Below are 57,671 nucleotides of genomic sequence, written 5' to 3'. Positions count from 1 at the left end.
AAGACAGACCAAGTATTCATTTAAAAATTGGTCGTTTATTATTAAAAGACAAACCCTTAATAGAAAATGATGAACGATTATTTGATGTACTCGAGCACTTTAACCAAAGTGTTGCCTTAATTCGTGATTCCAAAGAAAGACTAAAACTAGCTCAATACAATTTATGGGCTGGTCAAAAAGCAAAACTCGCATCTGCTTATTATGCGGCTAATGAGTATTTGTCAGCAGGTATTGAATTATTAAAACCGAATACTTGGGAAAAAAAATATAATTTAACATTCCAGCTTCACAAAGAATTAGCTGTTTGTAGATATTTAATTGGTGATTTTAAAGCAGCAGATAAATTTTTTTCTGAACTGTTACACCACGCAAAAAATGCACTCGATAAAATTGAAATCTATCGTTTAAAAATTGAGATGTTATCCGCCTTGGGTAAACATGCTGAAGCCTTAGAAATGGGATTGAGTACATTGCGAAATTTTGGCATCAAACTACCTAAAAAACCCAATTTAATACATGTTTTAATTGCTGTTTATAAAGTAAAACTCCAACTAAGAAATACTAAAGTAGAAGCTATAAATTTACCTTTAATGAACGATTCAAAACAAATAGCGCTTGTGAATTTAATTACTCAATTATTCAATAGCGCATTTATCACGAATCAACAGCTTTTTGTTATTCTCACCTGCAAAAATATTAGTTTAAGTTTAAAGTATGGTTATACCGAAAGTACCTCAATGTCCATCCCGGTTTATGCATTTATAATAATGCACTCATTAAATCTTTATCATGAAGCACTTTCCTTTGTAACACTTTATAACAACCTAAAACAAAAATACGGAGCATCAAATTTCGAAGGAAAAAACCAATTTGTATTAGGCTCTTTTATTGAACCTTATCAAAGGTCAATGCATCTTTGTAATAACACAATTACTAAAGCATTTAGACTGTGTTGTGAGGTTGGAGATTTAGTATACAGTAATTACAGTAACTTACTTTTGGTTCTTCATTCGCTTTCAGCAGGAAAAAAACTTGATGAGGTTAAAAAGAACGTGCAGTCTGCACTGGCTTTTATGTCACGCGTTAAAATTTCTGATTTTATTGAAGTAGCAAAATTTTGGGATTATTTATGCCAATGTTTGGAAAAGCCAGGCTCCACAAAGATTAAACAAATATCCTTATTCGAAGAAAATATTATTAAAGGAAGAAATAAAACCGAATTAAGCTTTTTCTATAGCTCTTTGACCTTATTACATTTCCTGCTTGGAAATTTTTCTGAGGCAATTAAAGCAGGAACAAATCATGAGCGTCATTCTGAATACGATAAAGGTTTGATAAGTCATTTAGATGGTAAGTTTTTCTATGCTTTATCCCTATTTTGCCAATTGCCTTATTTATCCAAATCTACGTACCGGCTTGCTTTAAAAAAATTAAAACAACTGGATCTTTTTATTAAAAAATATACTCATTGGTGTCCGGAAAACTTTAAATCCTATTTCATACTTCTTGAGGCTGAATTCTCACGTTTGGACAGGCGGCATGAAAAAGCTCTTGCACTTTATGAGCAAGCGATAGAAACAGCATCGGTAGGAGGACTCATTTTAATAGCCGCCATTGCAAATGAACGCGCTGCATATTATTGCCTTGAGCTTAACTTAAACCAAATCGCAAAAATTTATTTTCATAATGCACATTGTTATTTTAAAGATTGGGGAGCAAATACCAAAGTGAAGCTGTTGGAGCCAATGAGTCTTCCAGCGACATCAGACCTTTCCACTTCTACGCATATGCTCCCAACAACGCAAGCTAAAGCAAAAAATCAGACAATTGATATGTTGACCATTTTAAAATTTACTCAACTTATCTCCAGTGAAATTCGTTTAGATAAATTACTGCAGAATCTTTTAGTTATTGTATTAGAACATGCCGGAGCACAGCGAAGTATTATTTTAACTAAAAACAGTGAGAAATGGGTTGTCGAAGCTGAAGGCGATTTAGAGCAGCAGAGTATTTATCTTAGTGACTCTGAAGATACAGAGAGAGAAATCAAATATCCGGTTTCCATTTTAAATTATGTTCAGCGAACACAAAAACCGATTATTTTAAATGATGCCATTCAGTCAGAATTAACTTTTCAAGACGAATACGTTCAGGGAGAAAATCCACGTTCGCTTTTAATGATGCCTCTGTTTTACAAAGGAAATTTGTGCCGAGTGTTGTATTTAGAGAATAACAGTACAAGTCATACATTTACACCAAACCATTTGGACAGTCTTCAATTACTTGCCTCCCAAGCAATGATTTCGCTTGAAAATGCGAAACTCTATTATCAAGCAACTCACGATCCTTTAACCGGATTGGCCAATCGAAATATGCTGTATGAATTTTTTCAACAAATGACCAAACAAATAACGCATTTTAATGAGAAAGTTGCATTATTATTCCTAGATATCGATTATTTTAAAGTAATAAACGATACCTTGGGGCATGATAATGGAGATAAGTTATTGATTCATATTGCCAAAACGATTAATTCATGTTTGCGTGAATGTGATTTTGCCACGCGCCTGGGCGGAGACGAATTTACAATCATACTGTCCAATATCAACTCCAAAAATCAAATCACTATGATAGTAAAAAAATTATTAAGTGAAATTTCGAAACCTGTTCCAATTGACGGACATTTAATTCGAATTGCATCCAGTATGGGAATCAGTATTTTCCCTGAGGATGGCCAAGATATTAAAACGCTTCTTAAGTTAGCGGATACCGCTCTTTATCAAGCGAAAGAAAAGGGTAGGAATCAATTTCATTATTATTCAACAGAGTTGTATGAAGAATATCAGCAAACTCATGGCCTGGGTAAAGAGTTACAACAAGCTTATGATAAACAAGAGTTCTTCTTAATGTATCAACCGTTTTACACCACAGATGGACATATCATAGGGCTTGAATCTTTATTGCGTTGGAATCACCCTGAAAAAGGAATCATAGAAGCATCAAAATTCATTCATAGTTTAGAAAAAAGCTCATTAATGATTCCTGTTAGCGAATGGATTATTAAAAACACCTGTCATCAAGCAAAAATATGGTGCGATCAAAAAATACTACCAGGCCCCATTGCAATCAACATATCAACAATACAATTCATTCAACATTCACTGAGCAAAATCGTTGCCGATGCTTTAGCTGAAGATCAACTGGATGGATCATGTATTGAATTGGAAATTACGGAATCCGTTTTCATTGAGTACAATGATAAGCTGTATAAAGAAATTGACGCATTAAAAGGAATGGGTATTCATTTAGTAATTGATGATTTTGGAACGGGCTATTCGAGTTTGTCTTACTTAAAAAACCTACCGATTAAGAAAATAAAAATAGATAAAGCCTTTATTAATAATTGCCATAAGGATTATTTAGATCAAACGATTATTAAAGCAATTGCCACAATTGCTCATAAATTAAATATTAATGTTGTGGCCGAAGGCGTTGAAAATGAATTGCAGCTTCAGTTCTTACACAAACAAGGTATTGATTGCATCCAAGGATATTATTATTCTCATCCATTAACTGTTGAGGCATGTGAAACCCTTTTAAAAAACATGCAATTGAAAAAAAATATGTAGAATGTCCTTCTTTGCCCAAAAGCCAAAAACTCTTTTTTCAAATTGAATTCCTTTTATTCTAATGATAAATTCTTTCTCTTCTTCATTAGAGATAAAATACAATGACAAGGACGCTTTTTACTCTATCACTCATCCTATTTTGGTCTATTGCTTCTGCCCAAGATAGAGTGATCCAGAATTTTTTTAAAGATGTGGATCCATCGGAAATTTCTTCTACAATAAAAAATAACATACAGGCAAGTCATTTTCGCCTTGTTGAGATTGACCTGAGTCAACTCTATGCTGAGTTGGAGAATGTTCCCCATCGAGATGAATTAAAATCAGGGGAAGCACTACAAATTGAGCTTCCTCTGCCAGATAAAACGACGAAGCTGTATCAGGTTGAGGAAAATAGTACGCTGCATCCGGAACTCAGCGCAAAATTCCCCCAAATTAAAACCTATGATGCTTATGGAGTTACTGAACCCGGCGAACTTGTCAAAATGGACCTCACCCCCCAAGGGTTCCATGCAATGATTTTCAGACCAGGAAAAGACCCTGTTTTTATTGATCCTTTAAAAAAAGGGAATACTCAATATTATATTATTTATAATAAAAAAGATTTCATTACTTCAAAACGCTTAAAATGTGGGGTACACAGTCAAAGTCCATTTGCAACCTCGCCTGTTCGCTCAAAGCATTTTGCTTCTTTTAATCCGTGCCAACTCAAAAAATACCGTTTAGCTATGGCAGCAACAGCTCAATACACACAATACTTTGGCGGGACAGTAGGCGCGGCATTGGGCGCCCAAGCAACCACAATAAACAGGGTAAACGGCGTTTATGAAATCGATATGGCCATAACCATGCAAATTATTGCCAATAACTATCTCATTATCTATACCGATCCTAATAATCAACCTTATACACACGGCGATCCCGAAAGTATGATTGATGAGAATCAAGAGAATGTTAACCAAGTTATTGGTCCGCTTAATTATGATATTGGCCATGTTGTTGATTCCGCTGGAAGCGGTCTTGCAGCATTAGCCAGCGTTTGTAATAATCAGATTAAAGCCAGTGGAGTTACTGGTCGAACAAATCCTATAGGAGATCCTTTCGATATTGACTATGTTGCTCACGAAATAGGTCATCAATTTGGAGCAAATCACGTACAAAACAATAACTGTCAGCGGAATGGCCCAACAGCTGTAGAACCTGGAAGCGGTAGCACGATTATGAGCTACGCAGGGATTTGCCCCCCTAATGTTCAAATGAATTCGGATGCTTATTTTAACGGGATTAGCCTACAGGAAATGGGAAATTTTGTCTCCAGCCCTTCGCATACCTGTCCTGTAACCACACCGATTGTCAGTGCTCCTGTAATTAATTTCGTCAATGGGGGATTTATTCCTGCACAAACTCCTTTTGCCTTGATTGCATCAGCAACGAAAACTGGGGGTGGCATATTAACTTATAGCTGGGAGCAGATGAACAATGAGGTCTCTCGCCAACCGCCAGTGAGTACCGCAACTGGCGGTCCAAATTTTAGAAGTTTTTCGCCTCAAACTGTAGGTACACGCTTCTTCCCTAATCTCAATGCACTGAGTAATGGAGGCCCTTTTACCTGGGAAGTGTTACCTTCAGTTTCTCGTATCATGAACTTCAGAGTTTCCGTACGGAGAAATACTCCTGGTGGCTCTTGTAATGCATACACCGATACTGCAGTAACCACGATAAGTAGTGCTGGCCCTTTTATAGTGACATCCCCAACGAGTCCAGGTACCATTTGGACAGGCCTATCACCACAAGCAATCACCTGGGATGTAGCTAATACTAATTTGAATCCCATTAATGCCTTTTATGTAAGCATCTTTTTGTCTCTTGATGGAGGAAAAACATTTCCCTATCCTCTCTTATTAAATACGCCAAATAATGGATACGGGCAAATTTGTGTCCCTAATCTGAACACCAATACAGCGCGGATTATTGTACAGGCAAATAATGGATCCTTTTTTAATATTTCAAAAAATAATTTCTCAATCATTGCAGTCCCGCCTAGAGCGCCTGTATTGACGACAGCCGAACGCAATCCAATGAATACCGATGAAGCATATGTCTTCTATGCGGGTTGTGCCCCACTATCCGGTGACGTCTATACAGTAAATGGCTTACCTGGGGCAACTGTGACATTGGATGGCCAAAACCAGCGTTTCGTCATAAAAAACATCCACACACCGAAAAGAGTATCTCATGTCACAATTACGGCAACTGATAGAAATAAGGTCAGTATAACCTCAAACCCAATTACTATTCCCAGTATTTTATAGACAAGGCTGAATATGAATAAACATTACATCTCAACAATTATCGCGTGGATGCTGTCATGCAATGCCTATACTGGCATTTATTCAGGTATTAATTTAGGTATTAATACAGTCACTATACATAAAGACCTCCGCTATCCTCTTGAGGAGGCGATACCCACATCTTCCAGTTTTAACAACGCATATACCAATTTTCACGGGCAATTGCTCGCAGGATATGAATATCTCTTTAACGCAAAATTTTCTACTGCCCTAGAAGGGGACGCGGATTTATTCACTGGAACGTCACACTATAAAATCAATGAATGGTTTTTCAATGAAGATGTTGATGCAAAAGAGAAGTTAGAATATGGCTTCGCTCTTTTTTTACTGCCAGCATATCAATACAACGAGACGGTTCGTTTCTTTGCAGGACCAGGGATTTCATGGAGCCGTTTTGCAGTTAAAACGGACAATACCGCAGGTAATGTGGGAGTGAGCGCGAATTTCAAGCAATGGCTAACCGGCGGCGGATTAAAGGCAGGAGCAATTACCAAACTCAACAATAACCTGGATCTGCTTTTAACCTATCAATTCACTCAATACAACAGCATGGAACGAACTCAAATTGAACCCTTATCCGGGGATACTTTACGAGGAAATTATAAGCCGAATGTAAATACTGTCTTAATTGGCCTTCGAGTCAATATGCCACAGCAAATAGCTAAAATGAACTATTTTGTCCCTAAATAAAAGAACATAGGGTTGAAAGAGCATCGGCATTAACTCCCTATGTTGAGAGCAAATTTCGAGAACTATACGATGAATTCGAGATATATCACTTTTTTCTCCCTAGAAACCTTAGTGATTTACCGCTGACAATATATTCTTCAATATGCTCAAGACTCAAACCTTTAGTTTCTGGCATATAAAGATATGTATAAATAAACCCGATAAAACAAATGACTGCATAAATCAAAAAAGTATATTCAATGCCAACAGTATAAAATAAGAGAGGAAAAGTAAAAACAACAATCCCATTAAATCCCCAGTTACTAATAGACGACAGGCCCATACCTGCGCCACGCGCATATAAAGGAAAAATTTCTGCCATTGCAATATAGGGAATAGGACCTAAACTAATCGCAAATGAGAAAATATAAAGAGTAAGAAAGAGCAACGATAAATAAGCGAGCCAACCCACATGAAAATAAGAAAAAATTCCGATCGCTGTCAAGCTGATACTTGTCCCTGCAAAACCGAATAACAACAAATTCCTTCTTCCAATTTTATCCACATACATTACAGCCAGAATAGTAACCAACATATTGACAAGGCCAATACCCATCGTTGCTAAAATTTGTCCATGTGCTGACGAAAAACCCAGATTTTTGAAAAGAGCAGGTGCATAGTAAATAATTACATTAATGCCGCTTAACTGTTGCAAACAAAAAAGAATGACGCCTAAAGATAATGCAGGTAACAGGGGATTTTTAAATAATAACCGCCAGTTTTTTTGTAGCGGTTCTTGGGATATGGCGATTTGAATTTCATTGAGTTCCTCTTCTACGCCAATACCCTTGCGTAATTGATCCAATGATTTTTTTGCTTCCTCACGTCGGCCTTCATAAAGAAGCCAGCGCGGTGACTCCGGCATAAATAGGATACCAATAATCAGCATTAATGCAGGAATACAGCTGGAGGCAAACATTTCTCTCCATGAGCCATAATCAATTAACAGGTAATTTACTGTGTAAGAACATACGATGCCTATAGTAATTGCTAATTGATATAACGCAACCATTGCTCCTCTTAAATGAGTTGGTGCTGTTTCAGCCAAATATAGAGGCGTAGTCACTGCAGCTACCCCAATTGCCAATCCAAGAATAAAACGCGCAGACACCAAAACCCACTCATAAAATGCAAAAGTGGCCCCCAAAGCACCCAACAAGAATAAGGTTCCAGAAAAAATGAGACAAAGTTTACGTCCCACATGTTTTACCAACCGCGAGGCTAATAGGGAACCAATCAGCATGGAACCAAATAAGGCACCAAATGGGAGAGCAGAAGTCATTACTCCTACTCCAGTATTAGACATATGGAAATAGTGTTTTAAGAGTTCAAGAGAACCAGCAATGATACCTTCGTCATAGCCAAATAAAAAACCAGCTAATGAGCCAATTATTGCAACTAACCAAGCCATAATAGTCATCCTTTTTGAGTTAAATCCACAGTAAAAGATCATTATTCGATCGATTAGTAATTAAATTATACTATACTAATTTTAAAGTAATTATCAATGAATAAGCAATGAGTACGCCAATAACCGGTGAAATAATGGTAGAAATGCTTAATCAGCTAGTTACCAAACATTATTATGCAACACAAATCATTCCGCTAATTTCTGAATTGGCTTCTTTTATTGCTCTGAATGAGCAGTTGCGGCAAACACTTGAAGAAATCGCGAATAAAAATAATTTTCAGACCAATCATCAAGTCAATTGGTCTGAATTAAATTCGGTTCAAAGGAAAATAATCAACTGTTTTTTTGATTATTTGTATTTTACTTCACCACAATTTCTAAGGGACGTAGATTGAATAATGAACTTTATGATTGTTGTATTGTGGGTACTGGTGCTGCAGGAGGGATTCTTGCACACAGACTCGCTTCTGCTGGCCTTAAAGTCATCTCGATTGAACAAGGTGATGAGCTTGAAGCAGATTATTTTAGTGAAAAAAATCCTCCAGGCGTAAAAAAATGGTATGGAATTAAACCCAAAACCACTTTTCCACCTAATGTTGCCGATGCGTTATTCATTCATGATCTGTTTGCTGATCACCATACTCGATCCAGCAATCAGCAATCCGAAAAGGTTTTTCGTCAATTTCAAATTTATGCATTAAATGGCTTGCAAAATTTATGGAATGGAGTCTCCGTTCGCTTTAGTGAAACCGACTTTTCTACCTGGCCTATTCGTTATTTAGACATCGCCCCGCATTACAGCGCCGTTGAGCGACGGATCGGAGTGTGCGGTACTCAAGAAAAATTAGATGAATTACCTGATGGAGAATATATCCCACCTAAACCTTTAAGACCAGCAGACCATTTGATCATTAAAGCAGTCCAACATTTAGGTTGGCCCAATTGCCATGCCATTCCAAATCGTAAAGCAATTGAGACAAGAATGGACAAACCCAATCATTGCGCCAGTACTGGAATATGTACTTTTGGTTGTCCCGTTGGGGCTGTCTATAAATTTTCTGCGCGACTTTTACCGTTAATTCGTGATTTGCCAAATTATACTTTGCTGTTAAATGCCAAAGTAATTCGTTTAATTTGTAACCATAAGAACAATCAAATTCAGTCTTTGGAATATCTTTGTTTAAAATCAAGAGAGCGAAAAAAAATACGCGCTCGTTTTTTTATCCTGAGTGCAGGAGCTATAGAAACCCCACGAATTTTGTTTCATTCACATGATCCGTATTTCCCACAGGGCTTGGCCAATCAAAATGGTACATTAGGTTGGTATTTACAAGATAATCCCAAAGTAGTCCAAGCCACTTCACTTTATAAATTATGGTTTAACAAAAGACCTGCTGACATAGGATATGGCGACTTACTGATCCTGCTTGGTCAAGCTAATTTGCCTCACGGAGAACCCTTTCGCTTCATAGGACATTCAATTTCGGCACCCCCTGACGTTCCTTATTATCTTGCAGATATAAACTGGCTTCCACGATCGATAAAACCATTTATCGTGAAAGCAATGTTTAACTCATTTGTTACTTTGGGATTATTCTGCGAAGGGGATTTGTTAGCATCAAATCGAATCAAACCTTCAGATTCTGTGGATAATTATGGGATTCCACAAGTGGATATTCATTACACCAGCTCAGAAACTACCTTGGCGCGTATGAAAAAAATGGCAGAGTTTGGTCGAAAGGTCTTAAGGAGGGCTTCATCAACTCACATTACAGAGGATTTCAGTAATGATGGAACAGGTATTCATTATGCCGGCACATCGCGCATGGGGAACGATGAAAAAGAATCAATCGTCGATGCAAATCTTAAGACTTTTGCTCACAATAACTTATATCTTTGTGATGGTGGGGTAATTCCCCATTTACCTGACAAGCATTTGACATTGACAATTATGGCTTTAGCTGATCGACTGGCAACACATCTTATTAACGAATTTCAGACGCGAGGATAAAGACATGGGTAAGGAGAAACCAGTGCGTACCGAAGGATTACCTTGGGAGTTTCCAGGTGCGCACTGGATTGATGATGAAGAGCAACGATTGGTCGATGAGGTAGTCAAATCCCATAGTCCATTTCGTTATTATGGCCCTGATTTACAAAATATGGTTGAAAAACTGGAAACAGAGTTTTGCAAAAAAATTGGCGTTCCATATGCTCTAGGTGTTAATTCTGGAACTGCAGCGTTACATATTGGAATGGCTGCCTTTGGCGTGGGGCCAGGGGATGAAGTTTTAGTCCCTGGTTATATGTGGGTTAGCTGTCTTTCTGCAATCGTAAGACTTGGGGCTATCCCTATTTTAGTTGATATCGATAATACTTTTTGTATGGACCCCAATGACTTAGAACGTAAAATCACTTCTCGTTCTAAGGCGATCCTATGTGTTCATATGAGTGGTGCCTCAGGATATATTGATAAAATTGCAACCATTGCTAAAAAAAATAATCTCTATTTATTAGAGGATTGTGCCCAAGCAGCCGGGGGCTACTATCATGATAAACCGCTCGGCAGCTTTGGTGATCTTGCTATTTTTAGCTTTCAACTGAATAAAAATATGACCAGTGGTGAAGGAGGTATGATTGTTTGCAAGAAAAAGTTCTTATACCAACGCTGTTTTGCTATCCATGATCTTGGCTATCCGCGCAATGAATCGGGACGGCTGGATACTTTAAATGAAGAATTCCAATTATGGGGCATTGGTTCCAGAATGTCCGAACTAACAGCAGCGTTTGCTTTAGCACAATTAGGAAAACTCGATAAAATTACTGGGTCCATGCGGCAGTCAAAATGGCGTATACGCGAAGCATTAAGTGAAATAAAAGGATTAGCATTTCGCAAGATACCTGATCCTAAAGGAGATACAGGTCCTTTTCTGATTAGTATTTATCGGGATCCAACTCAGTGCCAGGATTTTACTGAAGAGTTGCGCAACTTAGGAATAAAAGGTCAACCAGGTAGCTTAGCGTGCATTACCATGCGCGAATGGGGTTTGCATTGGTATTTTAATAATATAAGTCTTGTGAAGAAAAAATCGCTTTGTTCGGATGGATTTCCCTGGAGCCATCCTCGAAATGAGTTCGCACAAAAAATTCATTACGGTCTTGGTACATTACCCCATTGTGACATGTTACATGAGTGCTCTGCTTTATTGACTATTGCATCCAATTTGGCGGCTGAAGACTGTGAACAAATTATTTCTGCATTTAAAATTGCAGCGAAACGAGTACTCAAATGAACCGAGCCTTATCAACACTCTGGCGCCCATTGGGGATTTTGACCGTTGCAATGTGTTCAGGACTCCTAGTGGGATATATAACGACCGTTATTGCTGGTGTGCTTCCTATAATTAACAAACAGTTTAACCTTGATGTTTGGCAACAAGGTGTTTTGGTTTCAATTATTTTAGTCGGAGGGTTTTTAGGTTCGCTTTTATGTAACCGAATAATTCCAGCTTTAGGGCATAAAAAAACGTTGACCCTAGTTGCTCTTGCTTTTATTGCAGGTTCAGTATGGAGTGCTCTATCAGTGGATTTTCTATCTCTTCTTAGCGCCCGGTTTTTTGTAGGATTGGCAGTAGGGATCACTACCGTCATTGCCCCAATGTATACAGCAGAAACTGCCTCAGATAATTCTCGAGGATTTCTCGTCAGTAGCGTGCAGTTAGCGATTACTATAGGTATTTTGTTGGCTTATGTTATCAGTTACTATTTCGCACCCACTCAAAATTGGCAAATGATGTTTGCTCTCGGTACCCTGCCTGCACTCTTATTGCTAATCATTGTTCCCCTGCAATTGGAAAGTCCTCGTTGGTTATTCCTTAAAAATCGAGTAGATGAAGCAAAAAGTGTTTTTTTTAAATTACATGGCATCAAATGGGCTGAATTAGAGATAATCCAACCGCCAATAGAAACTCATTGCCATTTTAGGGAACTTCTTCATCCCATTATTTTTCCTGTTTTATTATTTGCTTGCGGTTTATTTTTATTTCAGAACTTAAGCGGCATTGATGCTATTTTATATTATGCGCCCATTATTTTTACTCAATCTGGTTTTACCAGTCTACAAAGTGGACTCGCAGTTGCCATTTTAATTGGTATTATTAATATTTTGGCGACTCTTTTATCCATGTGGTTAATTGATCATTTAGGAAGAAGACCTATTACAATTATTGGTCTTTTATTCATGACCTTAAGCCTTATTGGATTTAGTTTTTTTCATCCCTACATCGCCCTATATCCTGCGATGCGATGGATAAGTGCTTTGATGTTATTATTATTTGTCATGTCCTTTGCTGTAAGTATGGGACCCATCCCCTATGTGCTTATGTCTGAACTTTTTCCCATACGATTAAGGACCATCGGAATGGGCATTGCCTCAGCCACTGCGTGGGGAATTAATGCGCTTGTCACTTTTGCTTACCCTATACTCATAGAATATATAGGAATAAGCCGATTATTTTTGGGGTTTGCTTTTGTTTGCGCAATCGCTTTATTTATTTGTCTCCTATTTTGCCCGGAAACCAAAAACCAAACATTAGAAGCGATTGAGAAAAGACTTCTTGATGGAGTTAAATTAAGAAACTTAGGGACACATTAGACAACGAGTTTCCGAAGAAGTCTATTAAATCGTACGAGTACAAGAACTTGCACTTCTGCAAAACATCCAATATAGTGAAATATCAAGTTGGTATGTAGTTCCACATTTAGACTATAGATTTAGCTTTATAAGGAATTTTACATGACAAAACTGGAAGAATTACTTTATTCTTTGACTGCTGTTGTAGTCCGCTATCACGACAGTCAACCAAAAGTGAAAAAATTGGTCGTTGCAACTGATGAAAATCTTCTCAAAGAAAAATCACTCTCTTGCGCTAAAGAAATAATTCAGAATCAAGACATCCATTTTAAAATACGCTTGAATGATCTCATTAAACAATGCTCAGACAGTGGCCGAAGACCTTTCTTATATTATATTTTGCATGAAATAACTTCCCTAAAAGAACTATTTGACCAAAAAACTTCTTTTGAGCCCTCAAAATTAAAAGAGAATAAGAATCAAATTTCTCAATTATTAATCGATCTTAAGCTCCTTTTAGATACTCCAAAACACAAAACGTATAGAATAACCTACAGTAGACCCGAAGAAACCAAAAAGGCTACCCTTGATTTATCCGGTTTAAAAAATGATGGTTATATTGGCAGTGATCTTTGTAATTCCGGGGAAATTTTAAATGATGAAGTTTTAAAGCGATTTAATATATGCGCCTACACTTCCAATGAGCGAATTAGAGATATTGCTGAGCAAATTTGCATGGAGCATCAACATGCACTTTTAGTACCTGAACTCATAGCACAAAATGAACTTCAAAAAAGGATAAATTTAGAACAAGAGCACGAACTCCATTCATTAACAAACCAACAGGCAGAAAATCAAAAAAAATTGGAAACTACCTCTACAAAACACTACACGGCTCTTTATATTTTTTACATTCTCTTTAAAAGGCTGCAAGCGAGAGAACAAAAGCAAAAAACAGTAATTGATCAACAGCAAGAGACCATTAGCGAACTGCAACAAAAAATCAGCGAGCTAACCCATCCTGCGGATTCAAAACCAACGAGTTATAGATTTTACCCCTCTTACTGAAGGCTTTATATACGATGCAATCAGTGCAACAAACATGAGCAGCTTCAGATGCGTGGTATCTGTTACACCTTAAAGAGATGCAGCACACCCATATAAAGGCTCACACTAATTACGCCCTGTTTCTGGAAGGGAATCCTTAGCCTTCTTAGCCTTTAACTGAATCAATAGATAACCACCAACGACTGCAATAATTAATAAACTAATGGAGAGGAGCGGGCGTATAGCAAACCAGGCAATTGCAGTAACAATGAGCCACACACACAACCCTAAGAGGAACGCTATAAATCCAGTGCCAAATCCTACAATGGATCCTAAAAAAGGGATTACATCCGCTAAAATAACCAGTGGTTTCATGATTAGAGAAAATCCACCAATCAACATGAGTAAAGAAAAGAAACGCAAAACCCATGCAAGCAGAGTATTTTCTGATTGAGCCTCAGCTATCATTTCATCCGATGAATGTCGCCCTGTTGATAAGAGCATAATACTTTTTCCTGCAGGGGCAAAATAGGGCTGAAAAGTCGCTCCTGTTTGTTGTGCGATAATACTCACTGTTTGGGGTTCAACAACCGTTAGATTAATCCGCAGGTCACCCAATTGAGGGTTTTGAGCGTCTTGTCCCACATATAATTCATTATTCATCAGAGTGACTGGCTTATTCAATTTATTCTTTAGGGTTTCTTTATTAACCTGAGCTAAATTGACTGGTTTACTGACATCAATTTGTTTTATTAAAGCATCGGGCAGCAAAAAATCACCTACGGTTACTGTTTTCGCATAGTCTGTTTGTGACTGAATAGGCATGGTTGGATTTTGATGTCCTGTGGGATTTTTAAAACTAGAGCTGTCGATTGCACTTTCAGACCAAACTTTGTCATAGGTATAGGTTGTTATATGTTTTTCCGACCCGCCTAGTTGTGATTCAGTTCGCGTTTCAGTTTTTTGTTTCCATTGATACATTTCAACCTTGCGATGGAGATTGATGGCATTTATTGTCACTCCTAACAACGTGTCGACTAAATTATCTTTGGTAGTCGCCAAGCCGCTTAAATAAACCACTTTAAGATTATTTTGCTTGTTTATAGGGGTGCAAGGTACTGAAATTAGAACGTTTTTGGTTTGCTCCAAAGATTGGGCCATATGTAAACTGTATCCTTCATTCCAAAACACAAGAACAATAGCGCCAACAATTAAGGCAATACCAACAAAAATGCCAAGAAAAGCATCTTTTAATCGAGAAAACCATGAAGTTGTTGTTATTTCTTCTTCTGCCATGATTATAGCGCTCCTCGATTACTTATTATTTATAATAATAGTACCGATGACTAAAATTGACAGAAATGAATTATCTAATATGGATTGAACATTCGGTTTTATTGTAATTGCTGTAATTTTTATGGCGCAATCTTAACTTCTTGATTCCGCTTGCAACGGGCACATAAGCCTTTAATTTCTACAGTACAATTTATAATTGAAAATTGAATCGAATTCGCAAATTCTGTAAGGGTAGAGAAATCCACAACACATTCTAATTCTTTGACAAAACCACATTGGCTGCAAATGAGGAATTGGGCCTGTCCCATATGATGTCCATGCAGACAAGCAACATAAGATTTCAGACTATCGATACAATGAATAAATCCCTCTTGATGCCAAAACTGAATGGCACGATACACTGTAGGTGGCTTGGGGTTTGCAGTTTGTTCGGATAGTTTTTGCAGGATTTCATAAGCTCCAAGAGGCTTTCTCTCTTCTACTAAAATTTTGAGGACACGCTCTCTCGGTTCTGTAAATCGATAACCATGCATTATGCAATGCTTATACGCCTTGTCCAGCAAATTATATTTCATCAATCATTTTTAAGTTTAATAGATTAAATGCTATTGTATCACAGTCATTATTTTACCGAAAAATAATTAAACAAATGCCGCTAAATATCTAACAGAAATCCTATTGGCATAAAAATTACCAAATGTGACTTGTTCTTTGGCAATAGAATGTTACAATGTAACACTTTCGAAAGGTTGGTTTGCAAAATAATTAATAATCAATGTCCTATAGATTTTAAGGACAGGACATCTTCTTTGCTTACTGGATCTTATCTAATTTTAAGGTTTTAAAAGCTACTGTGATTGTCAATGACTTATCTGAAATTCATATTGATGTACAACTGATTAAGTCAGGAAAGTCCGCTTTTAATGTCCTTCAAATGGAGGAAACCAATGTATTTTTATAATTATAGATTCCGCCTTCCAGATGAAATCCAGTTTCCCGATCCTGAGGAGGCTGCACAACGAATTGAGCACATGTTAAATAACCTCCAAGGCATTGGATTAACACGTACAGCACTCGATTTCACCAGCCCAAATAAAAGCATCAGTTTGTTATGTAAATCCAAAAATGCTCAAGCCATAGAATCTGCAGTAACCCAAATTTTGTGGAAAGAAAACATTACGTTGTGCAACGAAATGGAGGAAGAAGCACTGTGGTTTGAAGAGGAAGTAGCGCATAACGATCAGATACCGCTAGTGAAGCCTATGTATACGGGCGGCGTTAAAAAGAAAAGAAAAAAAACGCCGCATAAGCATACTCACGATCACCCTCACGACCATTCTCACGATCAGCCCCACGCTCACTCCCACGACCATTCACATGGACATTCACACGGACACTCACACGGACACTCTCATGGTCATGAAAATCATTGGGTTAAAGCTGCATTAGGTTTGCTTTGGGGAATAGGCATGCTCGTTCTTGCTGTGGGGAGTTTTAATATCCCTCTTCTTGTCTATTATGCCTTAACCGGACTAACTACTTTGATGACCCTGTATTTGGGATATACTGTTTATCAATCATCATGGTATGCATTACTTGAAAAGAAATGGGACACCACAACTTTATATACGATCAGTACCTTAACCATCGTTGCAGTATCCATTGCAAGTATGTTTATTCCCGGACTGCCCATGATGTTTGAGGCAGCACCTTTGGTTTTAGGCTTTTGGCATTTAGGCGAAGGCATTGAACATACTTTAATTGGTAAAATCACTAAAAAATTAGATGTTCGTGATTGTGTGGATCCATTAGTCCAATTAAAAAGTTCGAATGCGGAGATTTCAGTTAAACACTTAATTCCTAACGATATAATTCTCGTTAAGCAAGGACGTGTTATCCCCGTTGATGGGGTATTAACAACAGACGCATTACTTTATACCACACGAATTGATGGTTCACCTGAGCTCAAAAGGTTTAAATCAGGCGATGCAGTCAAAGCCGGGATGCGTTTAGCCGATCATATTCCTTCATTGGAAATGCGGGTTACAAAGACCTATCAAAACTCGTACCTTTCACTATTGGCAGAAAATATTAATAAAGCAGATGAGGAGAAAGCACCTGTTGAAGTCTTTGCAAATACGGTATTGAAATATTTTATTCCTGGTTTGCTTGGAATAGCCCTACTCTCAGGCATTATTATAGGTTCGGTGTTTAATCCCGCACTTGCAATTCAATGTGTCATATCGGTTCTTGTGAGTGCATGTCCATGCGCTTTAAGCTTGATCACCCCTTTAGCAGTTAAAATCGGTATGCAAAAGGCATCTGAAAATGGAATTATTTTTAAGAATGGCAAAGCATTACAAGCAGCAGCTGATATTGACACCGTTGTTTTTGATTTAAATGGCACGCTGACTCAAGGCAACGTTCAAGTAGTGCAGTTTAAAATTGATGATGAAAAGCTCTGGAATCGTGTCGCGTTATTAGAAAGTAAATCTGAGCATCCAATAGCAGAAATTATTAAGAATCATATAGAATCTCGAGGCTTCATTGCAGATGATCAATTAGACATAACTGTTGATAAAGAGAACCCCCATCATTCAGGCATTAAAGCTGTAATTAAGGGTAAAAAAGGTGAGGAGATAACGGGTGAAACATTCATAATCGGCAATAAAGACATGCTTGCTGCGAATCATATCACAGATTTTGGAAACTATAATAACCCTGAAGACGGTTCCATCTATATTGTTCGTGAAAGGAAAGTAGTAGGACAAATCGCCTTAATGGATCCATTACGTGAAGATGCTATTGCTACAGTAAACAAATTAAAACGTCTGGGTAAAACGGTACATATTTGTACCGGTGCAGATCGGGAAACTGCAGAAAAATATGCAAAAATATTGGGTATTTCTAAAAAGAATATTTTTGCGAACACCGTAGGTGTTGTCACGCGAACTGGCGAGATATCTAAAGAAAGTTATATTGAACAGTTAAAGCATGATGGCCATAAAGTGGCTATGGTAGGTGACGCAGCAAATGATCTCACAGCCATTAGGCATTCCAATCTCGGTATTGCTGTTCAATCGAAAATTGGTGATGACATTACACAGCAATATGCAGGCATAGTGGTTCAGCAAGGAAGACTCTTTTCTATTGCAACAGCATTTGATATCGCAGCAAAAACGAAACAAAATATTATCCAAAATTTATGCGTGAGTTTAACCTATAATTCAACAATTACTTTAGTGGCGGCAGGATTTTTTGTTGCTTTAGGTTTTGCCCTTAACCCTGCACTTGGGGTGGCATTGATGGTGCTTGAATCGGCGATTGTTTTAATGAACCTATATCGTTTTAAACACCAAGACATTGTAACTACCGAATCAAGTAATAACAGTGTAGAAATGGACGCTGTTTCTGAAGAGACAACCTTCGATTTATTAAATGGTTTAGGCTATCGCCCCCAGCTTAAATCAAGCCTTGATAGTGTGGGAGCAGAACCTTTCACAACGGGTGTCCAAACAAAACGTTTCTTTTCACCAGCTCAACCTAAAGAAAAGAATTATTCTTTTCCCACTCAGGATGTAACTTCACACGATGCAACGTGTCATATTTTTTAATCACATTTCTTCTGCTCTGAAATCGATTAAAACCAGGGTTTGTTTACAATTCGCTATCTTGAGCCAAAATACTGGGATTTTAGAGCAATTAAGGCATACTTGGTTTCATACTCTCATTGTTATGAAGCAACAAAGACTCTTTTTCAATCTTAGGTTTACTTGATGTCATATTGGCTTGCCAAAAAAGGACTCTACTGTCTATGCGATCTGAGCCGAGATGATTGAAATAGTAACTCTCAGTGAATTCTTCCCATGTCAAATTACATGGATCCTCCAGTTGATAATCCGCTAAATGAGTTCCAGGACGCAATTTATTTTTAAAACGATCCCCATATAAAAGACACTCATATATTGAAATAAACTTTTGATACTCATTAAAAGAAAAACGCTCATAAAATTTACCCCTATAACCATAAAGAATGAACAACAACTCATGAACTCCCGTTGTTGCATCAAGATCCAGAGTGATTAACTCCATACTATTTTTTTTATTAATTATAAGTTTCATTAGTGACCATTAATTAAAATGAGCCATTACTTATTAATATATTTAAAGTAGCGAGAAATCAATATAGTGATCTGAACTTTAATCGTCCCATTTTTAGTTAACTCCTTGTTGTCTACAGATTTCTTTCTAGAAGTTATGAATTCTTTGCTATGATTAACTGACTTTCACTCGCATTTTGTTTTTATTGCAGGTGAAAATATTTGATTCAGATCATCTATTGTTAGTACGTTCATACGTTAAGATACTTATAGTTATTAAGATTGAAGGAACGCATATTATTAAAGGGGACATTAGTGGTAACGATACAGCACGTTTAAACGATCGATCCTATCACTATTTAATAAACTGGATGTTAACATGAAAAAACTGTTTTACAGTCTGTTGATATTTTTGGTAGGTATTGGGTTACTGTATTTAGTTCAACCCTTTCTGGGGTTTAATATTTCAATTTCTGAGGTATTAGGCCGATCTTTTCCATTCTTAAAACCCCAAGCGCCTCAAGATATTGATCTAAAAAACGATTTTACACTTAAGCCTTATGTTCAGCATTTGGATAGCCCTCGATTTATGTATGTTACGGAATCTGGAGATTTGCTTGTAACGGAACCTCCAAAAGGAAACGTACTCCTCATCCCTTATAAAAGACCAAACCAGAAACGAGTTCTGCTTTCGGGCTTGAACAATCCACACAGTATGGATGTTTACGAGAACTACTTATATGTTGCAGAAGAAAATGCTATTGGACGAATCAAATATGATGCAAAAGATGGACGCACCATCGGTCGTTATGAACGAATAATTAAAAATATTCCGGATGACGGCGGCCATTGGACCAGAACCATTAAGTTTGGTCCTGATGGATATGGCTACGTATCTATTGGTTCTTCGTGCAATGTCTGTATTGAAAAAAATCCTTTAAGGGCTTCTATCTCTCGGTTTAAGCCAGGAGATGATCATGTGACAATTTATGCCAAAGGGCTACGAAATGCCGTTGGATTTGATTGGTCACCTACAGATGGAGTACTTTATGCGACTGAAAATAGTCGTGATTATTTGGGTGACAATTTTCCACCCGATGAACTCAATCTGATTCAGGAAAATCAATTTTATGGGTGGCCTTATGCAAACGGTGATCGAGTTCCAGATCCCAAATTTGGCATGGGGCAAGAACAAATAATTAATCAATCACAAATTCCTGTTTTCAAATTTGCCGCCCATCAGGCCCCCCTAGGCATCACTTTTATAAAAAATCCTCAATCTCCATTGTATAAAAAGGCACTGGTTGCCTTTCATGGCTCATGGAATAGCTCAATTAAAGTCGGTTATAAAGTCGTTAGTTTAACTTTTGCAAATGGAGTGATCACTCAAAATGATTTTATTACTGGATTTCTCAAAAACGGTAAAGTAATTGGCAGACCGGTGCATGTCGTCGAAGGTAAAGATGGTGAATTGTATCTATCCGATGATTTTAATGGGGTGATTTATTTGATCGAACATAAGTAGAGTCTGTGGACCTGAGTTATCGTCAGTTTTTTTGAGCAGTTAACTATTCATACAGTGAGCATATTGGTTATATATCGTTCCATTCCCGCGCAGGCGGGAATGACATAAATTTAGATCAAAATGCATTATTACCATTAGCCTTGATTATAAAAAAATAAATTTCATATGAGCTGTACTGTACCAGCCCGAACGGGTCGCCATGTCATCTATGCAGAATGGGGAAGAGATCAAAGCACCAATGAACGATTCCACTCGTGCATTGGCGTTGCATATTAATCACTGTATCACTTCATAGTGAAAGTGGAGTCTCCAGGTATGCTTCTCTGGTTGCAGCCAGAACCAACTGAAGGCTGGAAAAAAACGTTATTTTTATGATTGCTGTACGATGATGACTTATTAATTTTTTCTAATTTAGAATCAATTTCCATTCTTTTAGTGTTTGCATGTTGAGTCGACTCATGCAATCTCTCACGAATCTCGTGAATTTTTTCTATATTTTTTTGGCTTTGTTCGTCATTTTCCTTAATCCTATTCTTTTTCATAAAGTAACCTAACATGGAAACACCTCCAAAATAGCCCAATAAAAGTACACTATTGTCTTAAATTTATTAACTGTTTGCAAGTCGTTAATAAATCCTGTAGAAGTGAAAAAAGTTAAACCCAAGTCCTCAGTGTATTTGAGGACTTGGTGTCTTGTTTAGAACATTTTTTGGAATGAATTACTCAGTTTTTCTAGATTTTCCAGATTATCCAAATTACATTTTTCCTTGCTTTGGAACTCTTGCAAAGAGTCTAGATGCTGTTCGCTCTCTATAATCCTATTGTTAATTCTTTCCTTACGGCTAGTTATCTTATCTAAACGTTCCTTCAATTTGCGCTCAGCTGCTTCAAAATCATTGAAAATCATACCGCGAGTTTTCGTTAAGTAACGAACCATAATCGCTTGTACTTCCTTATCCTCATGGACGCTTTCTTTCCCTTGTATCGCCTCAAGAGCTAATTGATATTGACTCTCTTGCTTCAAAACTAATTTTAATTTTTTTACATCGCTATCGATAGCCTTTAATTGTTTTTGTTGCAGTTTATCCAAATCCTCAAGACGTTCGCTAGAATACTGCACTCCTTGTTCTAGAGAGTCTCTTAGCACCTTAGATTGCTTCTCTATTTGTTTTTCTGCATAATATTTATAGCCTTCATAACTCACATATACAGAGGCTCCGGCTCTAGAAACTGTTTTAGTGGAGTAATACTTTGAGTTTCTTATTAATAACTCTTGATCAAAACCACCTTCTGTTTTAGAGCCAAATCTCATGCATGTCTTTAAGAGTTTTTTAACTTGATCTTTTGGAGTATAGAGGACGTCTAGAATGTATTCTTTCATGAATTGTTTTACATCTTCTTTTTTACTCAAATCCAATTTATCTGTACCATGTCTTTGAAAATAATCTTTATCTTTTTTTAATGCAGCCTCAATAAATTTTTTGGCTTGCTTCTCGCTGATTACATGATTTTCTTCCATAATTCGTACAATAGAATTCATTAACTGATTGGCTTCTTCTTTCAAAAGACCTTTAGTTACTTCTCCATCTACTTTGGAACCGAACTCTATAACAATTTGATCCAATCTTGCAAATGCCTGATCAATTTCTTTTTTGCATTTCGTTAACGCCATTGTACCTTCATTTGACTCTTCAAAAGATCGCAAAAGCATTTGCTTGTAACTTCCATTACCGATGCTTTCACTTGGCAATGAATCAATACCGTTATTCACAAGATTTCTAGTTCTTATATTCAGAACAGAAGAACTTCTCCTAGTAGTCCGAACGACAGATTCTGGAACAGTAACTGTTTGTAATTCACTTTGAGTTGTTATCCGCTCTAACTCTTGTAGCAATTTTGCTTGTTCTCTTTCATTTTGTCTCTTTAACTTCTCTAATTTTTCTACTTGTTTTTGGTGTTGACGTTCCTCATATCGCTGAAGGACTCCATTCACTTTATCTTCTACCTTTTGAAGTACTCCTTTTTCAACTTTCTTTTCTACTTCCATTTCTATTTTGGTTTCCATTTCCGGATTAGGATAAATATCCATATTCTTAAGTTCTTTTAACTTCTCTTTTCCTCGGCCCACTATAACTCTTCCGTTTAAAATTATTTTATGTAGCATGTTAGTTCCTCATAATAAAACCGTTTAACCACAATAAAAACAATATGCGCAACTGAATAACAATATGTCCAGTTGTAATTTGTAGTGGTGCATTATAAGACACCATTCTTAATAAATTATTAAGACCGCAAATTTAAAGTGAATTAACTTGAAAATATTTGATACTACGGTGGAAACAGAAGCCTATAGAAATTTAAATTATCAATATATCAATGAGTTAGGCTCAATATCCTACAAAATATAGACCAGGAAAAAACAAAGAACTTTTTAAAAATGAGATAAATTTAAAAGGAATTACGGTAAAATTTGAAATAGAAAGGGGGGTAGCAGCGCATTTATCACTTTATCCATTGCGGCACTTTATTAAAAAATACGTTGCCATCTCACCAACTCCCTTGACCAAAATCGTCCCTCTTTTTTCAAATTCGAATCGATCTTTCAGGATTTGGTACGTTGCCTCACTTACATGGATTCGACCTGGCTCGCCGTGAGACTCCATTCGACTTGCCAAGTTAATGGTTTTCCCCCATAGATCATAAGAAAATTTTTTCTTTCCGATGATACCACCCACTACAGCTCCAGTATGAATCCCTATGCGCACTTGAATAGGAAAACGAAGGCTTTCATTCATGCTATTTATCTTTTCAAGTACGCTGCATGCAAAATTAGCAACGACTTCAGCATGAAATTGATTGTTTATTGGAGCACCTGCCACTGCCATATAGCAATCGCCTATTGTTTTAATTTTTTCAAGACCGAATTGATCAGTAAGTTCATCCATGCTTGAAAATATAGTATTCAACATCCCAATCAATTTACCCGGACTCAGTTTATCTGCCAAATGAGAAAAGTTAACAATATCAATAAATACAGCGGTTACAGAGGGAAATCGCTCAACGATTGTTTGCTCACCTAGTTTTAAACGTTCTGCAATGGCACTCGGCACAATACTAAGCAATAAATCATCGGATCTTTTCTTGCCTTCCTGTATTTGGATAAGATAAAGTTTTTCTTTATCCCTTAGTATCTTTTTTTCTATGGAAGCTTCGACGCGCGCTTTAAAAATAACCGGATTAAATGGTTTAAGAAGATAATCATCTGCCCCCATCTCGAGACAACGTACTACTGCATCAATTTCTTTGAGAGGAGAAATAACAATTACAGGAAGATAATAATAACGGTTGTCTCCCATGATTCGTTTTAAAACGTCAAAGCCGCTTACTCCTGAGGTGATAATTGATAAAAGTATTAAATCGAAATCACCCGCACTTAGCTCATCAAGTACTTTGGAGGCATTGCCACAAGGTGTTGCATTAAACCCATAATGCTTTAAACGGCGTATTAATAAATCTCTCGCCATTTCGTTGTCATCGACAACGAGAATAGAACCTTTAGGAGGCTTAGGCTTATAGATAATTTTATTGTCAAGCGGAGGAATAGAGATAATCACATCATGAATTATAATGTTCGATTTTTTAAATTGTGCTAATAGATCGGTGCCTTTCCATTGTATTTGAGCTAATTTATCTATTTCGTTTATGTAACTAATAAACAATTTCGCGGCGAGAAGAATTTTTCCAATATCATGAATAAACTCATCCTGTTCGGCTGAAAGCTCTTCATCCAAAAGCAGCTCACAATAACCAATAACTGAATTAAGTGGCGTAAGTAAATTAAATTGCAATTCGCTGCTGAATGTTTTCAAGTTAAATGCTTCTGATTTTCGAGCAGAAGAGTCGAAATGTAACACCTCATCTACACGGCTTTGCAAGAGTTTTCCCGATTGTAAAATCTTTTTAAGATCATCCTTATACGCTTCAAGCTGATGAAAGGTAAGTTCATCAAGTAGGATTTCGGCATAGCCAACAATGACATCAAGAGGCGTGGAAAACTCACTGCGTAAACTGGCAAATAACGCCTCTCGTTCACGCATCAGGGTTGAGTTACGCTCCTTTTTTGTTTCTTTATCAAAATCCATTAATTATGTTCCTCTCATCGAGTTAAATATACTGTGACTCAGCAGGCTTTCACTAATCGCTCCATCTTTTCAAGAAGACGAGGAAGATCAATAGGCTTCACTTCATAATCATCACAGCCTGCGGCTACCGCTTTTTCCCTATCCCCCACCATAGCATGCGCTGTTAGAGCAATAATCGGGATAGCGCTGGTCTTTGGATCGGATTTAAGTTGTCGTGTCGCATCGTATCCATCCAAAACGGGCAAGCTTAAATCCATTAAAATGAGATCGGGATTTTCAGATTGTGCCATGCTCACGCCTTTTTCCCCATCGACCGCACTAATAATCTCATATCCTTTACGTTGCAAACGTCTTGATAGCATATCAAGATTCAATTCATTATCTTCAACAATTAAGATTTTTATCGTCATCGCACTATCTCCTAGCGATTTTTAATTATTTGTTCAATCTGCCCCGTTATCGTGGCAACAAGTTGCTCCCGACTGTAGGAATTTTTTTGTAGCACTACTTTACTCGAATTCATCAGAAAATCTCGTTCTTCCTGGGTTAAATCCTTTGCAGTGAAGATAACTACAGGAATTTGAGCCCATTTTTCGTGTTTTTGTAACTCCCGAATGACAGCAAAACCATCCATTTCTGGCATCATTAAATCAAGGAGAATAAGAGAAGGAGTCTGGCGGGCTAAAACCTCTAACGCTTCAAGACCATTTTTTGCCTCCAGCACGCTCCAACCCGACTTTTTAATCACTCTTCGAATAATGTTGCGTGAATCTGCCTCATCATCCACAATTAATATTGATTTAATGGTATCGCGAGGGATGATACTCTCAATTTTTTCCATCAGTGTCTTAGGCTCAACCGGTTTGTTGAGATAATCAACAGCGCCTAACGCAAAACCCAAGTCTTTTTCCAGCAGCATTGAAACCAAAATCACGGGAATATTAACCAGATTAGGATCAGATTTTAATGCGGATAAGGTAGTCCATCCATCCATCATGGGCATAATCACATCAAGAGTAATCAAGTCAGGCTGATATTTTCTTGCCAAAGAAAGACATTCCTCACCATGAAATGCATGCAACACTCTAATACCTGTTTTCTCTAAGGCTTTTTGCATGATGTCGTGTATTTTAGGATCATCATCAACCACTAGGACCGTTTTGGCCCCTTCTTCTCCCTGGACTTGTTGTTCATGTACTTTTACCTGAGACCTTTTTTCAACACCCACTTTACTAACCATCGGCAAAATAATAGTAAATGTGGAGCCCTTACCATATTCACTATCGATACTCACGTCGCCTCCCAGGATTTTAGAGAAGCTTTTTGTCAGATACAAACCTAATCCAGTACCACCAAATCGACGCGTTGTCGAAGACTCAGCTTGAGAGAATGCCTTGAACAAACTACCTAATTGCTCTCGAGTCAGACCAATTCCGGTATCACTGACAGCAAATTGCATGTATGCTTTACCATTACTCGTTATCGGTTTCACCGATAATGTAATTGTACCTTCTTTAGTAAATTTAGCTGCGTTGCTTATTAAATTTAATAGACATTGCCTGACTTTCACAAGATCGGTATGCATGATATCAACATTAGAATCAATCTCGGTTTTAAAAGTATTCATATTTTTATTCATCAAAGGAGTGATTATAGCTTCCAGCTCCTTAATCATATCGGGAACTTTGACATCCTCCAGGAAAATATCCATCTTGCCCGCTTCGATTTTTGATAAATCCAGTATGTCGTTGATGAGAAATAACAAATGTTTGGCAGAAGATTCTATTTTTTTGAGGTCCTCTATATACATCTCATGTCCCTCATCTTCCATCTCTTCATGCAATAATTCGCAATAACCGATAATGGCATTAAGCGGCGTGCGTAACTCATGGCTGGTGTTAGCAATAAACTCAGATTTCGCTTTATTGGCCACTTCCGAATCTTTTTTAGCTTCATTTAATTGCACCACCAACTGTTCCAGATTCTGATTTACATTTTTCAGCTCTTTAGTTCGTGACTCCACTAATTCGTGCAAATGTTCTTGGGTATATTGTAGGCTTTCAGCCATACTATTGAAGGTTCCAACGACCCGATTAAGATCATCATAGGGTGTCATACTTAAACGCTGCTCTAATCCGACTTTGTCTTTGGTGATCTTATGCATTGCAGCGCTTAAACTTCCCAATGACCTGGAAATAGCGTGATATAAAAAGTATCCTACGACACTGATGAATAGAAGGATGCCCAGAGGCAAGACAATCATAATATTACGATTGGTTGTAATCAGCTTATGGAAAGTCCGTAGTGATTGCTCCCCTAACTCTTTTATTATTGTATCTAGGTTTTGAAACTGTTTTGAGAGCAACGCTAAATTTTCTTTTACTTCCATATGATTTTTTTGCAGTTGCAATTGGAGATCATTGAGCTCCTTTCGCAAGGCGAGGATGCTTCCTGAACCTTTGGTTAATTGATCAACAACCAAATTGAATTGATTGCCCAAGTCCAATGCGGCTTGATGTAGTTGTGGGTTATTCTGTAATAAATTACTTAATTGTTGCAATTTACTGCGTGTTAAAGGAATGAGCTGTAACAGTTGATTGTCTTTTAAATTATTCAATTCATCCGAATTTTCTTCATCTGCAATTTCCTCGATTAATGCCATGAGCTGTGACAGCTCTGTATTAATTTTTTGGTCAATGCGATGGGCATCCGTAGCATTACTTAAGATCAGACTCTCCAATGCTCCTTTAAACAAGTCGCTTTGTGACAGTTTTCCCTCCTGGAAATAATCACGTAGTTGACGTATGTTTTTTTTATATTGATGGGTTAAAATACCACTGATATTTTCTGATTGATTGTGAATATCTTTAATTTGCTGATCAATAATTCTTTTTTGATTTGCTAACTCGTTTTTCGCTTTTAAAAAAGATTGGGTCAATGCCAACAACCGATCATCAGTTTTTAAAAATTCTTGATAGGTCGCTTTAAGATTTTGCAGTGCCTTCAAGACAGAGGAAACTTCATTGGTAACAGAAGCTAATTTTTCCTCACCCTCAATAAAAATTGCCTCTATCGGTAAACGAGGCTCCAGTTTGGATAAATCATTTTCTTCATGTGCTGTTAAAATACTTTGTTGTCTCACCAAAAATTGAGCGCGTGCATTACTCATTTTAAATCGTGCGTTTTCAATTGAACTAACAGTTAATAAAAGGTTTTGATTTTGAAGCAGTTGATGATTGAGATAGAGTGCAGCAAAACTAAGGATCATCGTAAAAATAACGGTAAGAATATAAAATAACAGAAACACATTTACCAATGATAATCTTAGTTTCCTGTACATTAGTAATCCTTCCACTTATTCTTTAACAAACGAATGCAGTTCAGTCCAATCAAGAGAGGTAAATTTTCCGTTTCTTAATATAGTAGGCCAGACTGTATGCAATGCCTGATGATTGTTTTTATCATAACTGATGGGAATACCGATGCCTATATCCACATCCCGCATGTTTTGCATCACATCAATAAGCCCTTCTCGCGTTAATTTATTAGCGCCAGCTGCACGTTGTAATGCTATGACAAATAACTTTGTCGCGAGATAGCCCTCTAATGAGATATAGCCTGGTTGGGCATCATTTGCATATTTTTTTAGACTCTCTCGATACTCTTTGACAGCAGGAAGATCTGAGTCATAACTAGGAACAACCTGAGTCACTATCACGCGGTTGTCTCCCAATGTTCCTATCTCCTTTAACAAAGTTTCACTTCCCACAAAAGAAACATTGAGAAACAGGGTATTAGGTAGGTCTTCAACCGCCAACTTAATGAACCGAGCAGCAGGAAGATAAGGAGCGACTATAATAATTGCCTTTGGCATTTTTTTTGCGTCCAGGATCTCTGATAAACCCTCTTCCACATTCACTGTATTTCTGGTGAATCGACCGTGCACTAAATTTTCTGAATCGTGATAACCTTCTTCCTTTAACGCTTTTATGGCACCAAAATAACCGGAATCCCCAAACGAATCATTTTGTGTAAAAAATGCAATTTCATCGGGTTTAATTCCTGCTTTCAATAACCCTTTTACCATAGCCGCAGTTTCTTCTGCATAACTTGCACGAAAATTAAAAACGTACCGATCCGGGGGGCTTTGACGCAGTACTTCTGTTCCAGCATAACAACCATAGAGCAGTGTCTGCAATTCTTGGGCAATAGGTACTGAAACCACAGCAGTTGGCGACCCTACATTGCCGATGACAGCGAGCACCTGATCCTGCGTAATTAATTTGCGCATGTTGGGCGCAGCAAGCGACGGCTCATAGGAATCATTATATACAATAAATGTTATTTTTTGACCATTGATACCACCAGCAGCATTTACTCTGTCAAAATACGTTTTGATTCCAAGTGTCATACCCTGTCCAAGCGTTTGTGCCGGACCTTCCAAAGCAGTGCTGCTTCCTATCCTAATAGGTGATTGATTGACTGTGAGCGGAGTTCCTTGTGCAAATGATAGTTGAGCAAAAGTAAGAAGTATTAAAATAATACTCCTGCTGAATGAAAATAAGATCCATTCCTTTATCATTTGTTTACCCAATAGAGAAAAATTTATTAAAAAAATTATAATTGATTCAACTAACGTAAGCACCTCGAATAAGTATATATTCGCGAAATAAATTTATTCTATCCGTAAATCCCGCATATATTTATAGAGTATATACCATTATTCATGTTCCATATTCCTAAAGTGGATTACCGCATGAAACATGTTGTAGAAAAAAGTATGGGTATGCAGCAGCCCCAAACAAAAGGGATAACAAATCACTGTGGATAATAATTAAGCATTATCAGGGTCACCGCAGCACCTTTAGCGCTTCTGTTGTAAGTAGCAAAATCATAAAACTCTACTGCCCGAAGCCCAAATCTGGAATTAATTTGATAAGCTAATGAGCCGCCAAGGAAAGGATCAACGTCAACAGAGTTTGTATTCTGAGAAAAAAATTGACGAGGAGCAACCGTAGTCACGGTCAAGTATGTTGAGATAACTGAGGCGCCACCAACCAAACTGGCTCTTAATCTATTTTTAGGATTAAGAGTATAACCTAAGATAGCGACCAATGACTTACTTGATCTGGAAATTTTTAATCCATCTCTTATTTTTGAATGAGTGAAAATTTGATTGTAATCCAATTCATAAGTGAAGGGTAATTTGTCACCAAGGCCTGCTCCAAATCCCCAACGCATTCCGCTCCCATTGTTGGGAAACGCATCCTGAGGTGTAAAATTTATTCTTGGCTGTTCGGGAGGAGATAATGATAATTGATTGTCATTGAAAAAAGTGTGCACAAATACATATCCGCCTGTTATGTAAAAAGAACCATGACAGCTCCAATCCGCTTTATTACAGCTTTTTTCAGTTCCTGCTGCAAAAATTAAGTCGCTTAGAATCATCGAAAAGAATATTGCTACTAGATGTTTAACCACATGCCTATCCTTAAAAATTAATCCATCCTATTTTATATAAAGCTCGAACTATTGGAATACTTAATTCTGCCTTTTATGTAACGAACAAGAAATACATCATACCAATAAATAACGTAATTTATGACCCTAGGCACCTACTATAAATAAATGAGTCACAATAGGGTCTGTTTACATTTCGCTAGATTGAGTCAAGATAGTAGAAATGGAAACAGACCCTAATTTATTTCCCAATTAATTCCGTATATTTCTGAATTGTATTGGCTGTTATCTTTCTAAACCGTTCCGCTGTCAGGTCATCCGAAAGAGGACTGGAGTTCTTGCTGTGAATTAAAAATTTCTCATAGGCATTTTTACCCAGGAGCGTAAATAAATTATTTAATTCTGGAATAGTAAAATGTAACAGAGTCAAATTTTCTTCCGGCATAAGTGGCAGAATGCTTTGCTTCGCCTGCATCTCATAAGCATATGCAATCTCAATCAAAGTTCCCTCTTGATATTGTTTACTGATTAATTCAACACCAATAGGCATATGCGTATCTTGGCTATAGCCAACATTAATACTAAGCGCAGGTAATCCAGAATTAGATGAGATTGGAGCTCGCCAAGTATTCACTTTCATCGCATCATACGTCGCTGTTCCATTCGAAGTAATCGGCATGAGTAAAGCATCCAACTGATTTTTATCCATAATCTGTTCAACATATGTCTTATTTTTCTTAAAATTTTCTAAAGCTTTTTGATAAGGTACGCTGAGTTTGCTTGCAGTGTTTTTCATAAAATGCAGGCAATCTTTAATCGAACCAAAATTTCTTGTACGGTTCGATTCACAAATATCACGAAAGTTCTTCCTGGTCGATGGAAATGAGGCAAGATATTGATTCACGTCCTGGATTTCTCCAGCTTGATTGAATTGTCGATCATTATTGAAATCTGGAAGCGTGATATCGATGAACGTCGCACCCATTTTCTGCATATCCTTTGTGGCTTTGTTTATTATTTCTTCAATGGGCAAGGACATCTTATTGAATGGATTAATACCATTTACATTACGTACAATGCCAATTCTCTTGTTATTTAAGCCATTGCTTTTCAGAAACCTAGAATAAGTGTTTACTCGAGGAATATTGAGTGTTTTATGATCCTGAGAATCAGGCTGCGCAATCACATCGAGTAAAATGGCCAAGTCCTGTGTACTCCGCGCAATTGGCCCTGCTGTTCCATCAAGATTACCCATTGGAAAAATACCGCTCTGGCTGATTAAGCCAGTACTTGGGCGTAGTCCGACCAAGCCATTAAATGCAGAAGGTATTCTGACCGAGCCACTGTTATCGGTGCCTATACCAAGCAAAGCAAAATGAGCGCTGACTGCAGCGGCTGGTCCACCACTCGATCCCCCAGGATTTTGGTTGGGATCATAAGCATTACCAATTCTACCACTACGACTGCTGATGCCGAACATCCCCCAGGCAAACTCATCCATTCCCCCTTTTCCCAAAATAATGGCGCCAGCATCGCGTAATTTTTTCACTAAAAAAGCATCGTGTATTGGTTGACTTCCCAATAAAGCATAAGATCCTGATGTGGTGGTCATATCAAAAGAATCAATATTATCTTTCAAAATAACGGGAATACAATGGAGCGGCCCTAATGCCTGACCTGTTTTTTTATAATAATCATCTAACTGTCGTGCATACGTTAACACTGAAGGATTGAGTTCACTAAAAGCATTGATTGGTGCCTTGCTCTTTACACTCAAGTTGTATCTTTTAATACGCTCCAGATACGCATTGATGAGCTGTAAACACGATATTTGATGCTGCGCAAGTGCATGATGAATCGAATGAATGGTCGCAACTTCAAAATCTAGTGGAAACACTTTAGATGGACTTGCAATGGAGACCTGACAACTGAATAGAGTAGTACAAAATAATGTAATCAAACGACTTGGCATCATGTATAACTCAAAGTGTGTGGCAATTTTTATTACACCATATTTTATCGATAATTACATCACTCCAGGTTAGAACATGCCCATTATATACCTAATGTAGAGGGTGCACGGAATACCATTTTTAATTGTGGTGACTGAGATAAAGAGATCACCGAATTGTTCGGCAATAGTGTAAGTGCTCACCCCTAAGGGAACAATTGGTTTGGGCACATCTTACTAGAAAGATTTGTAGCCTGGGTGCAGCGTAGCAGAACCCGGGTTTCGCTGCGCTGCACCCAGGCTACAATGCATACAAACAACAAAAAATAAACAATTTGATCTTTTTTAATATTTCCTTAATGTATTGAGAATATTATTGTCAAAAAAAAGACAAAATGAATTATAAAGAGGATAAACCTGTGTTTAGTAAGCTAAAAACAAAAACTGATAAAGTAAATGAAAAAATTGCTGGGATTATACCTGCCACAGAAGTACAAGACATCCGCTCTCTGCCAAATTTTGATGAAATTTTGAGTCAAAACCCGAATCGTGAGAAAGTTCAAGGTTATTATGCTGTGATTCCATTATCCCTATATGAAACATTTGTTCCCAATGGTCCTAAATTTCCCGACCGCTATGGTAATAGTTATACTGGTGGGCAATTCGATGCGCCATTATTCACATTAAAAGAATGGCGTGACAACTGGACACAAGGTCACCCTGGTAGTGCTATACCCGATTTATTAGTCAATGCGAATTGGTTTAATGTATGGACAACTGGTGTTCCTAATGAAGGTGAAAAAATCAACCCTAGAACGCAACCACGCACCTATATTGCTGGATTATCAGTAAGCGGTGGTGAACTGGTTTCCACCCATAAGGTACTTGATCAGAATAATGTTGGGTTAGATACCATCGTTTTTGATACTGGAAATAAAACAGCATCTATCATCTCACATCAGGATATTGATGATACGTTACAAACAAATCCCAATTTTTATGAGGATAAAAATGCCGTATCTGGATTTATTATTCTAAGGGATGAAACGAAATTAAAAACACCCGATTTAAATAATAACCATGCAAATCGATTGCCACGTACCGGTGTTGGCTACAAAAATAATGGCACTCAAGTTGTTATTATGGTCATTCATAATCCTGATCGGAATTGTGGTGTTACTGCAGAAGAGTTTGCGGATTTATTTGCAGCACTCGGCTGTACTGATGCCATCAATTTGGATAATAGTGGATCTGTAGAGTTTTACTACCACGGATTAAGTGCGTTTGGTAAAAAAACAGTCACTGTGCAAACAAAAACCTGTGATGCTGGAGCTGCAACGGAGCGACCAAAGCCTAATTGCTTGGGCTTTAAAAATGTAGGTCGGCATACCTTATTTGCCAAGGATGACTCAGATATCCCCAGTAAGAAATGGAGTTTTGATGAAAAACCATCAGCCAAAACAGATGATGACGTAACCTATACTTATTATATTAAACGCTAACTTAAGGTCGATGAAAACTGTAAGATGCAATTTGCGTTTTCTCATCCATAGAAATTGCCTCAGATGAGGATGCATCCGAGGCAATTTTTACTGCCAACTCAATGGGAAATTTAGTCTGACTAAAAAAACCAGTACCATCTCGATATGCTTGAGCAAGCATATGAGATACATATTGTATTTTAAGACGTTCGGCGAAATAGGGACATAGTACTGCGATATGAAACTTTGAAGCAGTGTCATGTATGCGTCTATCATTGATATAAAGTGTGCAATCGTCGGTATTAGAAGCAACAAGCCTTGTTTTATCTAAATTAAGCAGATAAATAAAGTTATCTTTAGATTTAATCGTCGAAAAAGTAACGGCTAACTGCTGATTTTTTGACAAAAAAGCCGGGAGATAAACACTATTTTCATGAAGGATTATTGAATCGGTTTCTTTATTTAAACCGGATCGATGCAAAAATATATCGCGCATTTCCTGATCAGGAAACTCAATTGCCAATGATTTATTTTTGTCCCTAACACACTCTGATAATTTGATTACTGGACCAATTGCTCCCTGAATAAAGTGACTCAACCGCTTGTATAACACATGATCACCAGAACAATAACCCTCAATAATCCGGGTAAACCAAGTAGAGCCATAATTATTTTCAGTCAGTGATGTGCGAAGTTGTTCGTAGAGATCATTAAGTAACTTTTGATGGGCTGTATTCAGCTCTGATGTTACGGAATCTGATAATGCTGTTTGTGCACTAGCAATTTGACGCACAATGTTTAGAACAGGGCGAATACGCGAATTTGCCGATTTATGTGGTAAACGATGTAACAAAGCGAAGAGATCTGGTTCGTAAGTAGTTATCCAACTTTTAGAATAAAGTTTTGTATCATCCATTAGATTTCTTATCACTTTAAAAGAATAGGATAACTCTATCAAAACCAATCTAATTATGTCTAATACTTTCCATTGTGCGATTTTATTTATCACATTTATTTGAAATACCATGTAACAATTCATCGCTAGATTGAGTCAAACTGTCCTGATTTTCGAGTACCGGAGCACAGAAAATCAGGACAGTTTGGTCAAGACAGTAGAAAGGTAAACAGCCTCTAATAATCCTGCATAAAATTTACCATATAACCGGTCGGGTACTTATTTGACGCTTGATCCCCCTTTATACTGGCTCAAAAGGTAACAACTACCTCCGATCAAAATGACTCCTCCGGCAAATAAAGAAAATTTAGCTAAAGGACTCCAGCCCTTTTCAGATGAAGGTTTGTCCATCTTCTTACTGGGGAGATCTTCAATATCCTCATCACCTTCTTGGAAGTCGAGCGCTTTACTGAGCAATTTGTTGAATTCGACTTTTTGGTGTTCATCATGACACTCATCCAATGAAATACCAAAAATACTCTCCGGTTTTGCCTTTCTCAACCGTATTACTATGCTTAAGCTTAATTCATATTCATCCTCTACAGAATGAATGGGTAACCCCGTCTCCTCTTCGCTTAATTCTAACCCAAAGTGCTTTTCCTTGTTAGAAATACAAATTCCTGTTGGACTTGGCGCGTGGGAAACTTGCAGGCTTCGCGGGATTGTTTTAAAAAAATCACAGGAATCTTCTTCGCTCAACACAAACGAGACTACATTTTCAAAAAAATTAGTCCCGCCTTGAGAAATTGTCGAAGATAACATAACACCGCATTGGGGATGAAGCAGGTTAGAAAAGTCATTTGCATAAGATGCGCTAAAGCAACTTCCAAAAATGATGCTATTGACCACAACGTCCCTTTTTGTGAAGCAATTATGAAGTTCCTCAACATGTTGTGTCTTCAGAGCAGATAACATGCCATTCCATTTATGCTTAGGCCATCCATGCCCTCCACCAATATAGAGTATGTGTAACTGTTGCTCTTGGCTTAATTCTCTTTCCAAATTTTCTTTAACATACTGACTCTCTTTACGTCCACATGAATCCTCATCTGCCTTATTCGAATAAATAATCAGTGACACATTTTGCTCTTTGGCTTTTTTATTTAAATACCTGCGAATGTTTTTGATTTTCTGATTTTCCAGGTCACTTTTGGGGCTATCAAGATTTGCTCTAAGTAGATCACCCATTTCGTGAAGAGGACTTGGATGCGAGAAACATTTGGATTTCAGTTTTGGCCACACTTGATAATTGAGCGTGTCTACTGTTTGATGATTTAAATGGCTTTTTAGCTCATCTAATTTTACCCCGCAAAGAAAGCTCTTTCGCGCTTCGTCCTCGGTAATTTTTGAAATTTCTTTTTCAAAACGACTTCCATCGGGTTGTTTCGTAACAAGATACCATTTGTTTCCATCATGTTCATCACACACCAGCCGTATTTCATTTTTTTCTGCAGGTACATCCTCAACGACACATCTCTCAAAACCTGGCTTCACAGTAAACTTCATAATGGAAGTACTTGTTTCATTACGCTCATAATAGATTTTCGCAAGCTCAAGAAATTGTTTCACTCCCGCAGGTGCTTTTGCAATCTCTGAATCAAAATCCATCTCTTTCGTAATTCCCGCTAATATCAAAATATTTAAAATATCCTTATCTTCTAAAGTCGCTGTATTTAACAAAAATAAATTACTCATACCCCTATTGCCCTCTATATTTTTTTATCTATTTATTTAAAAAAACATAGGTTAACAAAAAAACATTAAGAATTTATTAAACACAACAAGGATTTAAATTATCCATTAAAATAGGAGTACAACCTGGAATGTAGCGAGAAATTAAAAATAAAATGAAGCATGTGCGCTCGTTCTAGATCCGCAGTTCACACATTGATTGTCGTGAATTTACTTAACACCAAATTCGAAGCGTTAATCCCAGCACCATAAAGGTTTTAAGGTCTGCTGATGAGCATGATATTGTTCAAGCATTGTTTGGACACTGCCGTATTTTTTTACTTTTTGTTGTTGCCAAATCGCACCAGACAATCCTTGTTTAAGGCGTTGGTTTAAGATTTCATCCAAATAAAATGCAATCTCCGCAGTAGACAACCCCAAAGAGAACAAACCTAATTTTGCTTTGGGCAGCAGCTCTAAATGAAGCAGATCAAAAATTTTTACGGATCGAGTATTTTCCCATACGATTTCCGTCTGTAGACCGAAACGAGCTGCTTGATAGAAATTATTTCTTATGTGTTGAAAGTCTATTTTTTCTACCGGGTTAAAATCATGTAATTGCCAATAAGCAAGAATACCAACATAAAAGCCCAACTGTGCCGCGATATCGCTTGGCGATGTCCCTGCACTTTGAACTCGATGTTCCAACCGGATATGATACGCTCCTGATTGATCACACGTACCAACTACAGGCCGGTTCCAACGCCAAATCGTACCATTATGTTGTTTTAAGTGGTGGAACAGGTCTGCCTTTTCCAAATTGACTGTAGGTACTAAGGAAGAAAACTTAAGATTACTTTGAAATAACTCCGTAATGGAGTTTCGTACGTATTCATGTCCAAAGAGCACTCTGTCTTCTCGATTTATCCAACAATTTGGCGGAAGCTGTTCTGAAACAGTTTGCTGTACCCATGGAATACGTGTGTCCTGCCATAACGATTTACTATTAAAATAAGGCGCATTGGCAGCTAATGCAACCATAGGAGCGGCTAGTAATTGGGCGCGATTATAAGTACGAACCATTTGATGTTGCGGGACTTTTAAATGAAATTGCGTCGACGTGGTTGCCGCCTCAAGACAAATATCCTCAGCGGTCAGCTCTATTATTTCTTCTCCCTCGATTTTGATTGACCAAGGCTGAAAATCTCGTTGTTTCAATAACAATTCATTCAGTACATGATGGCGTAGATTGTTCGTCAATAAATGACGCTTAAAATGGTTTGGGGATAAATGAGGCAACATGCCTATGGTGATGATTTGAGTATTATTTTGACTTGCCCAATCGTTACATAGTTGATAAAGAGTTGTTAAATTTTTATCGAACTGAGTAAGAAAACCAGCTTGGACGTTAATCGGATTAAGGTTAATTTCAAAAACATCTTGGGTAATTTCTTCAGATAACTCAGGCTGATTTAATTCAGCTATCATTTTAGGTGCCAAGGGTTGAGGCATTAAAGTACGATCAATAAACCATCCTTCTAATTCCAAGCCAATTTGCCATTGCGGCTCTTCGCACAGCAAACCTTGGCTTTCAATTTCCTTTAAATACTGGGTTTCTTTATAGAGTAAATGTTCAAATAAATCTATATCATTTTGTTGCATTCCATCTCCTTTTCTATCGTGAATGCACCCCGTATACGCAACAATTGACGCATAAAGTTTAATTTAGGAATTATCTTTAGTCGGCCGTGCAACCAACAGCTGTTATTCAATATCACAACTTGCCCAGGAGGAAAAAAATCGACAAGTCGAGCGTCCGATTGTTCGAAACAATCCGATAGATGGTGTAAAAATAATGCCTGCTCTAATGATTGAGGTTGACAAAATTGATCGCTAAATCGTATACCAAGCATCCCGTTTTTTTCAAAAAAAATGGCCTGCTGAACTCCTGCATTTAATTGTTTACTTGCAGAGGCCTCAAATAAAAAAGGGGCCAACGCCAATGGATGGCTGAGAAAAGTATCAAGCGCCTCAAGGTCGTTTAAATGATGCAATGTCAATTCACCGCCATCAACATCGTGTTGTTTCGTTTTGATTAATACTACCCATTCCACTGGTTTTTTATAAAAAGTCCCATCAGTATGTAAACGAAGATCATGGTAAGGCTCTGACAAAAAAGAATCACCTTGTGTATTTGGACCTAAATTGATTGCTGCATAATAATGCTGGCTCATTTCATCAAAATAGGCGACACCAAGGGTGTAGGCAACCGCTGTAGCAAGTCGCAAATGATGAGAAAAATCATATTCTTCATAGGGATATGTGATAAAAACACCGCCAAACTCATGCGATTGTACCGTGTGTACGAGCATGTTCACCGTGCTTTGCCCAAGAATTTCCTGTAATTTATGGGCAATAATAAAACGGCTATAAGGACGTTTTTCTAAAATAATAGGGTCAAAGTTATCGGTTTCCTTAAGGAAATACCCCCACAGCTCCCTATCAATTTCTATTCTTCGAATGCGTGCTAACGAACTTTAGTATGTATTCATAGCAACCTTATCCTATAAAAAACTCTAATTGATTAAGACATTGAAAAAAGTAATCTGCATCCGATAATGGATTATAAAGATGTGCTGATACCCTCAGTCCTGTTGACAGATCAGCAGCAAAATAAAGTGGGCCGCAACATTGTTGGCCATCGTTGACCGCAATATTGTATGTATCAGAAAGCATGCGGGTTAAATAGGACAAATCAACATGAGCTTTTTTAGGGCGCAAGGTAAAAATAGCCAAACTGTCCTTGCTTTTAGGAAAAGCGAGCGTCCACGAGCTGCATTCCAATCGTCGTAAAAAATACGTTGACCAAGCACTATGATGGTGCATGATTGCCTCAAACCCAACTTTTTGAACGTATTCAATCGCTTTTCCAAAGCCAATCACTGCTTCTATGGCTGGCGTTCCCGGCTCAAAACCCAAAGGGGGACGTTTAAAGAGTTTTTGGCTGTCGTTATAAACATTAACCATGCCACCCCCAAATCGCTTATGAGGTAAGTCAATCAATAGAGAATCGTGAATGTATAAGATACCGACACCGGATGGACCGAATAATTTATGAGCGGAAAAGACAAAAAAATCAACATCCAACTCCACCACATCTACCGGTCTATGACTAATAACTTGCGCGCCATCAATACAGGTCAATGCCTTATATTGCTTGGCAAGTGCAACAATTTCTTTTACCGGTTGTACATTGCCCGTGACATTAGAAGCATAGGCAATGGTTACTAATTTGACCTTGTTTTTTTTAAGTTGCATTTCCAATGCAGCTAAATCAATCACCCCATCATTTGATAAATCAATGGTTATCAACTGTGCGTACTCACTCCAGGGAATAAAGTTAGCGTGATGCTCTTGACGACAATTAATCACGATGTCTGTTTTTTTAAGTTCCAGTAACTCGGTAATATAGTGGATGCTGTCCGTTGTTCCTTTAGTAAAAATGATTTCATGTTTTTTTGCATTAATCAGTTGAGCGACCAAAGAGCGACTGTGCTCATACATCAGTGTAGCCCGCTCACTTTCCTTATAACTTCCCCTATGAACCGTAGCGCCACAATGAGTATAGTAATGGGTTATCGCATCAATTACAGTTTGCGGCTTTAATGTAGTTGCAGCATTATCCAAAAAAATATAAGGCTGGGTATCTAAGGACAAATTTTGAATAATAGGAAAATCATTCTGATAAGCATTCAATACTGCCCCTCCTTTTTTAACCAACAGAATTTTCCTGATCCGCTTGGGGAGATGCTTTGCCTGTGCTGAAAAGAACAGGGCTTACCTAATAATCGAACTAATTGTTCCTGTAACTGCCCAAAATCGGGCGGGAGCGGTTCATCATTGAACGTGGTATAAGCTAATTCTAATTTGTCTTTTCCCAATTCCTGCAGCTGATAGATAAGCATTGTCGGTGCTAAAACCGCTAAGAGATCATCAACAAAAGCATGCGGCACACATGTTCCAGCTGGTGTATCAATCATTTCTTTTTCGCGGCCACAAATTCTCTGAACCGACAACGGCGAATGGTCAGTACCAACTTGCACGCAATCCCCTGTGCGATAACGAACTAAAGGCATATAAGGATTTTTAACGCAGCTGACAATCAGACTGTATAAATTTTGGGTTGATTCTAAAGGTAAAAATTCAACCTCCGTCAATTCTGAGCACAGCACCAATTGGCCATGTTCCTTTTCCATGAGCAGATACCCTAATTCCGTACTTCCATAGAGATTAATCACGGGAACGTTAAGCTTTTGTTCGATGTAGCGACGAATATTTGCCGTAGCCAACTCATAACCCAAAGTAACGGCCTGTGGTTTAACAAAATTTTTCTCTAATTGATATTTTTCTAATTGTTTTAAAAAGAGCGCCAGATAATAAGGATCGGCATCTAAAAAGTAATCGTTCTCATCTGCTATTTCACGGAGCATGCGTTCGATATCACCTTCACTCCAGGCTTGCGGATCAGGTGTCAAATTAATATATAAAGTTCTTCCAATAAATCGTTTGTCTACACCGTGATCCGCCTTAAAACAAACCGTTTGCGAGCACACGGTGGTGGTCAGTGCGATTCGAGTCAGTGATCTATCCCAGCATTTTTTAAGAAGGGTGTGTTGATTAAATGTTTTATTTAATTGATCCTGACGCCAATTGGAGGGACGCATAATTTGCATACGTTCTGAAGTGGTTCCAGAAGAAGCAACCCACTCTACATCACCTTTCCCCAGCGCATTTTCTATCTCTGGAGTGAGCCAATTATGCGGGAAATTAGCGACGATGGCAGACTTTTCGAGAATGGGCAAAAAATCATCTTGCCACAAGGTCGCATATAGGGGTATGTTTTTATAGAGATCATAGTTCATATAATTAATGACTACCGCATTAATACAAACAACCGCATTGTAAAAACATGTAGACTCATGTTGCCTGTTAAAGAACTAAGATGTCAAGAGCCAGCACTTTTACGCTGCCCAGGAACATAGTCTTCAATTAGGGTAAAGTCTGCCAGTTTAGAAACGATGACTTCTGAATTAATAAGCGGTGAATTTAAATATTTGCGGAGCAAATAGATCGTTTGGGACACTAAGCGATGAGAAGACATCACCGAAAGATGACCGTGGCGATCTAAAATGCTAAGTGAGTTTGGATACTTATCAACATATTCCTTAATATACCCGGATTCTCCTGGAACAATTGCATCTTCTGTTGCAATGAAAAAATGATAGGCGCTTGATGAATTTTCCATTATTTTTCTTTTAAGCCGTATCAGAAATTCACTATCAACTCCCATTTCCCTTATTGAATCAGAAAACCAGGACAAGGGTTTCATGGCAAGATAAGAACCATTAAACGGTGTCCCCACGGTAATAATCAAAAGTACTTCAATCCCTGCTAATTTGGCCAAAAACTCTGCGAAATATGAGGCAACTAAACCGCCACGCGAATGAGCAATTAAAATAACGCGTCGATGATGATTTGCTTTTATTTTATCCCTAAGTTGTTCCGCAAAAAACTCGATACTTTTTCCCTGATATCGTTGTCCAAAAGAAAGTAAATTTAAGGAAGAAATATCCTTAGGAAGTCCAGCCTGAATCAAGCGTTCGGCAACACGTTGAAACGCTGAAGATTGATCCGCTGTACCATGAATAAAATAAACTGCAGTCCCTGATTCTTGATTTGGCTCATTCGTGTAGAAAGAATTCTGATAGGTTTGATCCCCGGCGGGTGACATAAGCCAATAATAAGTATGAGCAAACATTCCTGTGGTGGAAATGGGTTGTTTTGTCTTTGCCGTATTGAAGATCCGCTCCCACATAGTTAACTCCCTTTTCTTTAGCAAATTTCATAGAACATGCTCTGACGCAAAAATGGAATAATATAAACTTATTGATATTTAATAATACGGATAACTATAAAATTAGTCTTTTTAAGCTAAACACGAAACATGAAATAATGCAACTCATTCAATCCGCACCGCGCTTTATGCTTGAAAGATCCTCAAAATTGTCATCTCTGCGTAGGAGCAAGGATGACAACCTTTTGCCCATTCCCCTAAAAAGGCCAGCAGCATCGTGTCGATTCTGTCTCCTCATAAACTTTGTATTCAGGATATTGACTGGTGTCTTGCCATGGAGAATCTTCTATTACTGATAATTCATCCAATAAAAAGGAGGCAAGGGAGTGTTGGTTAAAATGTGTTTTTTTGTTTTGCAAAAAGCCATTAATAATTATTTGGATATCTTCTAAAGAGGGATTTTTTTGTAAACTTCGCTGGAGATCATATGCACGATCTCGGCCGGATTGCCAATGTCTAAACCAAGTAAACCAGCCATTAGCTCCACGATGTTTATTTCCTTTTTCTGACCAATCCAGATAATTGGCGAGGGCAGTAAGAGCAGATTTTCGGATTATATTTCTTTGGAGTTCCTCCGAGTCATTCAAGCCTGGCGCTTCTACTTTAAGATGCGAAGTTTTATCATTCGATTCGCTTCCATCCTGAAAAGCGGTTATTTTAGTATCTACATCGGCAAGTGCTATAACTTCATCCTCTTTTTTTACAGTCGAATGCGTTGCATTTTCCTCTATTGGTAATTGAGTATCAGTCGTTGTATTGAATGAAGCATACTGCTCATGACGGGTTTCTATAGGGTGAACGATAGTGCTTGTCTCTTTATCTTCTGCTATTTGAAAAGATTCCTTTACTCCTGCGACAATTTTATCAATTCCATTCTTGTAAATATAAACCGCTCCTGCTACGTGATTTTCAGAAACGACTACCCCTGGTTTGAGACTTCCCTCACAAGTCGAGCGGCCAAAACAATAATTAATTATGGCTTCAATTAAATCAATCTTTCTGACGTTAAAATATCGCCCCCCGTTTGCCTCAGCATAAGGAACTAAAATACTCCATTGTAAATAATCATAGGGCTCTGCACTGATTACAGATAATTCATCCTCCATCTGATTCAAACAGACTTTTATCTCACTTAGTTCAAAACTTAATAAATCACCATCATCATTTTTAAATTGAAATGGTAGATCAACTATTTCGATGTGATGCATAAATTCTTGCAATTGTTTCATAATGATTTTTTTTGCTTCTACTGCATTACTCATTTATACCCCTTAAAGCTTTATAAACATGATTTAGTTTGGTGATTTAAGCTCTTTTTTGCCTACTCATCGTGCTTTATGCCTGAACGATCCCCATATTCTGTCATCCCTGCGCAGGCACACTACTGTCCGGTAAAAGCAAAGGAATAGTTGCACGTCCTTGATAAAACACCAAGAATGGTGTCCTAAATCCCTATTTAGATCAAAGATGTACTGTGAAAGATAGCGTTTTTCAAGAACCATTAAAATCTAATTTTTTTGTAGACTCCTCAGCATTCATCTAGGCACATTACCTATTGCAGGAGAGCAAAATTTTTACCGGACAGTAGTGTGCGCAGGCAGGGATCCATCCATCAAAATAGTTCATAACTCAAAGTAATCCACTGCGCGTTGTTCACTCAATTAAGTTAATTTTTCATGTGACCGCTTAGTTTTTCTAGATGGAGGGCAAGAATACCTATTAAGGCTTAGGATGTACATTGTAAATGGCTCCCTGCCTCGCAGGGATAACAATGTATGCATAAATTGACGCCATAACACAGTCGTTTCATATTGTTAACTTGAATCGTGCTACGGACTGCGTATTTTCAAAGCAAAGAAACTATTTTTTTGAACGTTTGTTTGAAGATTACATATCCAGCAATAATCTAAAATAACGAGTATAATTAATAAATATTCATTGAAACAAGGATGTTTTTATGTATGAAGATCTGACTGTTCCTTATCAAGCGTCCAAAGATGTTGCTTCGTTACAGCTGGGAGGCATTCTTGCTGAGGATAAGGTGTTAGAAAATGCACCCGTTAATCTCGTACTCAAATCATTTAACCGCCATGGATTGATTGCTGGAGCTACGGGGAGTGGGAAAACAAAAACCATACAAGTGCTTGCTGAGCAATTGTCCTTAGCTGGAGTTCCTTGCCTGGTGATGGATATTAAAGGCGATGTCTCTGGTTTGGCAATGCCTGGAGAAACCAATCCGGGTATTGAGAAGCGGTGTAAATCCTTACACTTATCCTTTACTCCTCGCGGTTTCCCCGTAGAGTTATATACCCTAAGCAGCGTTCCAGGAGTTCCTTTACGTGCAACTATTTCTGATTTTGGTGCCTTACTCTTTTCGAGGATGTTAGAGATCAACGAAACTCAGGCTGGGGTGGTCACGATTCTTTTTGAATATGCTAAAGACAATGCGATGCCGCTCATTGACCTGCAGGATTTTAAAGCGTTGTTGCAATACGTACAAAGTAAAGAAGGTAATGCAGAAATAGAGTCGCAATATGGCGGTGTTGCTGCAGCTTCTATTGGTTCCATTATGCGTAAAATTGTTGAACTGGAATCACAAGGTGGCGAAGATTTTTTTGGTGAACCTGCATTTAAAGTTGACGATTTATTACAATATAACGGAAACGGTCAAGGAATTATCTCCATTATTCGTTTAATGGACATGCAGGATCGACCCCAGTTGTTTTCTACATTTATGTTAAAGTTACTTACCGATATTTATCGTCAACTCCCTGAGTTAGGCGATCCCGATAAGCCAAAATTAGTTTTATTTATTGACGAAGCACATTTGATTTTCAAAAATGCCAGTAAAGCCTTACTAAGCACATTAGACACCATTGTTAAATTAATTCGCTCTAAAGGCGTAGGTATAATTTTTTGCACGCAAACACCTAACGATATTCCCGAGGCTGTTTTAGGACAACTCGGATTGAAAATTCAGCATGCTCTGCGTGCATTTACAGCAAAAGATCGACAAGCCATGAAATTAGTCGCACAAAACTTTCCTCCATCAACCCATTATGATACAGAAAACATGTTAACTTCTTTAGGTATTGGTGAGGCACTTTTGAGCGCTCTTGACGCAGAAGGAGAACCCACTCCGTTAATTCACTGCTTAGTGAGACCGCCAGAATCAAGAATGGGCGTATTAACTGAGACCGAAGTCCAGCAGATACTTAACAAATCTCATTTATATCAACGCTATTCTCGTCGGGAAAATCCACCCTCTGCTGCCGAAATGCTTGCAGCAAAAAAACAAGGCACAACTGCGGACGCTCCCGAAGCTTCACAAGAAAAAGCCACTCCATCCGAACCGTCTATATTCGTAACAATGAGTAAAAATACTCTAGTAAGACAAGTCGTTCGGGATTTTTTCCGTTGGTTATTAAAGAGTTTAACAAGCCGTAAACGCTAGACTAAGGTTGATTTGAAACAAAATAAAGCCATGTAATGGACATTTGATTCCTTAGCTGCCTTATAATCTAGGTCGTACTGTACTGGTTGTTGCAACTGTCTCTTAGTCGCAAGTTAAAAGTCTTGACGAAAAGTCATATTTGAGTGCAGATTGGGTGAATATGTAGAAGATTCCGTTGCTTGCTACCAAGATTATGACCTAATCTCCTAATTTTATTTCTTCCTTTACGCGTCACTTATTATCCAATTTGTTCTAAAAAAAATTTCCTTAACTTAAATTTGCAAAAAATGTATCATCAATGAAAATTTAAAAAGAACCCTTTAAGAGAATACGATGTCACTAGCAAAAATATATGCAGAAATTCATGAGGATTTCGAACAAAGAGTAAAAGAAACAACCAAAAAAGCAAAAAAAATTCTATCTAAATATCCTTATGACTTCGATAAGGGACTATTACGCGTTGCTGTTCGGCATATACTCATAAACAATAATATAGATGCCTATGACAAAGTTTCAGAATCCAGATTATCAGAAATACTTAATGAGAAAACGCTTTTTAATGCGATTCTTGCTTACTATTTTTCTGTGCTTGATGAGCAACTCTTTCGACAGTCAAATTGGCTTCATAACAATGATGTACCCACAAAAATGGATTACATTAATTTACGTAGAAAATTTATAGGGGATTTGTATAATATTCTTGGCAAAAAATTTGAGGGACATTCTGTTGAGGAGGCAATTCGATTTAAGTTAAAACAAGTCAAAGAATTAAGTGAAGTAATAACAAAAACTGATATAGAAAATCTTAAAGATCATCAAACACTAAGCATCATGGAAGTGATTTCCAGCTTATTAAAATTATTTTGTATGGCCATCTTTTATCCGCTTTATCACGATCCCATAATTTCAAATAAATGCAATATGGGAAATGCATTCGCTACCCTTTGGTCAGGAAAATCATTAAATACGATTCACATGGAACATTTACAAGCCCAATTAGAACAACTGGAACAAACATGTAAAATAGTTAGTGAGGCTTTAGCGATTTCGCCCGATGAACACATTGAAAATACCAGGTCTTAATAAATGAACTCGTAACTCAAGACCCTTACACTCGCTAATAACCTTATTTTATATTGGGTGCTGTCTATGCCTGCGTTGAAAGCAAGAAGATGGAGCAAATCCAACTTTCTTGCTTTATTTCTTACTTCGGATTCAATATAGAAAAATAAGAGGTATTCGCTATATGATGTTCCGTAGCCCGATCTAGATGATGCTCACTTGTATACCGAGCAATTTTCATCATTGCTTCATTTTGTACAGCAGCCATTTTTCGATGTGTCGTTTTTTCGAAAGATTGGATTTTTTCTGGTTCTAACTTAGGAAAGAAAAGTCCTCGTCGCTGTCCTGATGCCAAGAGTTGTGCAGCTGTTCTGATTGCTACAAAATCCTTAGCACCTGCATCCATCATCTTAGGTAACGAAGCCGAGCAAGGAGTTCCCCCTAAATTCTCTGCTAAGTCTATAGAATTAATCGGATCGCTGATTATGCTATCAAAATTTAATTGATCCAATTGGTTACTATTCGCTAAACATTGTGCAGCACTAGCCAGCGTTTTAACATATTTCAACTTGGGTATTAACTTATGAAAATTATATATATCTAAGAGATTCACTGCCTTCATTATTTCGCATAATTTAAGCAAAGAGCCATCTGTTAATTCAGCTTTACACACTGCGGTAACAACCGCATCAGTAGACAGTTGAACTCTTCCGTTACCCGTTCCTTGTTTATTATTTGAATTATGTATCAGCGAATTTTCTTTTAAGTACTCAATAACCTTCGCTACCTTGTCGGCACTTTGAGGGTATTGATCTAATCCATCATAGGCTGCGTTAACAGCACAGTTGAGGTAACTCAATTGAATCATGGCCTGTGCTAATCCAATAGCATGCTCAGGATGAGAGCAAATCACATCTGTTGTCTGATTATTGAAAAGCTTCGCCTTTTTAAGCGCGACTATCGCTTCAGCAACTCGATCAGGATATTGAGTGGCAAAAGCTAGATTTAATGCATCCTCTTCCAAACCCTCTTGATTTAAGATAGCCACCGCATTGACTAATGCGATACTCTCATTGGAGCGGACAAATAGTGTTTCTAAAATCAAGGGAAGTAACTCAGGATTGATGACCATTTCTTTAAGCTTATCCGTAGCACACTTTATAGCGAATCCATTTCGATCCGCACTTAAAATATAGTTCAAATAAGGCTGTAGGTCCCAACCTGCACTTTTAAAATTCTTGCTAATTTCATCGGTAAAGGAACACTTATCGAGGATGCCATCAACAGCAAACAACCTATTCAAGCTATCCTGCGTATCAGGAAGAAGCTCTAACACTTTATAAAAAGAATAGGGATTTTGTAGTTTCAGGATGTTGATCACATTATCACGAGTGCATAATTGCGGGTTAATCTTATACAACATTTCCAATACCCGTTTCCTGCCCAAAAGCTGCGTCACTTCGCTTAATAGCAGCGGAACCACATCATCGGTATTTATGCCATAACCATTCAGAATGCTGAGTGCTTCAAAATAAAGAAAAGCATTCTCTGCACATGCAAACTTCTCAAAATATTTGAACATCTCTACTAATCGTTCTGGTTCTGACATCATTTCTGCTGCATGCAGCACGATGCTCATCGTAGAAAAGGAAAGTTTTTTGCCGATAGAGGCTAACAATGGTGCTAACGCTTTACCGTGTTTATGATTTTTCTCCAAAAACGCAACATGTTCGGCGGTTAATTGTTTCTGATTACTTAAACTGTCTAATGCTTCATAACCCCCAAAATAACCAACAAGCTTCCTAAAGATAATGCTGCTCAATGAGTCTCCATCCCTATCCTGCTTACCAATCAGAATAGTAGCCAATTCTAAAAGTAACGATGGGGATAAGGTATCAATACCTTCAAGCTTGTTAGTACAAAACTTGCGAAACGCTTTAATATGCGACTCATCCATGAGCACCCTAAAATATCCTTTTTTTCGATCATACCGACTCATTTGCTTCTTTACAGTTTCTGCCTTCATCGACTAATCCTTTTGTTGTTACTCCTGTTTTACCCCTCGACATCATACTGCAGCAATAAATAAATAAACAGGCAAAATGCCTATTCTCATCAAAGATCAACAAAAAAGCTTAAAGGCCACAAAAATAAAAATTACTCATAGGAAAATTGTCTCTAGTGTACGCAACTACCCCTTATATTGATGCAATAAAAGATCATTTAATATACATAAAAACAATTTAATAATCACTTAATTATAATATTGTACAATTATGTGGTGCTCACATTTTTTAGGTCTACACCCATGAATAGCAAGGAACAAATACACGAATTGATTTCTATTGATGAAAAAAAATTAAGTGATTTTCAATCAGTAGCACCAAAATCGGAGGGCAAGAGATGGGGGTTTGTTGGCAAATACAGCAAGGGAGATGAAAGCACGTATGTAGTTAAACGTGAACTCGGCGGTTATGAGACTGCAATTACAAAAGCTGAAAATGACATGATCGTATTAGAATGTCTGAGCGCTACTTTAATAAAACTGATTTTAGGTGATACTTTTGCAGCAGAAACATTTCCCATAAAACTTGATTGTGAGTCCTTTCCTCGTCATATAAAATCAGGTGAAGGGGGAGAATTAGTTACTGAAACATTTCCTATCGATCCTTTATCGAACTACGGATTAGCATCGAAAATACTGAGTGTTGCTGGTTATCAACGATCTAAAAAAGTAATTTCCAATGAAGAGGAATTGGTAGCATTATCCCTAGTAGTTCGCGTGCTTGGTATCACCGATGTGAAACAAGAGCATTTAATACCTCATTACAGGGAAGAAGGTCCTTGCTTAAAGAAACATACGGCCATTATTGATTGTGCTGCAGATTTAAATGGACATACCTTATCCTTAGATGCTCTCTTGGCCGGTAATAAAAAAATTCATCCTATTATACCCAAAGATTATGGAATCGTTTTAAAAATACTGAATCATATAATAGAGATTGAGTCTGATTTGATTCATGCTGTAGATCATTATAAACACATTCAAGTATCTGAATTGTGTGAAAATTCCATATTAAAAACCAAGTTACACCAGACTGTTTCTCATATAAAGGAGTGCATACCGCAATTAGAAATGATAATTCAATCTGCCATCTCAAATGGGGATTTAAAATTAGACCACTATGCTTACAGGGAGTTAGCTCGATTATTGGAAAAATTTCCTGAGAAATATCGATTCCAAATTTTAATTAGCAATTTAGATTTTTTTAAGAAAGAAGATGAAGAGGATCAAGAGGACATTTTAAAGCTTCTTCCAGAAGAAGCTCGTACAATTTTTAGAGAATGTATAAAAGGTGAAAATCAATCGACACCATCAATTACCACAAGTTATTATTCTTTTTTCAGCAATGACAAAAATGATAAAACATCGCCTTCCTTCAATCCATCGGCTAGTATCTGATATTCAAACTGAAATAATGACTCATTAAAATAATGAGTCATTATTATCCTCTTAAGAGCGGAAAATGTAACCAGACCTTAACCTAACTTTTAGAACTTTATGCCAAGCTGATTACCAGTACACCAATGAAAATTAAGAGTCCACCAATAATCACTGAAAAATTCACATGCGCTTGATTAAACAAAAACCAAGTAAAAATAATAGTAAATATGGGATAAGTTAATTCGACAATCCCTGCAATCGTAGCATTTTTAAGAGTAATGGATGCAGCAATGAAATAACTGGCGATGAGTACAATTGCAATCTCGGCTATTGTTAATAAAAGCAAACCAGAATCCGTGGATAATACCTCAACGTCTTTTTTCATCGTAGTAAAAAAAGAAATGCCGGTAAACAATATAGCCCCAATGGTCATTTCTAATGCCAATAAGGTAATGGGGGAAATGCTGTTTAATATTTTTTCTGCTAAAGCGTAATTAAATCCCCATAAGATGGCAGCAAAAATAGCAAAGGTGAACCACATGATTTACTCCCTAAAGACAAACTTTTTTTGATTTTTTTTATTTTGAACCAGAGCCAGCCTTACTAAGATCGAAGCTAGAGCTCAAAATAATCTGAATATTATAACATCAAATAGATAAAAAATCAATCACTTATCAAAAAATATAATGGGAATGGATCTTATGCGGTGTCCCTAATAAATCAGAAATGAGTTAAAATATTAACACCACTATAGAGGTAAATTGCAGGAAAATTATAATGAGTCATGCCTTAAAAATTAGATTTGCAACAGCATCCGATGCGCCCTTAATTTTACAATTTATTAAAGAATTAGCTGAATATGAGCGATTATTGCATGAGGTAGTCGCTACTGAAGACCAATTACTGAAGACTCTATTTGGTTCTAAGGCTTATGCTGAAGTCATTATTGGTTATCTTGAGGAAAAACCAGTGAGTTTTGCGTTATTTTTTCATAATTATTCAACATTCTTAGCAAAACCGGGTCTTTATTTGGAAGATTTATATGTTAAGCCCGAAGCACGCGGACAGGGGATAGGACAAATTATGCTGGCCTACTTAGCTAAGCTAGCGAAGGATAGAGGTTATGGGCGTTTTGAATGGTGGGTATTGGATTGGAATGAAACAGCCATTAAGTTTTATGAAAAGCTCGGTGCCAAACCAATGGACGAATGGACAGTACATCGAGTTAGCGGCCAGGCATTGGATGAATTGGCCGCCAGCTATACTGAATTGACACCGATGCAATGCTAACTTGAATATTTTATTCCATTCAAGTAAATTGCCTTAACTCATTGGCTAAAGGCTTAACACGAATTATGCATCAAATTATTCAGACACTTTTTTTTATTGGATTTTTTGTTATCGCATTCATTATAGCATTACCTTGTCAGCGTCTTTTTAATATAAGTGACGATCAAGATCATCGATATAAGCATTTAGATGGCGTAAGAGGGTTAGCTGCATTGGGTGTTGTAGCATGTCATGTGAATCATCATCTACTTGCTTATTTTGGTATCACTGGCATACCCCTAATTGGAAATCGCATAGGGTTTATTAGTGTGCAGTTATTTTTTGCTTTAACTGCCTTCTTATTTACTAAAAAAGCATTAGAAAATAAACTCGACCCCGCTTCTTTTTATATGGCAAGGGTAAGACGAATAGTCCCTCTTTATCTTTTTGTTGCCTCAATGACCATTCTTGTATGTTTTTACCTGTCCGTAAAAACATCGAATGACTTCTCTCTTCATTTTAAAGGAATTATCGATATATTTTCATATGGCTTTTTAGGTAATGGAGTACTCTCTTTTGGTAGTATCAATGCGTTGTCCTTTATTGGTATTGCATGGACTTTAAGTTATGAATGGAAATTTTATTTAGTCCTCCCCCCTTTATATTTTCTATATCGTCAGTCCACATTCATGGCGATTACAATCGTTTTATCCGTTCTTCTATTAGCTTTTCGTGATTTATACACTTTAGGCAATGCGTCATGGCCGTTTTTTATCATTGGAAGTTTGGGCGCATGGTTAATGTGTCATTATCCAAGCTTACAGGATTCAAAGATAAAACCCTTTTTAGGGACTATACCATTATTAGCGCTTCTCTTATCTCTCATAACACCCGGCGAATTCGATTTCAAACATTTTTTTCTAGCAGGTATTTTATTTCTCGGCATTCTCATCGCAAAACCTAAAATATTAACTTACAAGCCTTTACTCTTTCTTGGCCGGATAAGCTACAGTATTTATCTTCTTCAATACCTTGTAATATTCACCGTTCAGCAATTTACCTTAATGCATCCTGTCGCACTACTCACTCATCCAATACAAAAATTCATCAGTTGTTTTAGTATTGGTATCATATTAATTCCGGTAGCTACCCTTTCTTATAAGTTGATTGAATTGCCTGGGATAAAAGGGACTTTTTGGAGTCAATTTGCTTTCATAAAAAATTTAGTACGGAGAAGACATCGGTTACTCACCGAATAATTAAACATGGATCCCTGCCTGCGTAGGGATGATAGGTTTTTAGACATCACTGTAGACTAGAAAATGCCCAAGAAATCAATTAAAAAACCATCATTTTTTGGAATGAATTTTGAAGATGTATTTACTGAAGAAAACATATTTACACGTGATTTAAAGAAAAGTGCATTAACAACAAATCCCACTCCAATTCCTGAAATTGATTTAGTATACGTGCTCGCCGCAAGAACAACTGTTTTAAGTCAGATTGCCGATGTCGAGTTGATTCAACAAAATAAAAGAAAAGAAGAGGAATTCGATTGCGTAGATGACATTCATCGCCTGAAACTTGGCATTGAGATTGCAACCCAAGTATGTGCGCTGCGTGCCGGCAAAAAGCCCGGAGAATTAACTGAAAATGATTATGTCATTCCTATTTTTTATAATGGTAGAAAAATCCATAATGAAGACTTAAAAAAAGCCTTAAGAGATCCCCAACTACAGAAAAAATTAGGTCTGGAGCCACTTCCTTATTATCCTGCACGATTATTTACAATCGCCCCTCTTTATAATCCCAAGAAAAGTAATATGGGTCAAAATACCGTGGCACAAGCTCAATCGTTTCGCCATTACCTCGAACATCACGCTCATAAACACATTGCCGTTGTTTCCAGTGCCTTCCATTTGCCCCGCGTCGCAAGGACTTTTGGCCTGGACTCTCCTCAAATGGATGACGCTTTTATAGATCAGGAATTAGAATCCAACCTTTCTCATTCTCTGAGCGATATACAGTTGTACTTGTATGGTGTGCACAAAAATGAGGCTCGAAACGGCATAAAGCTGGATCTTATTGGGGAAAATAATGCCATGCAGAACTACTCTTCTGGTATTAATCCATCTATTTCCAGGTATCTTAGCAAGAATGTATTTTTTACGAATGAGGATATATTCTCATACAAAAGTTTGGCAAAAGCCATATTCTGGAGCAGACATACAAAGAGTGTCGCTCATCAAATCACTGCACCCGAAGAAAAAACTGAGCCGTGTAAGATAAGCTTATAGTTAGTTCCCCCAGGTAACATTCAATTCAGGTAAATTACTTACATCAAATCGTACATAAACTAAAGTATCCGTCACTGCACCGCTAACAGGCTTTACGCGATTTGATTTCATAATGGATTCGAGTTGATATCCTAAGCGCTCTGGAATTTTCTTACTCCGTTCATTATCAATATCGCAAGTAATCGTAATTCTTTTTACCTTTAATGCTTTAAAAGCATATTGGGTAATGGCATTTATTGCTTCCGTCATTAATCCCTGCCCCGCATATTTTTTGCGAACCCAATATCCAGTTTCTACACAGGGAACGTCCCAATTTATATCATGAAAACCCGTTGCACCAATGAAGTCATTCGTTTTTTTATCTAAAATTAATAACATGAGCTCAGGATCTTCCTTTTTTATAAATAGCCAATTTGCGGCTTCCCGTCTTACAATTTCTTCAGAGTCGTCTCGTGATGGTTTTTCATTTGCCCAAGGCATAAATTTATTTAATAAATCGAAACTCTCTAAAACTGCAGTATTTAACATGATACCATCACCTTTTTTTGGGAGGCCGCAATAGAAGTCTTGGCGTCTCAATCGGTATTGGTAAATCAATTAATGAAGGATTGATTTTTTTCATCTCAGAACTCACTCTTAGGAAATGATTTTGCTTTTCTTTTCTCTTTTTAACACGCTATTTAAACTTTGTTATACAGGGCCATTATGTTTAGAAAGTTAGAAAAAACTTTTGATTTACAAAACTTCTTTAATTTTTCATTAATTTTTAATCCCTCGTATCTAAATTCTAATAATTATGAGAATCAAAACGAAGCGGCTAATCCAGATAATAAATATTTTTCTCATGAATTCTATTGCGAAGAAGGTAGAATTTTTGAAACCTGCAGACAACCCTTATATTACCCCGGGATGGAAGGATATCAAGTACGCATAAGATTTCATCAAGAACAATATAAACATTTTAAAAATATGACTGTAGCGCATTATGCTACTTCTTATCTATATATTTCAAAAGAAGAATATCTTAATAATCAAGAAATCTACAAAGAATATTATCAGCACTTTTTAAATGTGCTTAAAAACAAAATAAATCAACACAATGAAGATGATTTTATTAACCAACAAATTAATAATATGATTCGCTTGATTGAAAGACCTTGTTTATTACACGTTCTTTATTTATTAAAAATTGGATACAAAACAACGGCAAGTAATGCTTATAACGTAGGGCATAAAGGCGTATGGTTTGAATCTAAAAATATCAATTTCTTCTTTTCACTCACAGGCGAGGTCTGGGAAAACATTCCCTTACCCACTTACGAGAATATAAATAGTAATCCTTATCAAAAACCCACTATGCTAACACCTGCTGAAGTTGCAGCCCTGGGGATAGATCCTTCCATTTTTGTAAACAACGCACCAGAGCATCATTCTACATTGGGAAAACTAACGGTGAGTGAAGTGAAAGAGGCCATCTTATACATTGAAAGCCAAATTCAATTGGACCCGGCAATTGGGTTAACACTTAAAAACTTTTAGAGGCCCATCAGAAATTAAAACGATTCATACCACCATCCGACCCTCCTACGTACCGCGACTTGTTCGCAGTACGTAGGCAGTGAGTCAGAAAGATTGAGGCTTTTTATAATAAATCCCCAGTTTTTTTGCCATCCATCCGTTATCTGGAAAAGTTGTTCCCGGTACTTCCCAAACGCCTGTTGCAAAAGCGCCTGCTCCCCACAAAATTGAAAATACATGAGCATCGACAGCTGCTTTTAATTGGTCGGAATTATTATGAGCCCAATTAAAGTTGTTTAAAGTCAAACACTGAATCGCGTTTTTGCCAGCACACAAACTATAACCATTAGGTAACCGGGCAATATCAACATTAATCCAGGAAGCAATATTGCTTAAATCCGATTGCAAGTTCGGGTCACCAAAAAAATACACCGGAGCAGAACCCTCTTCATGTGCTTCTAAAATAGGCTCATTCTGAGTGGGGATATGGGCTGCTGGGATTTGCCATAACATGGCAGGTATGTAATTTTTACCTGCTTGTTGTCCTAATCCCTCACTAATTTTTTGAGTCATCGTTAGAAAGTTCTGCCATGCAACATCATTATAAAACGTTGCCTGATTCGTGAGTAAACTGGGAAATTTACTACTGTAATCATCAGCCCCATAGCGATCAAAATAAATAAAATCAGGTTTGTATTTACCGGTAAATAATTCAAAGCTCTTTAAATCGGCCAGAACCTTATCAACATAGGGTTGTACCGCAGTTGGTCCCTGATGAATCCACCACCCCCCCTCTGGCGCTGCAGAAATATTTTCATGAACACCAAGGGCAACATGCGGCCCAAAGTATTTAGCCATCCAGTTTTGGGCTTGTAACCAACCATTAAAATTATCTGAGAAATCAGGAACGTTACTATTTGGAGTTGCCGCGGAACAAAGAGGCATCACATAATCATTAATACACGTGGAAAAAGCTTGCCCCGCAGTATAATTATCCGTTTTAGACTTTAACCATACCAATAAATCAGTTGGGGTACCACGGGCTATAACCGGTTTATTATCCCAGCCATAAGTACAATTAGGTGTGTTCAAGGCATTGTAATCCATTTTTTTAGTCATCATGCAATAAGCATTCGCAACCGCTTGACCGACTGGTATATTTAAAGACTGTACTGTTTCTACACGATTTGTATTTCCTAGGTAGCCAAGCATATCTGGGTTTAATAAGATGGTGCCATAGGTTCCTGTATTGCTGTATGCATTATCTTCCAACGTTTTAGACAAAAACATGAGATTAAAGAAATGTTTCGTGAGATCTTCTAAATGAGTCACGCTGTCTGTATTCCAGCCCCCGCTGAGTTGCCAGCCGTATTCAACTAACACAGGATTAACAGGGTGGCCAGTGTTCGTTTTTATATTTTTGGCCATGTTAATCATATTCCAAATTTTATAAGGGGTTTCTATTTTTCCAGGATCCCCGTCACCCCCCGCGCCATTATAGGTAAACACAGAGTCAATTCGAATATTAGTCGGTTCTTGCGGCGCTCCATTCGTTATAGTTCCCATAGCTAAGTAGTTTGGCCAACCCGACACTGTAGTTTTATTTTGAGTCTGACCATAAGAAGGACTTGAGGTGATCAAAAGCATCAAAAAATTAAGAACCATTTTTTTCATTGAATGTTTCCCCAATCTTTATTCATTAGAGAAAACAGCAGTTACAAAATATAATTTGTTGCTGATTTCACTGAAAATGAATTAATAATTAAAAAGATTCAAATTATACTATAATTGTTCATTTTGATCAAAAAATGATTTTTTTGAACTTATTATGGCTGATAACGTAGAATTTATTCCTCGCGTTTAAACTGTCTTCTGGTAAATCCGGGGTGCACGCAACTGAATCTTTTATCGCTGAAAACCGTCCAGCTCTATTCCAACGTCCCGCGGCTTGTCCTTGAGAGCTCCTCACAAAATTTAAACACGAAAACACATATTCTATGTCTTCTGTTATACCTAAAAAGACTGTCATCCCTGCGCAGGCACACTACTGTCCGGTAAAAATTTTACTCTCCTGCAATAGGTAATGTCCCTAAATTTTTTTTGTAGGCTCTTCAGCATTCATCTAGGCACATCACTTAATCTTGCTTCGATCTGCTCCCTCTCCCGCGCAAGGAATTTGAATAGTAAGATACTGTTTTTCGCGGGAAGAGGGTTGGGGAGAGGGGATGTCAAGAATCGGTTAATGTGTATAAGATGGCCTCAATAACCGACGCTGTTTGTTGTAGTACATCATTGTTCCAAAAACGCAGTACTTTGAACCCTTGAGCATTTAGC

44 protein-coding genes (1 of these 44 running past the window's edge) are annotated in these 57,671 nt (G+C 37.5%); 19 read left to right on the top strand and 25 right to left on the bottom strand.

Annotated features, from left to right (window positions below; genetic code table 11):
- The 3 genes from Lani_RS13620 to Lani_RS13610 all read left to right on the top strand — a co-directional run.
- On the top strand, positions 1–3,629 hold the 3' portion of the coding sequence (locus Lani_RS13620; protein ID WP_058388614.1) for an EAL domain-containing protein. 2,107 nt of this gene lie to the left of the window's left edge; 3,629 of the gene's 5,736 nt are visible here — the last part of the coding sequence; the start codon falls outside the window, past its left edge; it ends in the stop codon at positions 3,627–3,629.
- A 101-nt stretch (positions 3,630–3,730) separates the two neighbouring features.
- A complete protein-coding gene (locus Lani_RS13615; protein ID WP_058388613.1) occupies positions 3,731–5,938 on the top strand; it encodes a reprolysin-like metallopeptidase in 2,208 nt (735 codons plus the stop codon).
- 12 nt (positions 5,939–5,950) lie between these two features.
- Entirely contained in the window at positions 5,951–6,667 is a 717-nt protein-coding gene (locus Lani_RS13610; protein WP_058388612.1) for an outer membrane beta-barrel protein, read from the top strand.
- Between the two features lie 85 nt (positions 6,668–6,752).
- On the opposite strand, the gene Lani_RS13605 is transcribed toward Lani_RS13610, so the two are convergent.
- Complete coding sequence (locus Lani_RS13605; RefSeq protein WP_019234077.1) at positions 6,753–8,117, bottom strand: sugar porter family MFS transporter; 1,365 nt, start codon at positions 8,115–8,117, stop codon at positions 6,753–6,755.
- A 107-nt stretch (positions 8,118–8,224) separates the two neighbouring features.
- Here Lani_RS13605 and Lani_RS13600 point away from each other — a divergent pair, with 107 nt between their 5' ends.
- The 5 genes from Lani_RS13600 (at position 8,225) to Lani_RS13580 (ending at position 13,818) form a co-directional block, all read left to right on the top strand.
- Positions 8,225–8,512 carry a hypothetical protein gene (locus tag Lani_RS13600; protein WP_019234076.1) on the top strand — a complete coding sequence of 96 codons (288 nt, stop codon included), beginning with the start codon at positions 8,225–8,227 and terminating at the stop codon, positions 8,510–8,512.
- Positions 8,509–10,128: a GMC oxidoreductase gene (locus Lani_RS13595; RefSeq protein ID WP_019234075.1), complete on the top strand. Its 1,620-nt coding sequence runs from the start codon at positions 8,509–8,511 to the stop codon at positions 10,126–10,128. The genes Lani_RS13600 and Lani_RS13595 overlap by 4 nt, the downstream gene beginning before the upstream one ends.
- Before the next feature lie 4 nt (positions 10,129–10,132).
- Positions 10,133–11,410, top strand: a complete 1,278-nt coding sequence (locus tag Lani_RS13590) for a DegT/DnrJ/EryC1/StrS family aminotransferase (protein ID WP_058388611.1) — start codon at positions 10,133–10,135, stop codon at positions 11,408–11,410.
- Positions 11,407–12,771 carry a sugar porter family MFS transporter gene (locus Lani_RS13585; protein WP_019234073.1) on the top strand — a complete coding sequence of 455 codons (1,365 nt, stop codon included), beginning with the start codon at positions 11,407–11,409 and terminating at the stop codon, positions 12,769–12,771. The genes Lani_RS13590 and Lani_RS13585 overlap by 4 nt, the downstream gene beginning before the upstream one ends.
- Positions 12,772–12,912: 141 nt before the next feature.
- Positions 12,913–13,818: a hypothetical protein gene (locus Lani_RS13580; RefSeq protein WP_019234072.1), complete on the top strand. Its 906-nt coding sequence runs from the start codon at positions 12,913–12,915 to the stop codon at positions 13,816–13,818.
- Positions 13,819–13,923: 105 nt separating this feature from the next.
- Here Lani_RS13580 and Lani_RS13575 read toward each other — a convergent pair whose 3' ends face one another.
- Positions 13,924–15,093 (bottom strand): TMEM43 family protein, encoded by a 1,170-nt coding sequence (locus tag Lani_RS13575; protein ID WP_019234071.1) that lies wholly within the window; start codon positions 15,091–15,093, stop codon positions 13,924–13,926.
- 119 nt (positions 15,094–15,212) lie between these two features.
- Positions 15,213–15,668: a Fur family transcriptional regulator gene (locus Lani_RS13570; RefSeq protein ID WP_040522746.1), complete on the bottom strand. Its 456-nt coding sequence runs from the start codon at positions 15,666–15,668 to the stop codon at positions 15,213–15,215.
- A gap of 372 nt (positions 15,669–16,040) precedes the next feature.
- Between Lani_RS13570 and Lani_RS13565 the strand changes: the two genes are divergently transcribed.
- Positions 16,041–18,707, top strand: coding sequence for a heavy metal translocating P-type ATPase (locus Lani_RS13565; protein WP_019234068.1), 2,667 nt, complete (start codon positions 16,041–16,043; stop codon positions 18,705–18,707).
- Between the two features lie 88 nt (positions 18,708–18,795).
- Here Lani_RS13565 and Lani_RS13560 read toward each other — a convergent pair whose 3' ends face one another.
- Complete coding sequence (locus Lani_RS13560) at positions 18,796–19,215, bottom strand: hypothetical protein (protein ID WP_019234067.1); 420 nt, start codon at positions 19,213–19,215, stop codon at positions 18,796–18,798.
- Between the two features lie 357 nt (positions 19,216–19,572).
- Between Lani_RS13560 and Lani_RS13555 the strand changes: the two genes are divergently transcribed.
- Positions 19,573–20,718: a PQQ-dependent sugar dehydrogenase gene (locus Lani_RS13555; RefSeq protein ID WP_019234066.1), complete on the top strand. Its 1,146-nt coding sequence runs from the start codon at positions 19,573–19,575 to the stop codon at positions 20,716–20,718.
- Between the two features lie 165 nt (positions 20,719–20,883).
- Positions 20,884–20,994, top strand: coding sequence for a lytic polysaccharide monooxygenase (locus tag Lani_RS19815; protein ID WP_081595176.1), 111 nt, complete (start codon positions 20,884–20,886; stop codon positions 20,992–20,994).
- 8 nt (positions 20,995–21,002) lie between these two features.
- Here the strand turns inward: Lani_RS19815 and Lani_RS13550 are convergent, their stop codons facing one another.
- The 8 genes from Lani_RS13550 to Lani_RS13515 form a co-directional block, all read right to left on the bottom strand.
- Positions 21,003–21,260, bottom strand: a complete 258-nt coding sequence (locus tag Lani_RS13550; RefSeq protein ID WP_127908214.1) for a hypothetical protein — start codon at positions 21,258–21,260, stop codon at positions 21,003–21,005.
- A 155-nt stretch (positions 21,261–21,415) separates the two neighbouring features.
- Entirely contained in the window at positions 21,416–22,882 is a 1,467-nt protein-coding gene (locus Lani_RS13545) for a hypothetical protein (RefSeq protein WP_058388610.1), read from the bottom strand.
- 343 nt (positions 22,883–23,225) lie between these two features.
- Positions 23,226–24,860, bottom strand: coding sequence for an adenylate/guanylate cyclase domain-containing protein (locus Lani_RS19810; RefSeq protein WP_202972317.1), 1,635 nt, complete (start codon positions 24,858–24,860; stop codon positions 23,226–23,228).
- 38 nt (positions 24,861–24,898) lie between these two features.
- Positions 24,899–25,270 carry a response regulator gene (locus tag Lani_RS13535; protein WP_019234061.1) on the bottom strand — a complete coding sequence of 124 codons (372 nt, stop codon included), beginning with the start codon at positions 25,268–25,270 and terminating at the stop codon, positions 24,899–24,901.
- A gap of 11 nt (positions 25,271–25,281) precedes the next feature.
- A complete protein-coding gene (locus Lani_RS13530; RefSeq protein ID WP_019234060.1) occupies positions 25,282–28,200 on the bottom strand; it encodes a response regulator in 2,919 nt (972 codons plus the stop codon).
- 15 nt (positions 28,201–28,215) lie between these two features.
- A complete protein-coding gene (locus Lani_RS13525; RefSeq protein ID WP_058388609.1) occupies positions 28,216–29,442 on the bottom strand; it encodes an ABC transporter substrate-binding protein in 1,227 nt (408 codons plus the stop codon).
- A gap of 236 nt (positions 29,443–29,678) precedes the next feature.
- Positions 29,679–30,341: a hypothetical protein gene (locus Lani_RS13520; RefSeq protein ID WP_019234057.1), complete on the bottom strand. Its 663-nt coding sequence runs from the start codon at positions 30,339–30,341 to the stop codon at positions 29,679–29,681.
- A gap of 220 nt (positions 30,342–30,561) precedes the next feature.
- Positions 30,562–32,295: an amidase gene (locus Lani_RS13515; protein ID WP_019234056.1), complete on the bottom strand. Its 1,734-nt coding sequence runs from the start codon at positions 32,293–32,295 to the stop codon at positions 30,562–30,564.
- 395 nt (positions 32,296–32,690) lie between these two features.
- On the opposite strand from Lani_RS13515, the gene Lani_RS13510 reads away from it, so the two are divergent.
- Entirely contained in the window at positions 32,691–33,773 is a 1,083-nt protein-coding gene (locus Lani_RS13510; RefSeq protein ID WP_040522777.1) for a phosphodiester glycosidase family protein, read from the top strand.
- A 1-nt stretch (position 33,774) separates the two neighbouring features.
- Here Lani_RS13510 and Lani_RS13505 read toward each other — a convergent pair whose 3' ends face one another.
- The 8 genes from Lani_RS13505 to Lani_RS13470 form a co-directional block, all read right to left on the bottom strand.
- On the bottom strand, positions 33,775–34,668 hold the full coding sequence (locus Lani_RS13505; protein WP_127908213.1) for a hypothetical protein: 894 nt from the start codon (positions 34,666–34,668) through the stop codon (positions 33,775–33,777).
- Positions 34,669–34,926: 258 nt separating this feature from the next.
- Positions 34,927–36,402 (bottom strand): hypothetical protein, encoded by a 1,476-nt coding sequence (locus Lani_RS13500; protein ID WP_019234053.1) that lies wholly within the window; start codon positions 36,400–36,402, stop codon positions 34,927–34,929.
- A gap of 231 nt (positions 36,403–36,633) precedes the next feature.
- Positions 36,634–38,040 carry a glutamate-cysteine ligase family protein gene (locus Lani_RS13495; protein WP_019234052.1) on the bottom strand — a complete coding sequence of 469 codons (1,407 nt, stop codon included), beginning with the start codon at positions 38,038–38,040 and terminating at the stop codon, positions 36,634–36,636.
- Positions 38,022–38,900: a carbon starvation induced protein CsiD gene (locus Lani_RS13490; protein WP_081595175.1), complete on the bottom strand. Its 879-nt coding sequence runs from the start codon at positions 38,898–38,900 to the stop codon at positions 38,022–38,024. Before Lani_RS13490 ends, Lani_RS13495 begins: the two co-directional genes overlap by 19 nt.
- Before the next feature lie 37 nt (positions 38,901–38,937).
- Positions 38,938–40,134 carry an aminotransferase class V-fold PLP-dependent enzyme gene (locus Lani_RS13485; protein WP_160163609.1) on the bottom strand — a complete coding sequence of 399 codons (1,197 nt, stop codon included), beginning with the start codon at positions 40,132–40,134 and terminating at the stop codon, positions 38,938–38,940.
- The gene (locus Lani_RS13480; protein WP_019234049.1) at positions 40,131–41,300 is read right to left on the bottom strand and encodes a phenylacetate--CoA ligase family protein; all 1,170 of its coding nucleotides are present in this window, start codon (positions 41,298–41,300) and stop codon (positions 40,131–40,133) included. The genes Lani_RS13485 and Lani_RS13480 overlap by 4 nt, the downstream gene beginning before the upstream one ends.
- A gap of 83 nt (positions 41,301–41,383) precedes the next feature.
- Positions 41,384–42,253: an esterase/lipase family protein gene (locus Lani_RS13475; RefSeq protein WP_019234048.1), complete on the bottom strand. Its 870-nt coding sequence runs from the start codon at positions 42,251–42,253 to the stop codon at positions 41,384–41,386.
- Positions 42,254–42,489: 236 nt separating this feature from the next.
- The gene (locus Lani_RS13470) at positions 42,490–43,554 is read right to left on the bottom strand and encodes a hypothetical protein (protein WP_019234047.1); all 1,065 of its coding nucleotides are present in this window, start codon (positions 43,552–43,554) and stop codon (positions 42,490–42,492) included.
- 695 nt (positions 43,555–44,249) lie between these two features.
- Here Lani_RS13470 and Lani_RS13465 point away from each other — a divergent pair.
- Together Lani_RS13465 and Lani_RS13460 are read left to right on the top strand one after the other, a co-directional pair.
- Positions 44,250–45,746 carry a helicase HerA-like domain-containing protein gene (locus Lani_RS13465; protein ID WP_019234046.1) on the top strand — a complete coding sequence of 499 codons (1,497 nt, stop codon included), beginning with the start codon at positions 44,250–44,252 and terminating at the stop codon, positions 45,744–45,746.
- A 333-nt stretch (positions 45,747–46,079) separates the two neighbouring features.
- On the top strand, positions 46,080–46,829 hold the full coding sequence (locus tag Lani_RS13460; RefSeq protein ID WP_019234045.1) for a hypothetical protein: 750 nt from the start codon (positions 46,080–46,082) through the stop codon (positions 46,827–46,829).
- A gap of 121 nt (positions 46,830–46,950) precedes the next feature.
- On the opposite strand, the gene Lani_RS13455 is transcribed toward Lani_RS13460, so the two are convergent.
- Positions 46,951–48,834, bottom strand: a complete 1,884-nt coding sequence (locus Lani_RS13455; protein WP_019234044.1) for a hypothetical protein — start codon at positions 48,832–48,834, stop codon at positions 46,951–46,953.
- A gap of 282 nt (positions 48,835–49,116) precedes the next feature.
- Here Lani_RS13455 and Lani_RS13450 point away from each other — a divergent pair, with 282 nt between their 5' ends.
- Complete coding sequence (locus Lani_RS13450; protein WP_019234043.1) at positions 49,117–50,271, top strand: hypothetical protein; 1,155 nt, start codon at positions 49,117–49,119, stop codon at positions 50,269–50,271.
- Positions 50,272–50,368: 97 nt separating this feature from the next.
- On the opposite strand, the gene Lani_RS13445 is transcribed toward Lani_RS13450, so the two are convergent.
- Positions 50,369–50,794, bottom strand: coding sequence for a DMT family transporter (locus tag Lani_RS13445; protein ID WP_019234042.1), 426 nt, complete (start codon positions 50,792–50,794; stop codon positions 50,369–50,371).
- Positions 50,795–51,030: 236 nt separating this feature from the next.
- Between Lani_RS13445 and Lani_RS13440 the strand changes: the two genes are divergently transcribed.
- The 3 genes from Lani_RS13440 to Lani_RS13430 all read left to right on the top strand — a co-directional run bounded on the left by Lani_RS13440 (position 51,031) and on the right by Lani_RS13430 (position 53,819).
- Positions 51,031–51,543: a GNAT family N-acetyltransferase gene (locus tag Lani_RS13440; protein WP_019234041.1), complete on the top strand. Its 513-nt coding sequence runs from the start codon at positions 51,031–51,033 to the stop codon at positions 51,541–51,543.
- Between the two features lie 65 nt (positions 51,544–51,608).
- Complete coding sequence (locus tag Lani_RS13435; protein WP_019234040.1) at positions 51,609–52,781, top strand: acyltransferase family protein; 1,173 nt, start codon at positions 51,609–51,611, stop codon at positions 52,779–52,781.
- Between the two features lie 63 nt (positions 52,782–52,844).
- Positions 52,845–53,819 carry a hypothetical protein gene (locus Lani_RS13430; protein WP_019234039.1) on the top strand — a complete coding sequence of 325 codons (975 nt, stop codon included), beginning with the start codon at positions 52,845–52,847 and terminating at the stop codon, positions 53,817–53,819.
- On the opposite strand, the gene Lani_RS13425 is transcribed toward Lani_RS13430, so the two are convergent.
- Positions 53,820–54,347: a GNAT family N-acetyltransferase gene (locus Lani_RS13425; protein WP_019234038.1), complete on the bottom strand. Its 528-nt coding sequence runs from the start codon at positions 54,345–54,347 to the stop codon at positions 53,820–53,822.
- Between the two features lie 177 nt (positions 54,348–54,524).
- Here Lani_RS13425 and Lani_RS13420 point away from each other — a divergent pair, with 177 nt between their 5' ends.
- The gene (locus Lani_RS13420; RefSeq protein ID WP_019234037.1) at positions 54,525–55,358 is read left to right on the top strand and encodes a hypothetical protein; all 834 of its coding nucleotides are present in this window, start codon (positions 54,525–54,527) and stop codon (positions 55,356–55,358) included.
- Positions 55,359–55,442: 84 nt separating this feature from the next.
- Here Lani_RS13420 and Lani_RS13415 read toward each other — a convergent pair whose 3' ends face one another.
- Positions 55,443–57,011: a hypothetical protein gene (locus Lani_RS13415; protein WP_019234036.1), complete on the bottom strand. Its 1,569-nt coding sequence runs from the start codon at positions 57,009–57,011 to the stop codon at positions 55,443–55,445.
- Positions 57,012–57,565: 554 nt separating this feature from the next.
- On the bottom strand, positions 57,566–57,671 hold a 106-nt coding region (locus tag Lani_RS19805; protein WP_156415165.1), incomplete at its 5' end, for a DUF559 domain-containing protein.

The organism is Legionella anisa, from assembly GCF_001467525.1.
GTDB classification, from domain to species: Bacteria; Pseudomonadota; Gammaproteobacteria; order Legionellales; family Legionellaceae; genus Legionella; species Legionella anisa.
This window is presented reverse-complemented; position numbering and strand designations above follow the sequence as displayed.

Bases quoted from the DNA above. Each gene is read 5' to 3' on its own strand.
- Lani_RS13545 (WP_058388610.1), bottom strand. From the start codon at position 22,882: ATGCTACATAAAATAATTTTAAACGGAAGAGTTATAGTGGGCCGAGGA.
- Lani_RS13460 (WP_019234045.1), top strand. From the start codon at position 46,080: ATGTCACTAGCAAAAATATATGCAGAAATTCATGAGGATTTCGAACAA.
- Lani_RS19810 (WP_202972317.1), bottom strand. From the start codon at position 24,860: ATGGATTTTGATAAAGAAACAAAAAAGGAGCGTAACTCAACCCTGATG.
- Lani_RS13590 (WP_058388611.1), top strand. From the start codon at position 10,133: ATGGGTAAGGAGAAACCAGTGCGTACCGAAGGATTACCTTGGGAGTTT.
- Lani_RS13470 (WP_019234047.1), bottom strand. From the start codon at position 43,554: ATGAGTAATGCAGTAGAAGCAAAAAAAATCATTATGAAACAATTGCAA.
- Lani_RS13425 (WP_019234038.1), bottom strand. From the start codon at position 54,347: ATGTTAAATACTGCAGTTTTAGAGAGTTTCGATTTATTAAATAAATTT.
- Lani_RS13615 (WP_058388613.1), top strand. From the start codon at position 3,731: ATGACAAGGACGCTTTTTACTCTATCACTCATCCTATTTTGGTCTATT.
- Lani_RS13415 (WP_019234036.1), bottom strand. From the start codon at position 57,011: ATGAAAAAAATGGTTCTTAATTTTTTGATGCTTTTGATCACCTCAAGT.
- Lani_RS13605 (WP_019234077.1), bottom strand. From the start codon at position 8,117: ATGGCTTGGTTAGTTGCAATAATTGGCTCATTAGCTGGTTTTTTATTT.
- Lani_RS13440 (WP_019234041.1), top strand. From the start codon at position 51,031: ATGAGTCATGCCTTAAAAATTAGATTTGCAACAGCATCCGATGCGCCC.
- Lani_RS13530 (WP_019234060.1), bottom strand. From the start codon at position 28,200: ATGTACAGGAAACTAAGATTATCATTGGTAAATGTGTTTCTGTTATTT.
- Lani_RS13465 (WP_019234046.1), top strand. From the start codon at position 44,250: ATGTATGAAGATCTGACTGTTCCTTATCAAGCGTCCAAAGATGTTGCT.
- Lani_RS13585 (WP_019234073.1), top strand. From the start codon at position 11,407: ATGAACCGAGCCTTATCAACACTCTGGCGCCCATTGGGGATTTTGACC.
- Lani_RS13420 (WP_019234037.1), top strand. From the start codon at position 54,525: ATGTTTAGAAAGTTAGAAAAAACTTTTGATTTACAAAACTTCTTTAAT.
- Lani_RS19815 (WP_081595176.1), top strand. From the start codon at position 20,884: ATGAGCTGTACTGTACCAGCCCGAACGGGTCGCCATGTCATCTATGCA.
- Lani_RS13565 (WP_019234068.1), top strand. From the start codon at position 16,041: ATGTATTTTTATAATTATAGATTCCGCCTTCCAGATGAAATCCAGTTT.
- Lani_RS13600 (WP_019234076.1), top strand. From the start codon at position 8,225: ATGAGTACGCCAATAACCGGTGAAATAATGGTAGAAATGCTTAATCAG.
- Lani_RS13535 (WP_019234061.1), bottom strand. From the start codon at position 25,270: ATGACGATAAAAATCTTAATTGTTGAAGATAATGAATTGAATCTTGAT.
- Lani_RS13575 (WP_019234071.1), bottom strand. From the start codon at position 15,093: ATGGCAGAAGAAGAAATAACAACAACTTCATGGTTTTCTCGATTAAAA.
- Lani_RS13570 (WP_040522746.1), bottom strand. From the start codon at position 15,668: ATGAAATATAATTTGCTGGACAAGGCGTATAAGCATTGCATAATGCAT.
- Lani_RS13610 (WP_058388612.1), top strand. From the start codon at position 5,951: ATGAATAAACATTACATCTCAACAATTATCGCGTGGATGCTGTCATGC.
- Lani_RS13450 (WP_019234043.1), top strand. From the start codon at position 49,117: ATGAATAGCAAGGAACAAATACACGAATTGATTTCTATTGATGAAAAA.
- Lani_RS13445 (WP_019234042.1), bottom strand. From the start codon at position 50,794: ATGTGGTTCACCTTTGCTATTTTTGCTGCCATCTTATGGGGATTTAAT.
- Lani_RS13495 (WP_019234052.1), bottom strand. From the start codon at position 38,040: ATGCAACAAAATGATATAGATTTATTTGAACATTTACTCTATAAAGAA.
- Lani_RS13435 (WP_019234040.1), top strand. From the start codon at position 51,609: ATGCATCAAATTATTCAGACACTTTTTTTTATTGGATTTTTTGTTATC.
- Lani_RS13560 (WP_019234067.1), bottom strand. From the start codon at position 19,215: ATGAAACTTATAATTAATAAAAAAAATAGTATGGAGTTAATCACTCTG.
- Lani_RS13475 (WP_019234048.1), bottom strand. From the start codon at position 42,253: ATGTGGGAGCGGATCTTCAATACGGCAAAGACAAAACAACCCATTTCC.
- Lani_RS13430 (WP_019234039.1), top strand. From the start codon at position 52,845: ATGCCCAAGAAATCAATTAAAAAACCATCATTTTTTGGAATGAATTTT.
- Lani_RS13505 (WP_127908213.1), bottom strand. From the start codon at position 34,668: ATGGATGATACAAAACTTTATTCTAAAAGTTGGATAACTACTTACGAA.
- Lani_RS13480 (WP_019234049.1), bottom strand. From the start codon at position 41,300: ATGAACTATGATCTCTATAAAAACATACCCCTATATGCGACCTTGTGG.
- Lani_RS13525 (WP_058388609.1), bottom strand. From the start codon at position 29,442: ATGATAAAGGAATGGATCTTATTTTCATTCAGCAGGAGTATTATTTTA.
- Lani_RS13550 (WP_127908214.1), bottom strand. From the start codon at position 21,260: ATGAAAAAGAATAGGATTAAGGAAAATGACGAACAAAGCCAAAAAAAT.
- Lani_RS13555 (WP_019234066.1), top strand. From the start codon at position 19,573: ATGAAAAAACTGTTTTACAGTCTGTTGATATTTTTGGTAGGTATTGGG.
- Lani_RS13580 (WP_019234072.1), top strand. From the start codon at position 12,913: ATGACAAAACTGGAAGAATTACTTTATTCTTTGACTGCTGTTGTAGTC.
- Lani_RS13455 (WP_019234044.1), bottom strand. From the start codon at position 48,834: ATGAAGGCAGAAACTGTAAAGAAGCAAATGAGTCGGTATGATCGAAAA.
- Lani_RS13500 (WP_019234053.1), bottom strand. From the start codon at position 36,402: ATGAGTAATTTATTTTTGTTAAATACAGCGACTTTAGAAGATAAGGAT.
- Lani_RS13515 (WP_019234056.1), bottom strand. From the start codon at position 32,295: ATGATGCCAAGTCGTTTGATTACATTATTTTGTACTACTCTATTCAGT.